We start from the raw sequence: 54,384 nt of genomic DNA on the forward strand, positions 1-54,384 counted from the left end.
ATAGTTACCAAAAAGAGAGATTTGGATTTTCCGCCATGCCCACGCCCGAAAAAACCTCTTACGACCCCAATGCGCCGGTCGACCCGCGCGTCGAAACGCTCGTCAACGAACTGATCGGCCGAGTCGCCGACAAATGGACCCTACTCGTTCTTGAGGAGCTGGAGGATCACGGAACCTGCCGATTCACCGAATTGTCGCGCCGCGTCCCGGGCATCAGCCAAAAGATGCTGACGCAGACGCTGCGCCAGATGGAGCGCGACGGATTGTTGGTGCGGACAGTTCACCCGGTCGTCCCGCCCAAGGTCGAATATTGCCTGACCGACCTAGGCCACAGTCTGGGCGAAGCCTTTTGCGGCGTATGGGTCTGGGCGGAGGCCAATCTGGAAAAGGTGGCACGGGCCCGGATGGCGTTTGACGAACGGACGTAATGTTTCGGCAGATGTGCGCTGACGCGGTGGTCGATTGCAGTTGCGATGATGTTGCGAAAATGAAATTAAAATGTATATCTTTTTGCGAATCATAGCAACTTGGGAAGTTAAATGACACTGACGGTAGTAATAGCAGTAATATTCTCCGTCATCTTGGTAATGTTGATCTTGTCTTGGCTTATCAGCTTCGTTGCTTTCGGAAAGCTCAAGCCGGTCCCGCGCGCGGTTGCGACCGTGCTCACGGCGTGGACGATCGCGACGCTGCTATATGGCTACAACAGCGGAAGCTTTCTCTTCGCGGGCATTATATATGGTGCTGGTGCGGCCATCGTCTTTTGGGAACGCAAGTATCGGTATGAAAAGCACTGGCTACCCGATGACCATCGGACAGACACATTCAGTTAGTCCGCCTCATCTGGTCCTCGCGAGTTTCCTGGGGATAGCTTGAAAAGACACTGCCCCGGTGGCGTTCGACGAGCGGAGGGTGATCCGGGGCGATTTGAAGCGACCGGGAATAGGCTCTCTTTCATCGTCACCCCGGACTTGATCCGGGGTCCCGCTTGCAGGCGAGAGCTGCCGATATACAAAAAGGAGCGGGGCCCCGTTTCAAGCCCGGCGTGGCGAAATTTCGTTATCGGAATAGCAAGCCGGGACCATGATCGTGCCCGAATCATGGCCCCGGCTTTGACGGGCCCTGCAACTTGGGTCCGCCGATCAGTTGCGGATCGAGCTGACCTTGATCAGTTGGTCGCGCGATGCGCTGGCAACCACCACATCGGCCTGTGCCGAGGCGACGCGCTTTGTGTCGCGGCGGCATTGCCGCACGTCATTCTTGCCCGCGATGTCGAAATCGGGGGCAGTTCCGCACACTTCGACGACGGCGCGCCAGATACGGCGGTCGAGCGCTTTGGTGCCGGCTTCGGTGCGGAGGTCGAGATCTTTGTGCGCCACTGCGACGCTCGGGTTCGCAGGGGCGGTTTGCGCCGAAGCAGGCTGGCCGATCGATACGGCAGCGAGGGCGGCGAGGATCAGAAGCTTTTGCATCTTGTTTCTCCATCGTCCGGCTGAGGAGGGGAGGAAGCCGGTGGAGAAGCAGATAATCCATGGCCAGGCGCGAAAGGAGCAACGATGTTGCCGGGCTATTCTGCAAAATTGCAGAATGAGGCCGCCCACATTATGTCGCACAAGGCGTCATGTATGATTGGAACGACCTCAAGGCCTTTCTGGCCGTTGCCGAAACCGGCAGCACGCTGTCTGCGGCGCAATCGATGCGTGTCAGCCAGACGACCGTCGCCCGGCGCATCGCGGCGCTCGAGGAAGCGACCGGCCTCAACCTGTTCGAGCGGCGACAGGCGGGCTATGCGCTGACCCCGGTAGGCGAAGCGATGCTGGCGAGCGCGATTGCCGTTCGCGACGCGGCCGACCGGTTCAGCGACGCTGCGGGAGCGCGGTCGCGCGATGCGGGCGGCACTGTCAGCGTGACGGTGATGGAAATTTTCGCGGTGACGATCCTGCCGCCGATCCTGCGCGACCTCCGCGCCGCGCATCCGGCGATCCATATCCATCTCGACACGTCGGACGAGCCGCGCGATCTCGCCACCGGTGCCGCGGACATCGCAATTCGCAGCAGCAAGCAGCCGACCGGCGCGGGCCTCGTCGGGCGGCGCATCGCCGACAATCCGTGGACTCTCTACAGCAGCCGCGATTATGCCGACCGTCACGGCATCCCGCACACCCGCGAAGAACTGGCCGCACACCCTTTCATCGGCGGGGGCGGTGCGGTTTGGGAACCCTATCAGGCGTGGCTCCGCCAATATCGGCTCGAGGATTCGGTGGTGATGCGATATGATACCGGGTCAGGACTCCTCGCCGGCGTACGCGCGGGCATGGGCCTCACCATATTGCCCGCCTTCATCGCGGAGCGCGAACCCGACCTGATCCGCTGCATCCCGCCCAAGAGCGAGGATACGACGGGCCTGTGGCTGCTGACCCACGAAAGGTTGCGCCACGTGCCCCGCGTGCGCCTGGTTCTCGACTTCCTCGCCGCCGGCCTGACGAAGCTTGCGCGAAGTAACGGCTAGCGGGAGCCGTTGGGGGCTGATCGTTCGCGGCGGGGAAATCGCTGTCCTACATTATTTGGCCGATCTAGCGTCTCGGCGATGACGAACGAGCCGCCGATCCTCCCGACCATGATTGACGCCGTTCCAGGGTCCTCGGTGCGCGTCATGCAGATCGATTTGCGAGTGAAGTTGCGCAGTTTTCCGCCGTTTCGAAAATGCGTCGCCTTTCCTTCTTTCGTCACCCTGGACGTGATCCGGGGGCCAGCTTACGTCGATGTGCCGCAGGGATTCCGGATCGAGTTCGGGATAACGAAGGGGGAGGGGAAAGGCGGATCGCGAGTGAAGTTGCGCAGAAATCAGCCACTTCCCCAAAAGGCCTCAACGCAGTTTCGCGCACCCCAGGGCAGCAGCGTCGATTGCGGTCGCGGCGCCGCGCAGCCGGTAAGTGTCGGCGATCGCGCCGCCGGTCGGCGTTCCGCTTTCGACGCTCATGCTCGGTGCCGACCGCATCGCCGCGATAATCGCGGCGTCCATCCGCGTATCGCTCGCCCACCCATGCGCTCCGTTGCCGGTCAGGATGAAGCGACGGCTGCCGATCGTCAGGCGGAGTTCGCGACCCGGCGCGCGCGCTTTCGACAAGCGGACATAAAATTGCCCGCGTATGCGCGATTTCGGCCAATAGCCGACGCTGGCATAGGCTTTCACCTGGGGTCTGCCGATCGTGGCGGCAGGCGCGGCGAGGGCGTAGCAGCGCGGCGTCGCAGGGTCGCGAAACGCGCCCCAGCCATCGAAAACACCAAGCGCGGTCGGACTGGCGGCAATCGCCAGGGCAGGCATCGCCGCTGCTATCAGGAAAAGGGAGGCCCAGCGCCGCATCGCGCCTCGTTCGCGCGATTGGGGATGCTTTGCAAGCATGGCTTGCACGCGCCGCCCTGTACGTTAAGGAAGGTGAACATTTTCAGGGGCCAGAATCGGGGCACGAATCGCCTCCGATGGTCTGTCCCTAAGGGACTTTTCCCGCGGAACACAGGGATGGCGGATTAAGAATGAAAGCGACGATCGAACGCGCAGTGTTGTTGAAGAGCCTCGGCCACGTTCAGTCGGTGGTCGAACGGCGCAATACGATCCCTATCCTCTCTAACGTCCTGATCGAAGCCGATGCATCGGGTCAGCTCAAACTGATGGCGACCGACCTCGATCTTCAGGTGGTGGAGACGATCGCGGCAAAGGTCGAAACGCCCGGGACGACCACTGTGTCGGCGCACACCCTCTTCGAAATCGCGCGCAAGCTGCCCGAAGGATCGGAAGTCAGCCTTGCCGCCGCCGAGGGCAAGATGCAGGTCAAGGCCGGCCGCTCGAACTTCAACCTGCCGACGCTGCCGCGCGACGATTTCCCGGTGATCGCCGAGGGTGACCTGCCGACCAATTTCGAGCTGCCCGTCGCCGAATTGATCCAGATCATCGACAAGACGCGCTTCGCGATCTCGACCGAGGAAACGCGTTATTACCTCAACGGTATCTTTCTGCACGTCGCCGAGGATGCGTCGGGCCCGGTGCTGAAGGCCGCGGCGACCGACGGCCACCGCCTCGCGCGCTACACCGTGACGCGTCCCGACGGTGCCTCGTCGATGCCCGACGTCATCGTGCCGCGCAAATGCGTCACCGAGATCCGCAAGCTGCTCGACGAGGCCGAAGGCAATGTCGAAATCAGCCTGTCGGCCAGCAAGGTCCGCTTCCAGCTTGGCAATGCGATCCTGACCTCGAAGCTGATCGACGGGACCTTTCCAGATTACAGCCGCGTCATTCCGACCGCGAATGACAAGCTGCTCAAGGTTGATCCGAAGAGCCTGTATCAGGGCGTCGACCGCGTCTCGACGATCGCCAGCGAAAAGACCCGTGCGGTCAAGGTCGGGCTCGACAAGGACCGCATCACGCTCAGCGTGACCAGCCCCGAAAACGGCACGGCTGCCGAAGAGGTTGCCGCGGTCTATGACAGCGACACGATGGAAATCGGCTTCAACGCCCGTTACCTCAGCGATATCCTTGGCCAGGTCGACGGCGATACCGTCGAACTCCACCTCGCCGACGCGAACGCTCCGACGCTGATCCGCGAAAGCGAAAAGAGCCCGGCGCTCTACGTGCTGATGCCGATGCGGGTCTGACGACCCGATAAAGCCCCTAAACGAAAAAGGCCCCGCGATTGCGGGGCCTTTTCTTATCCCGCCTTCGCGACCCGCCAGATTACGCCGCCGGTATCGTCGGCCACCAGCGCGCTGCCATCCTTTGCGACCTTGACGTCGGCCGGGCGGCCGCGAGTGGTCTTGCCATCCTTGCCGAGGAACTGGTCGAGCAAGGTGACCGGCAGCGCGTCGACCGGCTTGCCGTTGGCACCGAATTTGACGAACACGACGTCATAGCCGGTGACGGGCTCGCGGTTCCACGACCCGTGGCGGGCGATCAGCGCGCCATTCGCCCAGCGGTCGCCAAGGTCGAGGCCCTGCGTGAAAGTGAAGCCCAGCGGCGCGGTGTGGGCGCCAAGGCCATATTCGGGACGCTTGACATATTGCCGGCGATCCTCGGCCTCGGGCTCGACCCGCGGATCGACGAAACCGCCCCAATAATACCAGGGCCAGCCATAGAAATCGCCTTCGGTCACGTCGGTCAGATAGTCGGGCACCAGGTCGCTGCCGAGCATGTCGCGCTCGTTTACCACGGTCCACAGCCGGTCGCTGCCGGGATAGAAATTGAGGCCGACGGGATTGCGGATGCCGGCGGCGAACGTGCGCATATATTTATTCTCGGGCCGCACTTCGAGCACGCTGGCTCGGCGGAACTCGCGGTTCAATCCCGCTTCGCCAATATTGGAGTCTGCGCCGACGCCGATGTAGAGCCAGCCATTGGGGGCGACCGCAAGGCTCTTGGTCCAATGGCGGTTGGTCCCCTTGGCGGGCAGGTCGACGAGCTTGGTCGGCTTGCCGCTCATCTTCGTCTCGCCGGCCACATAAGGGAAGGCGAGCAGCGCGTCGGTGTTGGCGACGTACAGCGTGCTGCCGACGAGTGCCATGCCGTAGGGCGAATTCAATCCGGTGATATAGGCGGCCTTCACTTCGGCCTTGCCGTCGCCGTCGGCGTCGCGGAGCAGGGTGATCCGGTTCGCCGATGGCTTGCGGCCCGCGCCGCCTTTGCCCATCAGAGTCTTCATCACCGCGCCTTGCACGCCGCCATCCTTGCGCGGCGGGCTCTGCGATTCCGCGACGAGCACGTCACCGTTCGGAAGTACCAGCATGGTTCGCGGGTGATCGAGCCCTTCGGCGAAACGTGCGACCGCAAGCCCCTGCGCAACGCGCGGCGCTTGCCCGGCGGGCCAACTCGTCGCTTCGGGCACATTCACCGTCGGGAAAGTCTCGGTCTTTTGCGATGCCATCACTGGCACTCGCCCGCTGAGTTCAGCGGTCGAGAAGCGCGCAACGTCGGGTCGCGACATGATGTACAGCGTGATGCCGCCGATGATCAGCAGCAGCAACAGGGCGAGGGCGGCATATTTCAGGATCTTGCGCATGACGCCTGTCTACACGGGCGAAGCGCGGCGTCAAAGGGGTTGCATCGGAGGGCGAAGGTTAACCGAAGAAGCCTGGCAATTAACCTTACCCGATCGTTCATCACGGTTAGGAACGGTGCGGTGATGGGCGGGCGTTAGGGATCGGGGCACGACGTAACGGACCAGGAACAAGATGCACCTGCCTGCCCCCTTTCTCACCGATCGCGACGCGGTCGAGGATGCTCATGCGCTGATCAGCATGCACGGAGAAGAAGCAGGCTTCGCCGCCGCAGCACGGGCAGAGCAATATCGCGTCCTCGGCAACCACGTCCATTTTGCGCGCTGGCGCCAGATCGAGCGGCTGATCACCTATTTGTCGGTCGAGGATATTCTCGACACAGTGCACTAAGGTTTAAACTCGCAAGCCCGCAGTCTCAGGCAGCCCAGCCATGATGTTCAGATTCTGGACGCATGCACCGCTCGCGCCCTTGCCCAGATTGTCGAGCCGCGCAACGAGACGTAGCTGACGGCCGAAAGAGTCGGAAAAGAGCGTCAACTCCATCCGGTCGGTCGCTTCGTCCTTCTGACTGAGCAGCAATTCGCTCTCGTCACCGCGCCGAACGCTGACCAGCGCCGATCCCTCGAAATGGGCGGCAATGGCATTGAATGCGGCATCGGCGGTCGGCGCGTCGAAACTCAGCGGCACCTCGACCAGCATCCCACGATACACGGGGACGACTGCCGGAGCGAACAATGGCGGATGCGTCAGGCCTGCGCCCCGCTGCATTTCGGGCACATGCTTGTGGTTCAATGACAGGCCATAGCTGCGAAACCCGATATCGGGTTCGGCTTCGAACCGTGCGATCAGCTCCTTGCCGCCGCCGGAATAACCCGACACCGCATTGACGCTGAGCCGCGCGTCGGCCGGGAGGATACCCGCTGCGACCAGTGGCGCGACGAGAGCGAGGAAACCCGTCGGATAGCAGCCCGGATTGCTCACGCGTGTCGAGGCGGCGATCGCCTCGCGCTGCCCCGCACTCAGTTCGGGAAAGCCATAGGCCCAACTCGGGGCGACGCGGTGCGCGGTCGAGGCGTCGATGACCATTGTGCTTTCGTTGCGGATCATCGCGACCGCCTCGATCGCCGCGGCGTCGGGCAGGCAGAGGATTACGAAATCGGCGCTGTTAAGCGCCTCGGCCCGGCGATTGGCGTCCTTGCGTTCCGCGTCGGGCAGGGTGATCAGTGCAAATTCGCTCCGACCGGCAAGCCGCTCGGCAATTTCCAGGCCCGTCGTTCCCGCCGCGCCGTCGATGAAGACCGTCTGTGTCATGATTTTTACCGCAGTCGTTTATAGCCGGAAACCGGCACATCATTCCCTTTCGCCGCCGAACGCTCGATTACGTCGGCCAGCGGTTCGCTGTTCACCGACATCCATCGTCGGCTGGCATGGATGATGGTCTGGCTGTCGGCCATGATGCCGACATGCCCCGGGAAGAAGACGAGATCGCCGCGTGCGAGCGCCGCCGGATCGACATCCTTGTCGGCTCCCAGCGACGCAAGCTGCAAGTCGCTGTCGCGTGGCAGTTGTACGCCCGCGGCCGCCCAAACAAGCTGGACGAGACCCGAGCAATCGATCCCCTTGGTGGTACGGCCGCCCCAGACATAGGGTGTACCGATCATCTGCTCGGCGAGTTCGGCCGGATCACCGTTCTCGGTGCCGACCTCGACAAGCGACGCGAGGGGCAGATAACCGTGCGAGGTCGCGAGCCATTCGCCCTCGGGCTCGCCCATCACTAGGGCGCCGCGCGGCAATACCCCGGGACCGCCGCTCGCCGCATCGGGCGCGCTGTGCAGCATGGCCTCGATCATCGCGACACGGTGTGTCGGTGCGATCGGCGCGGCGAGCGCTTCGGCGGCGAGATAGCCGACATAATGGTCCGCAAGGCAATATCCCCACGCCCAGCCACCGGTCAGGTCGAGCAAGGCGAAGCCTTCGCCGAACAGCAACTCGCTCGTCTGGTCGGCATCGACCGAAGGCGACGCACGCAGGGAAGCCGCGGGCAGCACGCCGCTGCGCATCATCGGTGCGGCATAATGCGGCGCGAAATGGGTTCCGGCGACGGCGATATCGGCAAGGTCGGGACGGATCGCGACGACGCGCGGATCGAAGCTTTGCGACGTGCCGGTCAGGCCAAAGCGATCGCGGCCCGCGCCGGCGGCGCCGGGACGCCCCATCCGCACGCGGTTTGCCGCTGAATTATCGCCACTTTCTGCTGTCACTTGCCGTCCTGTAAAAAGCTGGGTTCCGCGCGGGGCGGACAATCGCGCGCCATTAGACCAGCCGACCCCTCTTTATCAAGAATGTTCAGGTTTTTCCGCGGCGGTCGTAGCGTGCCTGCAGCATTGCCCAGGTGGCGCGGAGCCCCAGCGCGGCGCCGCCTTTCGGACGTCCGGGCTTTGCCGACGGGCGCCAGGCGAAGGTGTCGAGATGCGCCCATGCCACGCCGTCGGGGATGAAGCGTTTGAGAAACAGCGCGGCAGTGATCGACCCGGCGAAGGGCGAACTGCCCGCATTGCCGAGATCGGCGATGTCGGTTTCGAGCAGGTCGGCATAGCCGTCCCACAGCGGCATCCGCCAAAGCGGGTCGTCGCGGTCCGTCCCCGCCGCGAGCATCGCATCGGCGAGCGCATCGTCGTTGGCGAACAGCGGCGGAAGGTCGGGACCAAGCGCGACGCGCGCCGCGCCGGTCAATGTCGCGAAATCGACGATCAATTCGGGTTTGGCTTCACCGGCCTTTGCCAGCGCGTCGCCGAGCACGAGCCGGCCCTCGGCATCGGTGTTGCCGATTTCGACCGTCAGACCCTTGCGGCTCTTCAGCACGTCGCCAGGGCGGAAGGCATCCGATGAAATCGCATTCTCGGCAGCGGCGACAAGGCAGTGCAATCGCACCGGCAGGCCGCTAGCCATCACCAGTTCGGCAAGCGCGAGCACATGCGCCGCGCCGCCCATATCCTTCTTCATCAACCGCATGCCTGCCGCGGGCTTGATGTCGAGTCCGCCGCTGTCGAAGCTGATCCCCTTGCCGACCAGTGCGACGCGCGGATGATCCTCCTTGCCCCATTCGATCTCGATCAGGCGCGGCGCGTGATGCTTCGCCGCGGCGCGTCCGACCGCATGGATCATCGGATATCCCTGCTCCAGCGCCTCACCCTTGGTCACGCTGAACTTGCCGCCATGCGCCTTCGCAATGCGTTCGGCGGCCTTTTCGATCGCCGCAGGCCCCATGTCGGCGGCGGGCGTGTTGACGAGGTCGCGGACGAGCGCGGTCGCACGCATCTCGGCGACCAAGGGTGCGATGGCGCCCACGTCGCTGGTCAGCAGCACGCGCGGCCCCTTGGTGGGCGGGTTCGATTTATAGTCGTCGAAGCGATATTGCGAGCTCATCCAGCCGAACAGCGCCTTGCCGGGTTGCTGGCCTTCGACGCGATAACGGCCTTCGGGAAGGATCTGTCCCAGCTTGGCAAGGCACCAGGCCGACAGTTTCTGAGTGTTCGCAACCGTCGTGAGGACAGCCCATTTGTCGGGATCGTCGCCCGGCAGAATGGCATGGACGAATACGTCGGGTTTGAAACCGACCGCCGCAAGGTGTGCGCGTTCGCGTGCGCTGCGGCCTTTCAGCCATTCGTCATAGCCCTTTTTGTCGACAAGGTGGATCGGGCGCGCGTCCTGTCCCTTGTCGGGCTGGATCAGATCGGAATAGTCGGTCATGCACGCGGTGCTAGGCCGCTCGGGATATTTTGTCGATTCCCGGCGTTATGTCGGAATGACGACTGAAATATTCTGGCGAAATGCCACTTCCGTTCTTGCCGGCGCGCTGTTGCTGGCCGGGTGTTCCGATGACAAGCCGACGAAGGCGGACAAGGTGGCCGCGGCGTCGGTGACCGGCGCGCCGCCACAGGGGGCGGCCGACGAAGCGGTGAAGGGCGCGCCCGCGTCGAACGTTGCCGAAAAGACCGACCTGATCGATTTCGGTTATGCCTATCCCAGGGAAGCCGCTCAAATCCCCGAACTCGCAAAGGCGCTGGATGGCGACCGGTCGGTAAAGCGCCAGGCGTTGGTTGCAGCGGCGGAGCGCGACAGGGCGGCGGCAGAGAAGGGCGGATTCCCCTATCGCGCGCACAGCCATCGCCAGATTTGGCAGCGCGTGACCAGCACGCCGCGCTTCCTCAGCCTTTCGGCAGAGATCGAGACCTATGCCGGGGGCGCCCACGGTATGCAGGGCTTCGATACGCTGATCTGGGACCGCAACCGGCGCAAGCAGATGAAGCCGCTCGACCTGTTCCAGAGCGGCGAAGCGTTCGACGCGGCGATCCGCGAGCCGTTCTGTGCGGCGATCAAGCGCGCGAAGGCCGCGAAAGGGATAGTGGCCGACGAGGCGCCCGACAGCGTCTTCGCCAAATGCCCGCCCGCGTCGGCGCAGACGGTGTGGCTCGGCTCGTCGGATGGGCGTTACCTCGACCGCATGACGATCGCCATCGCGCCTTATGAAATCGGCCCCTATGCCGAGGGCAGCTACAAGATCAACGTCCCGGTCACCGGCGCTCTGGTCAAAGTCGTGAAGGAGGAGTTCGCGCGCGATTTTCTTCCAGTCAACTGAGGATGAGCGCGCGGCAAATTTCAGCATCTTCTAAGGTTGGCGACGATACAGGTTTAGGGGTCAATTAAAATGTCACCGTCATTCGTGTAATTCGTAATTGCTGCGCGATACTAAATTGGAATTTTCCTTAGCTCTTCAACTCTACTGCGGATGTTGTCTGGTATCACCACGTCCGGCATATAGGCATAAGCGCGCAGCATCACTTCCTCTGGACTTAACCCGCTTTCCCCCTCACGCCATTCAAAGGTGCGGAGCCATTCAAGCGCGGTCGTCGCCAAGCCGGTGCCAATCCATCGTTCCATATTGCGCCGCATATGCCCTCGCGCTCGCACACGGGCAGGGGACTTGCGATCATGCAATTGCGCCGGATCATCGGCCAGCATCAGGCCGATATTGATGGATGCGCCTTTGCGGTTCTCATCACTTGGCGTCGTTGTTTCCAGCAATTCAGGAATCGAATCCCACGCCGAAAGGGACAGCAAGGATATCGCATCCCAAATACCGTGAAGAATGGGAACATCGTCCATCGGTTTGGACAATATGTCCCTTACCTTGGCCTGATCCACTTTGCCTGTCCTGAACCACGCGTCATGCATCAGCACGAAATTGGCGCCGAGCCATGCTTCGGGGCGGATCTCGAAATGTCGAGAGAACACCTTGCCAACATCCTTGTAATATTGTCGACGAAGCTGCTTTTCGGTCAATGGCTTATCATAAGGAAGCCATTGTTCGCGTTCCAGACTCGTTTTTGCCCAACCTACAACAATTGAATTTGCATCATGGTGAATATTTAAATCTGCTCCGACTACATAGGATTCGGAAATCTTATTATATGCAGATCGCGCAAAATTCCACGCCATTTTTTCCATTTCGTCTACATATACTGGGCCTTGTTCTATTATTCTTAGCAATCCGGATAAGTCGCTATTCAAAAATGACTGCCTCGCTGATGCGTCAAGAAACTGCTTTGGGCCTTTGCCATATGCCATAATTATGGAATCACCTTAGCGTTCTAGGAGGTTTTGGCGGTTTCGGGGGATCTGGCACCAATTTCCCGCGTTCAATCTTCATCGGATCGACCATCTTGAATTACGGTGACAGTTTACCTAATCCCCAAATCGCCGTTCGGATTTGGTCAATAATTTTTTACATGACGAGGGATGCTGAGAAGAATGAAACGAGAAAATCGGCTAAAATTGATGGCGATTCAGGTTTAGGGATTAAGTGAAACGCTACCATAATTACGTAATTTGGCCTAGCTTAAGCTGGCTCGATATGCGGCGAGGCGCGTTCGCAACGATTCGGCCTCGGTGCGTAGTTTGGAAGCGCGGTCAAGATTTCCGATATGTTCAGCCTTCAACGCGTCCTGTTCTTTGCGGGGTATCGCCTTCTCGATTTTGTATTCCCTTATATCCATCGGGACATATGCTTGTTCGAGTTCTTCGTCATTTAAATCGCTGACACCGCGCATAATAACGCCGCTCCAAAAGTCTTCATCAGGAACATAAGCATATTGGAAACTGATTTTCCCCGCCTCCGTCAATGTGACGGTCACGTGGTCCCAAGGCTCGCGCTCAAAGATATCGAGCGATTTCATTTTCAAGAGATCGTTGGCGATCATTTCGTCCATATCGCCTGGCGCTTTACCCCAGTCGAAATGTCCAGGGCTGCCGTCGCGATTGCGCCAATGCGCACCTCGTTGAGAATGCATTTCATAGAGAGCGGCTTCGAAATAAATCTCATCCGCGCCTTCGGGCATTATCGACCAAAGTTTTTGGCCAATGGATTGTGTTAATTCCTCAAATTTTTCTTGGTCACTCATAATCATTGTCCTGTGGGTGCATTTCTTATCGGCTGAGGTAGAGATGACTTTCCATTAATTGTTTCGTGGACAACAAATCTAGTAGGTCTCTTTCCTGCATCATATTGTATTTCAACCCTAGAATTACGGTGACAGTTTACTTAACCCCCAAATCGCCGTTCGGATTTGGTCAAAAATTTTTTACATGACGCGGGATGCTGAGAAGAACGAAACGAGCAAATCGGCTAAAGTGGATGGCGATACAGATTTAGGGGTTAAGTAAACTGTCACCGTAATTCCGAGGGCAGCTACAAGATCAACGTCCCGGTCACCGGCGCTCTGGTCAAGGTCGTGAAGGAGGAGTTCGCCCGCGATTTTCTTCCAGTCAACTGAGGATGAGCGCGCGGCAAAAACGCGCTAGGGGCCTCGGACGGTGTTGGCCCATAAAACTGGATTGTCGCCGCTGAATCCGCCATCCTCTCCCGGGCAGTAGGGGAGAGGGTGGATGCGTCGATTTTATCGGATCGTTTCGGCTGCGGCGTTGCTGGCCGCACTCGGCGGATGCAGTTTTCAGACGGCACTGGACAAGATGGTTTCGCCCGAGCGGCAGAAGGAGCTTGTCGCGATCGGCGAACGCTTCTGCACTGATCCCGTCAGCATGAAGAGCCAGTTGCACCCCGAAATCGCAACCTCGGTCGAAGCTGCGGTGCCGGCGCTGCCGCGCGAATGCCCCGAAGGCAAAGCCACCTGGCAACTCGCTACCTATAATTGGAAGACCAACGTCACCCCCGGCCTGAAGGAGCAGCAGGAAGAGGCGGTGATTGTCGCAACGGGCAAGGGGAAATGGACGACCGTATCGCTGCGCTTCTATGCGCAGAATGATGCGCCGATGCAGATCACCGAGTGGAATGTGCTGGGCAGCGCGACCAAACCGCCCGCGCTCCAATTCATCGAGCAATATGAGGCCGGGGTACGGGCGCTGCGGATCGGAGGTCCGATCGTGCTGCTCGCGATTGGCGGGCTTGTCTTCTGGCTGGTGCGGCGGCGGCGCGCAAAACGCGCCGCCTGACGGCTATTCCGCGGCTTCGAGTTCGGCGGGCGCGGTCGCGGCCGCCGCACGCGCATTGCTGAACGTCAGCACGCCGTCGGCAATCGCGCCGGTGCGCATGTCGATGCGGTCCTGCACATAATTCTGGCTGAGCCGCCAGGGCAGCGCGACCGTGCTCTTCGGCATGATGTGCAGCGAGCGCTGGATATAGCCCGACGAGAAGTCGAAGACATTTTCTTCCTCAAGGCTCGACGGGTCGGCGAGGGCGGGCGTCGCGACGGTGGTGCGCGTGTCGCGCATATGGTTGAGCACGCGGCAGACATATTCCGACACGATGTCGGCGCGCAGTGTCCAGCTTGCGTTGAGATAGCCGAACACGGCCGAGAAGTTCGGCACGTTCGAGAACATGCACGCCTTGTAATAGAAATGATCGTGCCAATCGACCGGGGCGCCATCGACCCGCACGGGTATCTTGCCGGCGACGGCGAGCTTCAGCCCAGTGGCGGTCACGATGATGTCGGCATCGAGATGTTTGCCGGATTTGAGCTGGATACCGGTCGCATCGAATTTCTCGATATGATCGGTCACGACCGATGCCCGGTCTGCCTTCATCGCTTCGAAGAAATCGGCATCGGGAACGAGGCAGAGGCGCTGGTCCCAAGGGTTGTAGGGCGGGGTGAAAGCTTTGGCGTCATATCGGTCGCCAAGGCTTGCCTGCAGTTTCTTGGTCAGGAATTCCTTGACCTTCTCGGGCTTCTCGCGCGCGCGACGGAACGCGATATCTTGAAGGCGGACGTTCTTGAACCGCGTGATCTTGTACGCGAGCCCCTCGGGCAGGAATTTGCGGAGGAAGTTCGCGAAGCCGTCCTTCGCCGGCCGGATAAAATACCAGGTCGGAGTGCGCTGAAGCATCGTGACGTGGGCGGCTTCCTTCATCGAAGGGACGATCGTCACCGCGGTTGCGCCCGATCCGATCACGACGACCTTTTTGTCCTTATAGTCGAGATCTTTCGGCCAGAACTGCGGATGGATGATCTGACCCTTGAAATCCTCGCGGCCCGCGAATTGCGCATCGAAGGGCTCGTCATAGTCGTAATAGCCCGACCCGAGATAAAGCCAGCGCGCGGTTGTGGTCGACGTCGCGCCCTTGCTGTCCTCCATCGTCACCGTCCAGCGCGCGGCGGCGCTGTCCCAGTCGGCACCGACGACCTTGCTGTCGAAACGAATGCGCTCGCGAATATGGCGTTCGTCGACGATGCGGTTGAGATATTCGAGGATCGACGGGCCGTCGGCGATCGACTTTTCGTGCTTCCATGGTTCGAAGACGAAACCGAGCGTGTGCATGTCGCTGTCAGATCGGATACCGGGATAGCGGAAGAGGTCCCAGGTACCGCCAAGCTGTTCGCGACGCTCGACGAGGGCAAAGCTGCGGTCGGGCGAGTTCATCTGCAAATGCACCGCCATGCCGATGCCCGAAATTCCCGCGCCGACGATCAGCACATCCTGATCGACCGGTGCAGCCTTCGCGTCTGCGGGGCGTTCCGTCGTCGCCGTGCCTGCCATAGTTTCGTCTCCCGATTGTCTTTGGCGCCAGCTTACGCACCGCGTTGCATTTTGCAATCGAATTGACAGCGATGAAAGTATGGGTGCGGAGGGCCGCGTCCCTTGTCGCTGTCACATTATTGTCATAGGGGCGAAACCCAATTGTCACCATTCAGCCATGATGTCGCATCAACTATAGGAAAGGATTGATCTTCATGCGCCAGATCGCGGTTCTTCCCTATCGATTCGGCGGTCCTGCGCAGGATGGTCCGACCGAAATCCTGCTGATCACCTCGCGCGAGACGAAGCGTTGGGTGGTGCCGAAGGGCAATCCGCTGACGGGCATCACGCGTCACGCCGCCGCCGCGATCGAAGCGGAGGAGGAGGCGGGGGTGATCGGTGCTGTCTGCCCGACGCCGATCGGCAGCTATGAATATCGCAAGCGCCGGGCCAATGGCGCGTCGATCATGTATAATGTCGAAGTCTTCCCGCTCGCCGTGACGAACGAACTCGACGACTGGAAAGAAATGGACGAACGCGACCGCAAATGGTTTTCGTTCCGCGACGCCGCGTCGGCCGTGGAAGAGCCCGATTTGCAGGCGCTGATCCGATCGTTCGGCGATGGCGGTTTTCGTGCCGTCGCCCAACCGCGGAGCGTCGCCCACAATGTAGCAGACAAGACAGGGGTTAGCTGGATGTTCGCATGGTTTCAGCGTTTGCTGCCGCGACAGGGAAATTTCTTTGAATTGTTCGAAAGCCACGCTGCGACGCTCGTCGCCGGTGCCAATGCCCTGTCGCGCATGCTTCAGGGTGGCGAGGGCATGGCCGACCATGTTCAGGAAATCATCGAGCGTGAGCATGACGCCGACGCGATCACCCGTGAAGTGCTCCAGACCGTCCGCCGCACCTTCCTGACGCCTTTCGACCGCAGCGCGATCACCGACCTGATCGCCTCGATGGACGATGCGATCGACGAGATGCAGAAGACCGCAGGCGCCGTCGACCTGTACGACGTCACCGAATTCGAGCCCGAGATGCGCGACATTGGGGGCATTATTGTCGATGCGGCGCGTTTGACGGCGGAGGCGCTGCCGCTGCTCCGCAATATCGGCGCCAACGGTCCGCGCCTCCACGAACTGACCGAACGGTTGGTGCGCATGGAAGGCCATGCCGACGAAATCCATGCCGCCGGCCTCAAGCGCCTGTTCCGTGAGCATGGCGAGGCGAACCCGACGCGCTTCCTGATCGCACGCGAACTCTTCCGCCATCTGGAACGCGTCACCGACAGTTTCGAGGATGTTGCGAACGAAATCGACGGTCTCGTCATCGACCACGCATAAGCGGGGGCGTCTACCATGCACGAACTCGCTTTTCCGCTCCTCGTCGGCCTCGTCATCCTGGCGCTGGCGTTCGATTTCCTCAACGGTCTGCACGATGCCGCCAACAGCATCGCGACCGTCGTCGCCACGCGGCTGCTGCGGCCGGTGCAGGCGGTGCTCTTCGCTGCCTTCTTCAACTTTGCCGCTTATTTCCTCTCGGTCATCTTTCCCGAACTGCACAAGGTTGCCGAGACGATCGGCAAGGGGATCATCGACAAGGATCTGGTGACCCCCGCGGTCGTGTTCGGTGCGCTGGTCGGTGCGATGTTCTGGAACGTCGTCACTTGGCTCAAGGGCATTCCGTCGTCGTCGAGCCATGCGCTTGTTGGCGGTATCGTTGGCGCAGGCGTGGCACATGCGGGGTTCGAGGGGATCGAGTGGACCGGGCTCAACAAGACGGTCATCGCAATCTTCCTGTCGCCGCTGTTGGGCATGATGCTAGCGATGCTGGTGATGCTGATCAGCAGTTGGGCGCTGCGCCGCGCGACCGCGAGCTTCGCGGAAAAGACCTTCCGCCATCTCCACCTCCTGTCGTCGGCCGCCTATTCGATCAGCCACGGCCTGAACGACGCGCAAAAGACGATGGGGATCATTACCGTCCTTCTCTATTCGACCGGCTATCTCGGCGGGGAATTCCATGTCCCGCACTGGGTCGCGTTCAGCTGCTACATCGCGATCGCGCTCGGCACATTGTCGGGTGGGTGGAAGATTATCGAGACCATGGGCGGCCGCATCACCAAGCTGTCGCACCATCAGGGTTTCGCCGCGTCGACGGGCGGATCGATCATGGTGTTCACCGCCAGCCTGCTAGGCATTCCGGTGTCGACGACGCACACGATCACCGGCAGCATCATCGGCGCCGGCGTAGCGCGTCGCGCCAGCGCAGTGCGCTGGGGTGTCGCGGGCAATGTCGTCGCGGCATGGTTCATTACCATTCCGGCGAGCGCTCTCGTCGCCGCGGCTTTCTATGGGATTACCCGGCTTTTCTGAACCGGGCAGGGTTGCGTTTGAATTGGAACGTAATAAGAACATTCCTCTACGATGATGGGGAGTGCGTGCAATGGCCGGCGATTTCGATTTCCAGATTGGCAGCTGGCAGGTGCGGCACCGCCGCCTGAAAGAGCGGCTTGCGAACTGCACCGAATGGGAAGAGTTCGACGGCACCTCGGACATGCGTCCGATCCTCGGCGGCAATGGCAATGTCGAGGACAATCTCCTCCACATCCCCGGCGGAACCTATCGCGCGATCGCGCTGCGATCCTATGATCCGGCGCAAGATAGTTGGGCGATCTGGTGGCTCGATGCGCGCAGCCCGCATGCGCTCGACGTGCCCGTCATCGGCCGGTTCGAGGATGGCGTCGGCCATTTCTATGCCGACGACACGCTCGATGGCCAGCCGATCCGACTGCGCTTCATCTGGAGCCGTACAGACACTTCCACGCCGCGCTGGGAGCAGGCAATGTCCGCGGACGGCGGCGAAAGCTGGGAAGTGAACTGGACTATGGATTTCACGCGCGCATAGCCTCAGCGCGGACGATAATCGACGCTTGCGCCGCCGACCATCCGCACCGGCAGGTAGAGTCCATTGCCATAGGCCTTTATCTCGCCCGTCTCGAAGCTGTCGACGCGGGTACGGATGACGAAGGCGCCCTCGCGCCGCTGATCGACGGCGCGTTTGATCTTTCCCTGTAGCTCGCCAAGATCGCGGGTGAAATTCTGCGTCAGCGCCTCGGCGATCAAGGGCGCGAAACCCTCGCTGCGGCCGAGGAGAATCAGGAGGTCGCCGCCGACACCATCGGTGTCGCCGTTGATGACGAGATCGGTGAAATGCACCTCGGCCGAGCCCGGCTTGTTCGCCGGGATCGCAGTCATCCAGATGCGGCCGCGCGTCGGTTCGCCCGAGCGGATCTCCAGCTTTGCTTCGACGTCGACGCCGACCGCGATCCGACCGCCTTCGGCGCCATAGATCGTCGATTTGCCGAACTTCACCATCATCGGGCCGACCTTTGGCAATTCGAAAGGCCGCAGTGATCGTTTGGCGAGCGCACGGTCGACGACGGGCTGAAGCTGTGCGTAATCCGCGATGACGGGCACGCGCACGTCGAGATGCGGTTTCGGAATCTCACGAACCAGCCGGGGTAGCGGCGTGGGGGTGGGGTCGGCCGGTCGGTTCGACACGAAGGTCTCGGTTACCGCTTCCAGCCCGAGATTCAGATTGATCCGCTGCCCATCCACCCGGTAGCCGCCATAAAGGATACGCTGCGGTGTCACGCGCATCCACACCGGCGGATTTTCGCGGTTGAGTTCAAGCGACGTGAAGCTCTGTCGCCATACGTCGGCGGCCTGTTTACGGATATCGATCTTTGCGATCTCGCGGTTTACCTCGCGCTCGACGTCCGCGACGACGGGCTTCAGCTTCGCGTCGGCCTGATCGGTGAAGGTGATGCGGCGGCCCAGAAAATCGATCCCGGGGGCCTTGGTCCAGCCATAGGTAATGCGCGCCTTGCCCCGGGTGCGCCAGTCGGGAGTAAGCTCGATACGGATGCGGGCGTGCGCCATCGCGGCACCGGTTGCCGTCTCGCCCTTGAGCACGCCGCCGACGTCGCGTGCCGCGATCGTGGCCCGAAGCGGAACGTCGACGACGATCTCGCTCCCTTCGCCGCGCAGTCGCAGCGGGCCGCGCGTCACTTGGCCGACGATCGTGCAGGCGATCGGCGGCGTGACCTTGACCTTCTTGCCAAAGACTTTGACCCGTTGGGGCTGGATGCAAGCGCGCTCGCGCTGGTCGATCGTCCACAGCGTCCTCGGGACCGCGCGTTCGAGCGCCTGCTTGAGCGATGCCGTGTTGGCGTTGATCGGCACCGCGATCAGCGACTTTTGCGTCGGAGAGGGCGCCTTGTCGGTGGCGCGCGGTGGCGCCGTGACCTCGGTCTGACGGTCGCAGGCGGATAAGGCGGCGGCCAGCAGCAATGTCGCGGTCGTCAGTCGAACAAGACGCATATGGTGCCCCTGATGCGGTATCTGCCCCTTATAACAGCGGAGATGTTAAGCCGTTCCTTGCGCTGGCGCGGGTAAGGGAAATGGCGAAAATCTCCGCAACTTCACTCGGAAACGGCGTTTCATAGGCAAGCCGTCACCCATCTTCGTCACCCGAGACTCGATCCAGGCGCGCGCTGGCCGTGCTTGAAAAGCGGGATCCCGGATCAAGTCCGGGATGACGAAGAAAAGAAATGGAGGCAACTTTTGAAACCGCAGAAAACTGCGAAACTTCACTCGCAATTCGCTGTTCGGAGGGGCGGGCAGGCGTCATCGTGCAAGGCTATGCGGCCCGCACAATGTAGGACAGCGATTTTCGCAAACGCTGGTTAGACGACGACCCCGAACAGGTCATGCTCATCGGCGTCTTCGATCGCGACGTCGACGATATCGCCGGCCTTGAGGCTCGCCGCGACGTCGCGAAGATAGACATGGCCGTCGATTTCGGGCGCATCGGCCTGTGAGCGGCCTGTGGCGCCGATGCTGCCCTCTTCGTCGGCTTCACCGACTTCGTCGATGATGACGGGCAGGGTACGGCCGATCTTGGCTTCGAGCTTGGCGGCGCTGATCGCGGCGGTCTTTGCCATGATGCGCTGGTAACGCTCTTCCTTGACCTCTTCGGGCACCTGATCGTCGAGCGCATTCGCTTGCGCTCCCGCGACGGGTTCGAAGCGGAAGGCGCCGACGCGGTCGAGCTGCGCTTCGTCGAGCCAGTCGAGAAGATATTGGAAATCGGCCTCGGTCTCGCCCGGGAAGCCGACGACGAAGCTCGATCGGATCGAGATGTCGGGGGCGATCTGGCGCCAGCTTTTCAGCCGTTCGAGCACCTTCGCTTCGTTCGCGGGGCGCTTCATGCGCTTGAGGACGCTCGGGCTCGCATGCTGGAAAGGGATGTCCAGATAGGGAGTCAGCAGCCCTTCGGCCATCAGCGGGATTACTGCGTCGACGTGCGGATAGGGGTAGACGTAATGGAGGCGGACCCATGGGGCATGGCCTTCGCTGGTCTTGAGCTGTCCCAGTTCGCGCGCGAGGTCGGTCATATGCGCGCGGACTTCGCGGCCGTGCCACTGGCGCGGGTCGTGACGAATGTCGACGCCATAGGCCGATGTGTCCTGGCTGATGACCAGCAGTTCCTTGGTCCCCGCGGCGACAAGCTTTTCGGCCTCGCGCAGCACCGCGTCGATGCGGCGGCTGACGAGTTTGCCGCGCAGATCGGGGATGATGCAGAAGGAGCAGCTATGGTTGCAGCCTTCGGAAATCTTGAGATAGCTGTAGTGGCGCGGCGTGAGCTTCAGCCCGCCCTCTGGGACGAGGTCGATGAAGGGGCCTTGCGTCGGCGGCGCGGCGTCGTGGACAGCGTCGACGACCTGCTCATATTGATGCGCGCCGGTAACCGCGAGCACATTGGGGAAGCGCGCGCGAATAACCTCGGCCTCGTTCCCCATACAGCCGGTAACGATGACGCGGCCATTCTCCGCCATTGCTTCACCGATCGCCTCGAGGCTCTCTTCCTTCGCCGAGTCGAGGAAGCCGCAGGTGTTGACGAGCACGACGTCGGCGCCCGCATAGTCGGGCGACAGGCCGTAGCCGTCGGCGCGCAGCTTGGTCAGAATCCGCTCGCTGTCGACCAATGCCTTGGGGCAGCCGAGCGAAACCATGCCGACCTTCGGCTGGGTGGGGAGGGTTTTGACTGTCATGATTGGCGGGGCGCATAGGGGATTTTTTGGCGTTTGTCACCATGGCTGTGCTTGGCACGGCCCACATCCTTCTTCATCGCCCCTGATTTGATGCAGGATCGCGAGGCATCGCCTTCTCCCTCTTGTCGCCCTATAGCGCGACGCATCGGCATGGCATTGCAAGGGTGGTGGAGCATGATTGGCGTATTTGCGGCGATTTCGGCAGCGATTGCGGTGGCGGCGGGCGCATTCGGCGCGCATGGCGCATCGGGACCACAGGAAGCCGAATGGCTGCGCACCGGCGGGCTGTACCAGTTGATCCACGCGGTCGCGGCGATCGCGATCATGGGCATCGCGCGCGGGCCGGCAATCATGTTGCTCGTCGGGGCGGCGCTGTTCGCCGTCACCCTCTATGTCATGGCGCTTGGCGGGCCGCGTTGGCTGGGCGCGGTGACGCCGATCGGTGGGACCTTGCTGATTGCCGGCTGGCTTTGGGCCGGCTGGCTTTACTGGCGGAATTAATCGGCTTCGCACGTCTCGCAGTTGACGACCTCGACGATCATGTCGCCCGCCTGCAGCATGTTCGTTTCCTCTTCCCAAAAGCCATAGGGCTTGCCGCCGCGATAGATGCGCAGGCCGCGCCCGCCGCTCGCGAGCCGGTCTAGGCTGCCGCCGATTTCCTCGCCGCTGACTGGACGCTCGCGCAGTTGCACCTTGCCCCCGATTGCGGCGAGATCGGCCATATAGTCGGCGACATGCTCGCCCTGCGCCGATCCCGCGAGGAGCAGCCCGGTGAAGCTGACGGGATTGATGACGTTCGTCGCCCCCGCCTGCCGCGCGAGCAGTTCATTGTCCTGCGCGCGGATGACGACGCTGATCGGGACATGCGGGGCAAGATGGCGGACGGTCAGCACGATGAGGATCGAACTGTCGTCGCGTCCCGCCGAGACGAGGACGGTGTGCGCCTTGGCGATCTGGACGTCGATTAGCGTGTCGTCGTTCGAAGCGTCGCCCTGCAGCACGTTGCAACCGACGGCCTCGGCCGCCTGGATACGCGGGCCCGACTGGTCGATGACGACGATGCAGGCGGGATCGGTGCCGCGCGCGATGAGTTCGCGAACCGCCTCCGCTCCGCTGGTGCCGTAACCGAGCACGACATAATGGTCGGTGAGCTTTGCCTGGATGCGAGCCATGCGCCATTTTTCCCATGTGCGTTTGAGGACGAAATTATAGGCGGTGCCGACGAAAATGAAGAGCACCATGATGCGGATCGGGGTGACGATCACCGCCTCGATCAGCCGCGAACGGTCGGACACCGGTGCGATGTCGCCAAAGCCCGTCGTCGTGACCGAAATCATCGTGAAATAGACGACGTCGAGGAAGCTGATCTGCCCGTCGTGGCTGTCCTTCAGCCCGGCGCGGTCGATCCAGTGGACGAGCACGACGATCGCGATCAAGAAGAAAGCCACGCCGAGCCGCGTGATGACGTCGGCCCAGATCGGCCAATTACTCGCGCGCTTCAGCGGGCGAAATATATGCGGCATTTTCAGCTTGTCGGACGGCCGACGGCTCATCGGGGCGGCAACTGCTTCATCGGATCGACTGGTATGCGATTTTTGCGGAGCTGGAAATGGAGTTGCGACGTCCGGACCTGACCCGTCGCCCCTGCGCGCCCGATGACGTCGCCCATGCGGACGCTCTGGCCGCGTTTCACGTCGATCCGCCCCGCATGGCCATAAGCGCTGACCCAGCCGCTGCCATGGTTGATCAGGATGAGCCCGCCATAGACGCCGATCTGGTCGCCGGCATAAGCGACGACGCCGCCCGCGGTCGCGCGGATCGGGGTTCCGACCGCGGCGGCGATGTTGATTCCGTCGCTGCCTCCGCCGGATGCGGTGGGGCCGAAGCGCGTCAATATCGGTCCGTTGAGCGGCCATTCGAAGCGGCCGGCGAAATAGGCGGGTTCGGCGATCGCGGTGGTGACCGGCTGGCGCGGCGCGGCGCTGCCTGCGGTCGGTCGGGCCGCTTCGGCGAGTGCGGGCTGGCTGCCGGTCAGGATGTCGTCGATGTCGAGGCGGAAAGCGGCGGCGCGGGCACCGACATCGACCGTATCGCGCGGAAGGGCACGCGCGTCGGAGGGGAGGCGGAGTCGCTGACCGATGCGCAGGATATAGGGTTCGGAAAGCGCGTTGATTGTGATGATCTCGCCCCAATCGACGCCATAGGCCGCGGCGATGCCGATGCCTGTCTCGCCCGCGCCGACGCGGTGATAGAGGCCGGCGGGAACGCGGAGTTCCTGACCGAAGCGGAGCGTGTAGGGCGGCGCGAGGTCGTTCTCGATCGCAAGCGCCTCCGACCCCACGCCCGTTTTCTCACCGACCGCGCGGAGCGTGTCGCCGGGGCGGACCGAATAGACGCCGGCGTTCACGCGCACGGCATCGGTCGTGACGGATTTCAGCGTCCAGGTCGGGCGTTCATAGACGCCCGAGGCTTCGCCGAGCGGGCGGCGTTCGACGTCCGGTGTTGCGGGCGGCTGAGCGGGCCATGATGGCGGTGTCGGTGCCGCCGGAATACATCCGGCGAGCGATGCGGCGCAGAGCATCACGGCGATATGATATCGGAATTCCCCCATAGCCTGCCTTTGCCAAAGCGAGAGCGCGGTGGCTAGACTTCTGTATCACTGTGGGACGGAATTTCCGGTCTGTTGGGCCGGAGCCGTCAGCCGCCGTAGGCGCCGCGCAATGCCGCCAGCGACGCGTCATGCGTCAGGTCGAGCTGGAGCGGGGTGACCGAGATATAATTGTCGTCGATCGCCTCCAGGTCGCTGTCGTGGCCGAGGCTGTGCTCAATCCCATGGAGGCCGAACCAATAATAAAGATAGCCGCGCGGGTCGGTGCCCTCGACGATCGAGCCGCGGCCATAGTCGTGGAAGCCCTGGCGGGTGACGCGGATGCCCTGCACCTCTTCGGCCGGGATCGCGGGGAAGTTGATATTGATCAGCGTGCGTGGCGCCATCTGCATATCGAGCAACGGGCGAAGGACCTTGGAGCCCCATGCCGCGGCGGCTTCGAAGGGCACGCTGTCGCCCATGCCTTCCTTGGCATAAACCTGGCTGAGCGCGATCGAGGGGATGCCCGCGAGCGCGCCTTCGATCGCCGCCGAGACCGTCCCCGAGTAAGTGATGTCGTCGCCAAGGTTGGCGCCGCGGTTGACCCCGGACAGGATCAGGTCGGGCTTTTCGGGCATCAGCTTGCCGATCGCCATCATCACCGAATCGGTCGGGGTACCGCTGCACGACCAGCGGCGCTCTTCGTGCTGGCGGATGCGGACGGGGCGCGAAAGGGTGAGCGAGTGGCCGGCGCCCGACTGTTCCTCGGCGGGGGCGCAGACCCAGATATCGTCGCTAAGCTCGCGTGCGATCGCTTCCAGAACCGCCATGCCGGGGGCGTGATAGCCGTCGTCGTTGGTGAGGAGGATGCGCACGTTTCTGGTCTTTCTCTTTTCGTCACCCCGGACTTGATCCGGGGTCCCGCTCTGCGACGTTGAGAAGCGGGACCCCGGATTTAGTCCTGGGTGACGATGGTTTAGGTGGCCGGCGTCAGGCGGGTGATTCCGCCCATATAAGGTAGCAATGCCGCCGGAACAGTGACGCTGCCGTCGGCCTGCTGGTAATTTTCCAACACCGCGACCAGCGTGCGGCCCACGGCGAGGCCCGAACCGTTCAGCGTGTGGACGAACTCGTTGTTCTTCGCGCCCTCTCGGCGGAAGCGCGCGTTCATGCGGCGCGCCTGAAAATCGCCGCAGGTCGAACAGCTCGAAATCTCGCGATAGGCGTTCTGGCCGGGCAGCCAGACTTCGAGATCATAGGTCTTGCGTGCCGAAAAGCCCATGTCGCCGCTGCACAGCAGCATCTTGCGATAGGGCAGGTCGAGCGCTTCGAGAATCACCTCTGCCGCGCGCGTCTTGCGTTCAAGCTCGGCGTCCGAATCCTCGGGCCGGACGATCGAGACAAGCTCGACCTTCCAGAACTGGTGCTGGCGAATATAGCCGCGCGTGTCGCGCCCGGCCGACCCTGCCTCGGAACGGAAGCAGGGGGTCAGCGCGGTCATGCGGATCGGCAGATCGGCCTCGGGCAGGATTTCCTCGCGCACCGCATTGGTCAGGCTCATCTCCGACGTCGAGATAAGCCAGCGTCCATCGGTGGTCTGGAACAGATCCTCGCGAAACTTGGGAAGCTGCGTCGTGCCATAGGCGGCTTCGTCGCGGACCATCAGCGGGGTCGCGCATTCGGTGTAGCCGGCCTCGATCGTCTGCTTGTCGATCATGAACTGGCCAAGCGCGCGTTCGAGCCGCGCCATCTGCCCTTTCAGAAAGGCGAAGCGCGCGCCCGACATCTTGCCTGCGGTTTCGAAGTCGAGACCGAGCGCGGGCGCGAAATCGGCATGTTCCTGCGGGGTGAAGTCGAAGCTGCGCGGCGTGCCCCAGCGGGCGATCTCGACATTGCCGTCTTCATCCTCGCCATCGGGGACGCCGTCGGCAGGGAGGTTCGGGAGCGCGGCGAGGATGTCCTGCAGCGCGGCAAGCTGCTCGCGCTCGGCGTCTTCCTTGGCGGGGAGTGCGGTCTTGAGGTCGGCGACTTCGGCCTTCAGCGCCTCGGCCTTGTCCTTGTCGCCCTGTGCCATCGCCTGGCCGATCAGCTTCGACGCTTCGTTGCGGCGCGCGAGCGAGCCCTGAATTTCGGTCTGCAACGCGCGCAGCGACGCATCGGCCGCCACGATCTGAGCGGACAGGGGTTCGAGGCCGCGGCGCGCGAGGCCGGCGTCGAACGCTTCGGGATTTTCCCGGATCAGGCGGATATCGTGCATGCGCCGCGCTATGGCGTTGCCGCCCGCGCGGCGCAAGCCCGTCTTAGCGTTCCACTAACTTGGCGAGCTGGCCGATCGCGGTGCCCCAGCCTTCGTAGAAACCCATCTCGTCATGCTTGGCGCTGTCCTCGGGCGTCTTGTGGAGGACGCGCGCCGAATAGAGGGTGCCGCCGTCCTTCGCTTCGAAGGTCAGGATCGCGGTCAGCGCGAGCCATGGCTCGGTCGGTTGCCAGCCTTCGGTCAGGACGGTGGTGAAGACGAGGCGCTCGTTCGGGACCGCTTCGAGGAAGCAGCCATCGACATGCGGCTGGAAATCGGTGCCGGCAGCCTCGCGCATCCGCGTCACGAACCCGCCGCCGGGCCGGAGGTCGAGTTTGACGACCTGGCATTCGATCGGCGCGGGGATCCACCATTTCGCGAGATTTTCCGGCACGCTCCACGCGTCCCAGACCGCCGACGGCGGCGCGGCGATCAGGCGGGAGATGGTGAGGGTCGTGTCGTGGGTCATCATGCTTGCTCCGGGGGTGTTTGCGATTCGACGAAGGCGGCAAGGCGATCGGTGCGGCCCTGCCAGATGGCGCGTTGGCGCGAGAGCCAATCCTCCGCCGCCGCGAGCCGTTCGGCATCGACGCGGCAGGTGCGGACGCGGCCGTGCTTTTCGGTGTGGATCAGCCCCGACGTTTCGAGCACCGTCAGATGTTTGAGGAAGGCGGGGAGGCCCATTTCGAACGGTTCGGATAGCTGCTTCACCGGCGCGGCGCCTTTGAGAAGGCGGCTGACGACCGCGCGGCGCGTCGGGTCGGCGAGCGCATGGAACAGCGAATCGAGCGAGGCTTGTTGGTTCACCATATGGAGAACTATATAGATAGTTTCCTATATGGCAAACTGATTCGTGCGGACCAGAAAAAAGGGCCGTCCCGAAGGGCGGCCCTTAGTTCGGTGGTCAGGGTTAGCCCCCCAAACCGCCAGTGGATCTCTTAAGCCGCGTTGGCGTCTTCGCTGTTGCGGTTCGCCGCGCGGCGCCGTGCGACAAGCGCAGCGGCTGCAGCACCGAACAATAGCATCATCGGCGGCGCAGGAACAGGGGTCGGATCGCCCGACGACCCGCCATGGCTGCTGCTGCCGCCCGAGCTGGACGACGAGCTGCTGCTCGACGACGAAGAGGATGACGACGAGCTGGTGCTGCCGGTCGAACCGAAGCTGCTGCTGCCGCCGGTCGCGCCCGACGAGGTCGCGCCGCTCGACGTGCTGCTGGAAGACGAAGAGGAGGAGGAACTCGAGGACGAGCTGCTGCTCGAGCTGCCGCCGCGCGACGAGCTGCCCCAGCCCGAACTGCCGTGCGACGATCCGCCCTTTGACGAACTGCCCCAACCCGAACTGCCCTTCGACGAGCTGCCGCCCGACGAGGATGAGCTCGACGACGAAGAGGACGATGACGAGCTGGATGACGAGCTGCTGCTCGATGAGGAGGTGCTGACGTTACCCGATGAGGTCGAGACATTGCCCGACGAGGTCGAGGTGCTGACGCTGCCGGTCGAGGTCGAGACACCGCCCGTCGAGGTCGATGTCGAAACGCCGCCGGTCGAGGTGCTGACCCCGCCCGTCGAGGTCGACACGCCGCCCGTCGACGTGCTCACGCCGCCGGTGGACGTCGACACGCCACCGGTGGAGGTCGAGACGCCCGACGAGGTGCTGGACGAGGTCGAGACGCCGCCGGTCGTCGTCGAGGTGACGACGATGCTGCCGCTGCTGCCACCGCCGCTGCTGCCGCCGAAGAAACCGCCGAAGAAGCCGCCGCCGAAACCGCCGCCAAAGCCGCCACCGATGACGGTCACGCCGCCGCCGCTGCTGCCGCCTTCGAAGCCGCCGCGCGGGAAGGGGGCATAGGGGATCGGGGGCAGCGGGATCGTCTGCGTCACGACCTGCGTTTGCGGGGTCGCGGTGCGGATGATGCGCTTGGTCGTGACGACGCGGCGTACGCGCTTCACCGGCTTGCGCGCTGCATGACGCTTGCGGACGACCTTTTTGCCAGCGCAGGGCGAGCAGGACTGGACCGTCTGGGCGCGTGCCTTTGGAACGTCCGCAATCTGCATTGCCCCGCTACCGATGATTGCCCCGCCGCAAGTGCAGGCGCAAAGCTTGGCAAGGGCCATTCGGACAGACATAGACTTCTCTTTCTTTCCCGTTGCAGGTGCGACGCGCCAATCGACCCGGCACCCCCCGTTCACTTTCGCTATACCGCAAAAGGACAAAGCTTTGTGAACGCGGCAATTGTGTTAACCGCGTTTGCCTGTCCGAGAGCGGGAATTGCGACGCGGAATCAACAGAAATCGCGTTAACTGTCCCAAAACAGTACGTAAAATGCAGCAATTCTATGCAATTGGTTAACCTTCGGACCTAAATCGCCCTGGCGTGGGCCGCCTTTCGGGCGTCGATCAGCCATATAGAATCGCGATCGCTATGCTGTTGGTTCATCGCCGCTTCACGGGTTGCCGCTATCCGCAGCTAAGGCGCTTGTATCGTCGCCAGCGGCTGGTTATAGGCGCGCCACTCCCTGCACCGCTTGGCGGCCCGCGGGGTGACAGGAAAGGACGCGAGAGCCCCTCATGCCGACCAAGATTGCCGACGTTGGCGCAGACGCGCTTCGCGAAGCCAAATCCAATCTCGATTCGGACTATGTCCCCAGCGACGACGAAGAGTTTATGAATGAGCGGCAGCAGGATTATTTCCGCGGCCTGCTCCTCGCTTGGAAAAAGTCGATCCTGTCCGAATCCGAATCGACGCTTGCACATCTTCAGGATGGTCCGTTGCGCGAACCCGACCTTGCCGATCGCGCTTCGAGCGAGACCGACTGGGCGATCGAACTGCGCACCCGCGACCGCCAGCGCAAGCTGATCGCGAAGATCGATTCGGCGATCCGCCGCATCGACGAAGGCGAATATGGCTATTGCGCGGTGACCGGCGAGCCGATCTCGCTCGCGCGTTTGCAGGCTCGCCCGATCGCGACGATGACGCTGGAGGCGCAGGAGCGCCATGAGCGCAACGAACGGATTTCACGCGAAGATTAGTCGTAAGGGAGTCCGATCCCATTTACGATTCCGCAATGGCTGGGTTCTAGATTCCGTCCCTCGACATTCGAGTTATGGGGCGCAGCAATGGATTCACAACGACCGACATCGGTGGACGAGGAAGTCGCGGCGCTGTCGCGCAGCGCCGATCGCGACAGCCTGTTCCTGCAGGCCGGCCTGATCATCCCCGGTTGTGCCGATCCCGTCACCGTCCGTGTGCGCAACCTGTCGCCGGGCGGCATGCTGGCGGAGGCAAAGGTCAAGGTTGCGCAAGGGGCCGTCGTTGAGGTCGACCTGCGTAACGTCGGTCCGGTCGTGGGCCGGGTGATCTGGGTGGGCGAAGGTAAGTTCGGTATCGCGTTCGACCGTCCCGTCGATCCGCAGGCGGTGCGCCGCCAAGTGGTTTCGCAATCCGATCTGCCGCCGCATCTTCGGCGAACGGGGCTCGAAACGGGCCCCCTCTATCGCCGACGCTGATGCGTCCTTGAACAGGGTAGCATCAGCGGGGCGATAGCGCTGGCGATCAGGCGATCGCGAGCATCTCTTCCTTGAGTTTCAGTTTCTGCTTCTTGAGCTGCGCAAGCACACCGGTATCGGGGGCGGGACGGCGCTCTTCATTCGCAATTTTCACATCGAGGTCCGCATGTCGGGACTTCAGGGTGGAAAGGTGCGACGTGCTCATTGGCATTCTCCTTTTCGACTCGATGGGCAGGGCGGAGTAAAACATGAATCGGCCGGCATGTCGTGACGATTCGGTCAGCCGGTCCCCGTTGCGGACCAGTGGTGAACGTGGCAGGGAGGCCGTGTGAACCCAGAGGAAATTACCCAGCGCCTGGAACTGCTTCGCGTCGAGCATCGCGATCTCGACGCTGCGATCATTGCGCTTGGCGAGGCGGCGGTGCCAGACCAGTTACAACTCGCGCGGCTGAAGAAGCGCAAGCTCAGGCTGCGTGACGAGATTAGCTGGTGCGAGGATCAACTGCTTCCCGATATCATCGCCTAACGGCTTGAATCAAAACGGGACGATTTGTCCGCCAACTTTAATGGTTACCGTCATTGCCGAGGAGGCGGGGGACGTGGCATCTCCGTTTCGATAGTCGGCGGGCGAATGAATATGATGGCAATCGATGTGCCGGTGCAGCGGGCACAGGTCGAAAATCTCTATGTCGAGGCGATGTTGCTCGCCGATGAGGCGCATGCGGCCTTTGCCGTGCAGCGCGACCTTGGCGCTGCGCAGGGCAATGCGGCGGCGCAGATCGGCCTAGCGTGCGAATCGCTGAAGACGACGACACGGCTGATGCACATCATCGCCTGGCTGCTCCATCGCCGCGCGATGTTCGCGGGCGATCCGGGGGCAGGGCCGCACGACAGCGCCGCACGGATCGGCGATCCGGTGCGCGCCGACTGGGACGTTTGCGCGGGCTTCGAGGCGTCGACCGGTCGGATCATCGCGGCGAGCGAGCGGCTGTTCGAGCGTGTCGCGATGCTCGAAGCCGGGTGGGAAGCACCCGCGGTGGCGCCCGTGCAGCAACTTCTCGCGCGGCTCGAAGCGCGGCTTTGACAAGACTTTCGTGGGAGGAATGGCTTCGTCCGACCGAGCCTGGCATCTCTCTAACCGTCACCCCGGGCTTGACCCGGGGTCCCGCTATTTCGTGAAGCGTGCCGGTGCCTTCAAAAAGCGGGATCCCGGGTCAAGCCCGGGATGACGGAAGGTGGGTATCTACCGGAAGCCCCCCTATCTTTCTTCGTCATCCCGGACTTGATCCGGGATCCATAGCCGCACCATCGTCATGGACCCCGGATCAAGTCCGGGGTGACGAGGGTGGGGATCGAGCGACAGCTCACCACCCCAAAGCCGCCTTCTACGCGCCGACTCTAACCCAGCCACTCCACCCATGCGCCATGGGCATGGGCATGCGCCAGCTTCTGCGGTTCGCCGCCGGCCGGCCAGTAGCGCACGACCAGTTCATGATGATGCACCGTACGATTGGCCTCTAGCGCGATCCATGCGAGCGGGCGTTCGGGCGCCGCGCGCGCGCCGGCCGACTCCATCGCGGCGGTGATCCGCGCCTGTTGGTCGGCGGGCACATATTGCCACACGATCGAATGCATCAGCACGCGCGTCGTGCCTGGGGCCTGCGGGCGCGCAAGTTCGGCCTCGACGAAATCGGCGGCATTGGCGTGGATCAGTTGCGGCGGTTCTTCGGTTGCCGTTGCAATCGCGGCCTCGATGCGCGCGAAGCGGATATGATGCTCCGGCCAGATATAGGCCTTCAGCCGTAGCGCCTGCGCGGGGTCGGTCAGGTCGACGGGCGCGACGTCGCAGCCCTTGAGGCCGGCGAATTCGATTTCATGCTGTGGCGGATGATCGCCGCGCCAGTCAGGGCTGAAACTCATCACACGGGGCTGCGGTCCGACATGCACGCCGCCGAGGTTATAATGATAGCGGTCGATCATCAGGTTGATTCCCGCGCTCGATCCGATTTCGAGGCAGTCGAAGCGCGGCGGCAATCCCCGGTCGGCGAGCCAGAGCATCGCCGCGATGAAGTTTGACGAGCGTCCCGCCTCATTGGTCTGCGGCGGGCCGTCGAGCCAGGGGAGCAGCACCGCCTCGTGCCGCGCGACGACACCGGCGACGATTGCATCGTCGTTGATGTCTTCGGAATCGGCATAGATGGGGGCGAGTTCGTGCGCGGTTCCCGACAGGTGGAGCGCGTGGATGCCGCCGGCGGCGCGCAGCGGCAATGCGTCGGCGAGCGGCGGGCCTTGCCATCCAGCGATCCGGCGCGCGAATTCGCTCGCCGGCTTGTCGAGCAGCTTGGCCAGCGCCGCAACGACGCGTGCGGTGACGCGCGCGTCGTTGGCGCGGCAATAGGCGACCTGATTGGCAAAGGCGGTGCGGACGGCTTTCGGGCCGATTTCGGCCATGTCGATGAACTGGTATCGCTCGCTCATTGCCCTTTTCCCTCTCGCCGCTTATGGGCGCGCAAGCTTATGCCCGAACCGATCATCTTTGCCATCCCGAAAGGGCGTATCCTCGACGAGGCGCTGCCCCTGCTTGCGCGCGTCGGGATAGAGCCGTCGGACGAGTTTTTCGACAAGAAAAGCAGAGCGTTAGTTTTTGGGACAAATCAGCCGCATGTCTCGCTGATCCGCGTGCGTGCGTTCGATGTCGCGACCTTCGTCGCGCATGGCGCGGCGCAGCTCGGCATCGTCGGATCGGACGTCGTCGACGAGTTCGATTATAGCGAGCTTTACGCCCCCGTTGACCTGGGCATCGGCCATTGCCGGCTGTCGCTTGCCGGGCCCGAGGGGAGCGCGCCGCCGGGACTCGGTGAAAGCCACATCCGCGTCGCGACCAAATATCCCGGAACGACGCGCCGCTGGTTCGAGGCGCAGGGCATTCAGGCCGAATGCATCAAGCTGAACGGCGCGATGGAAATCGCGCCGAAGCTGGGACTTGCCTCGCACATCGTCGATCTGGTTTCGACCGGACGGACGCTCGTCGAAAATGCGCTCGCCGAGCAGACGATCATCAGCGAAGTATCGGCGCGGCTGATCGTCAACCGCGCGGCGTTCAAGCTGCGTTCGGCCGAAGTGCCGGCGCTCGTCGAAAAATTCCGTCAGGCGGTGGGGCAGGGCAATGCGGCGGCTTGACGCCTCCGCGCCGGGCTTCGCGGCCGAGTTCGACGCGCTGGTCAACGATCGGCGCGAGAGCGCGTCCGATGTGTCGGCCGACGTGGCGGCAATCATCGCACGCGTGAAGGCCGAGGGCGACGCGGCGCTCGCCGACTATACCGCAAAGTTCGACCGCTTCGATTTGGGCGCGCGCGGGTGGAGCATTTCGAAGGAAGAATGCGCCGCGGCATATGATGCGCTGGCGCCCGAGCTACGCGACGCGCTGAACCTCGCCGCCGACCGCATTCGCGCCTATCATGCCGCGCAGCTTCCGGAAGATCGCGATTATCGCGATGCCGCCGGCGCCCGGCTTGGCGCGCGCTGGCGCGGCGTCGATGCCGCGGGCGTCTATGTGCCGGGCGGGCGCGCCGCTTACCCCTCGTCGGTGCTGATGAACATCATCCCCGCCAAGGTCGCAGGGGTCGAACGCATCGTGATGATGACCCCGGCCCCGGATGGAGAGATCAATCCGGTCGTGATGGCCGCTGCGCATATCGGCGGGGTGGACGAAATCTGGCGTATCGGCGGGGCGCAGGCGATCGCGGCGTTGGCCTATGGTACGGATAAGATCGGTCCGGTCGATGTCGTCACAGGTCCGGGCAATGCGTGGGTGGCCGAGGCGAAGCGCCAGCTCTACGGCGTTGTCGGAATCGATATGGTCGCGGGGCCCAGCGAGATCGTCGTCGTCGCCGACGCGAAGAACGAACCGCATATCATCGCCGCCGACCTGCTCAGCCAGGCCGAGCATGATCCGACGAGCCAGTCGATCCTGTTCACGGATGATGGCGATTTCGCCGATGCCGTCGCGGCCGCGGTCGCGTACATCATTCCGACGCTGTCGACGGCAGCGACGATGCAGGCAAGCTGGGCAGACAATGGCGCCGCGATCATTGTGCCGACCCTGGCCGATGCCATTCCGCTCTGCGACCGGCTGGCGCCCGAGCATCTGGAACTTGCGGTCGACCCGGCCGAGGCTGATGCGCTTTTCGGCAGGGTGCGTCACGCCGGTTCGGTCTTTCTGGGCCGCCAGACTCCCGAGGCGATCGGCGATTATGTCGCGGGCCCGAACCATGTCCTCCCGACCGGCCGTCGCGCACGTTTTTCGAGCGGGCTTTCGGTTACCGATTTCATGAAGCGCACCAGCTTCCTCGCGCTCGACGAAGCAAGCCTCGCCGCGATCGGCCCGGCTGCGGTCGCGCTCGCGGGCGCCGAGGGGCTTCCCGCCCACGCGCTCAGCGTCCAGAATCGTCTAAAGTAGAAAAGCCATGAACAAACGCACCCAGTCCCGCTCCGCCGCCCGCCTTGCCGCCGTCCAGGCGCTCTATCAGCATGAGATGGAGGGCACGCCGGTCGCCAAGCTGATCCACGAATTCCATCAGCATCGCATCGGCGCGACGATCGAGGACGAGGAATATGCCAACGCCGACACCGCCTTCTTCGACGACATCGTGAAGGGTACGCTGGCGCGCGCGGAAGAGATCGACGCGGCGATCGTAGCGCGGCTTGCGAGCGGCTGGTCGATGGACCGGCTCGACCGCACGATGAAGGCGATCCTGCGCGCGGGCTCCTATGAACTGATGGCGCGCGGCGACGTGCCCGTCGGTGCAGTGGTCAGCGAATATGTCGACGTCGCGAAGGCGTTTTTCGATACGCGCGAGGCGGGCTTTGCGAACGGGCTGCTCGACGCGATCGGCAAGGATGTGCGCGGAACCGGCGCTTAACTTATCCGTTCGCATCGAGCGAAGTCGAGATGCTCTCGGCTTGGCGCCATCTCGATGGGTGTCTCGACTTCGCTCGACACGAACGGAAGTCACCCCTCATCGGACGAGAGGGTCATATGAGCGAAGCCGATTTCATCGCCCGTCTGCGCGCCATCGCGACCGATCCTGCCGCGCGCGGGCTTGCCGACGACGCCGCAGTGCTGGGCGACCTTGTCCTCACCCACGACATGATCGTCGAGGGCATCCATTTCCTTCCCGACGAGCGGCCTCAGGATGTCGCGTGGAAGCTTGTCGCGGTGAATCTCTCCGACCTTGCCGCGAAGGGCGCGGCGCCGCTCGGCGTGCTCGTGGGCTATAGTCTGACCGGTGACGAATTTTGGGATGCCGCTTTCGTCCGGGGGCTTGGAGAGGTGCTGCGCCGATACGAAGTGCCGCTGCTGGGCGGCGATACGGTGGGCATTCCCGAAGGCGCGCCGCGGACATTCGGGCTGACCGCGATCGGCAAGGCGCCCGCGACCGGCGCGCCTGCGCGGAGCGGCGCAAAGCCTGGCGACCAGATATGGGTCACCGGGACGATCGGCAACGCGGGGCTGGGTCTCGCGATGCGGCTGGGCCAGGTTGAACCGAACGAGACCTGCCTCGCCGCTTATGGTCGACCGCATCCGCAGTTGGCCTTTGGGCAAGCGGTGGCGCCGCACGTCCACGCGATGATGGATGTGTCCGACGGCCTGCTGATCGACGCACAACGGATGGGCGAGGCCAGTGGGTGCCAACTTGGCATCATGCTCGAAACCGTGCCGCTTTCGGCCGCGCTGCTCGCGGTGCGGCCCGATGTGCTCGACACCCGGCTCGCCGCGGCGAGCGCGGGGGACGATTATCAACTGCTGTTTACCGCGGGCCCCGAAGCGGCGGGCGCCATTCGCGAGATCGCCGCGTCGCTCGATGTCGCGGTGACGCCGCTCGGCCATGCCGGTGTCGGCGAGGGGCTCATGCTCACCCACCGGGCGCAGCGCATCGCGCTGCCCGACCGTCTCGGCTTTACGCACTAGGCCCGCTCCGGGGTGACCGTCGCGGGATATTTTGCTTTGAAATCCGTTTGATGGCAAAGCGAGCGCGTTTCGGCGGGATGCGTCCCGCCGACAGATGCGACGAATCTGAAGGGCGGATATGATCGACGGAAAGAACAGACGCTGCGGTTTGGCCAAAGCGGTGCTGGCGTTCTGTTTCTCCTGTTTCTGCTACCCCGCACCGGCGGCCGCTTTGCCCGACCCGGTCGATGTCATCCTCGTTCCCACGGTTGCGGCCGACCCTGATCCGCCATCGGTCGAAGCGTCGCCGGACCCGGTCGCGGCACTCGCGCGCGACTGCGAAGGGGGCGATGCAGAGGCGTGCACGCGGCTCGCCTATCACCATCACGAAGGCGACGGCGTTCCCCGTGACGACGCACGCGCGACCCCGCTTTTCGCTCGCGCTTGCGATCTTGGCGACATGACGGGCTGCACGATGGCGGGCTATGCCCATAGCGAGGGATGGGGCGTGGAACGCTCGCACGAGCGGGCCGCGACCTATTATGCGTTCGCCTGTTACGGCGAAGAGGCGACGGCCTGTTCGAACCTTGGCCTCTCCTACGTCGGCGGGGATGGCGTTCCCAAAGATCCGCAGCGCGCGATAAAGCTGTTCCGACAAGCTTGCGATCTGGGAAGCGTATCGGGCTGCGCGAACCTTGGCGCTTCTTATTCGCTGGGCAAGGGCGTCGCGCCGAACCAGCGCCAGGCGGCACGGCTCTTCAAACGCGCGTGCAAGGCCGACGACCAGCACGCCTGTTATAATCTTGGCGTTCTCCATCGCGACGGGCTCGGCATGCCGCGCGACTACAAGCAGGCCTTTGCGCTGTTCGAGCAAAGCTGCCGCGCCGACGACGCGTCGGCCTGCGGCAATCTGGCGATGCTGGTGAACGACGGTCGCGGCGTCCGGCGTAATCGCCAGCGTGCGCTCGAACTGTTCGACAAGGCGTGCGGACTGGGCGAGGCCGAAAGCTGCTTCACGCTTGGGCGGGCCTATCAGACCGGCAAGGGGATCGAGCGTAACAATGCGCGTGCGATCGAACTACTTGAGCGGGCGCTGAAGCTCGATCCCGAAACCGAATCTGCCGCCGACGCGCGCAAGGCGCTGGCGGCGGCGCGCGGCGAACCCGCGTAGGCGGGTTGGCTTGGCGGCGCGGAAGTCACGGTAAACTGCCGAATAAGCGGGGTTGCGCGGGGCTTTCTTTCTTCCCATAACTCGACGTCCAAATTTGGGGCGGTCGCATCAGGGGAGAGAGCGAACCGGCATCAATAAGTCGGACGTGCTCGACTGCTATCTTCTGCGTCGCCCTTCTCATGGGGAAGGAATAGTCACGCATGAATCCGGTTTTGATCGCGATAGCGTGCGGCCTTTTGGCTGTGCTCTATGGATTCATTACCTCGCGGCAGGTGCTCAGCGCCTCCGCCGGTAATGAAAAAATGCAAGAAATCGCCGCCGCCATTCAGGAAGGCGCCAAGGCCTATCTCGGCCGCCAATATCGCACCATCGCTATCGTCGGCGTCGTCGTCGCCATTCTGGTCGGGCTGTTTCTTGGCCCGATTTCGGCCACCGGCTTCGTCATCGGCGCCGTGCTGTCGGGCGTCGCCGGCTTCGTCGGCATGAACATCTCGGTCAAAGCCAACGTCCGCACCGCGGCGGCGGCGCAGACCGGGCTGCAGGCGGGCCTCACCATGGCGTTCCGCGCCGGCGCGATCACCGGGCTGCTCGTGGCGGGGCTTGCCCTCCTCGCGATCTCGGTCTTCTTCTGGTATCTGATCGGTCCCGGCGGCTACACCGTCGGCGGCGATGACCGCACCGTCGTCGACGCGCTCGTCGCGCTTGCCTTCGGCGCCTCGCTGATCTCGATCTTCGCGCGTCTCGGCGGCGGCATCTTCACCAAGGCCGCTGACGTCGGCGCCGACCTTGTCGGCAAGGTCGAGGCCGGAATTCCCGAAGATGATCCGCGCAACCCGGCCGTGATCGCCGATAACGTCGGCGACAATGTCGGCGACTGCGCCGGCATGGCAGCCGACCTTTTCGAAACCTATGTCGTCACGGTCGGCGCCACCATGGTGCTGATCGCGCTGCTTCTGAAGGGCGCGGGCGACATGCTGCTTCCGCTGATGACGCTGCCGCTCCTGATGGGCGGCGTGTGTATCATCACCTCGATTATCGGCACCTATTTCGTTCGCCTCGGCAGCGGGAAGAATGTCATGGGCGCGATGTACAAGGGCTTCCTTGTCACCGCGGTCCTCTCGATCCCGGCGATCTGGTTCTCGACCAGCTATGTCCTCAAGGGTGACATGGCGACCGACATCACGGGGACGACGTTCAACGGCAGCGATCTTTTCTATTGCTCGCTGCTCGGGCTCGTCATCACCGGCCTGATCATCTGGATCACCGAATATTACACCGGCACCAACTATCGCCCGGTGCGTTCGATCGCCAAGGCTTCGGAAACGGGCCATGGTACGAACGTGATCCAGGGGCTTGCCATCAGCCTTGAATCGACTGCACTGCCGACGCTCGTAATCTGCGTCGGTATCATCGTCGCCTTCCAGACGGCAGGCATCGTCGGCATCGCCTTTGCGGCAACCGCAATGCTGGCGCTCGCCGGCATGGTCGTCGCGCTCGACGCTTATGGTCCTGTTACCGACAACGCCGGCGGCATTGCCGAAATGGCGGGCCTCGACGACTCGGTTCGTGAAAAGACCGACCTGCTCGACGCCGTGGGCAACACGACCAAGGCGGTGACCAAGGGCTATGCCATTGGCTCGGCGGGTCTCGCGGCGCTGGTGCTGTTCGGTACCTATACCGCGGACATCACCGAATATTCGGCCAAGCTCGGGCTGACCGAACCGCTGACCTTCTCGCTGTCGTCGCCCTATGTCATCGTCGGGCTGCTGCTCGGCGCGCTCCTCCCGTATCTGTTCGGTGCGATGGGCATGACCGCGGTCGGCCGTGCGGCGGGTGAAGTGGTCAAGGACGTCCGTGACCAGTTCAAGAATAACCCGGGCATCATGACCTATGAATCGAAGCCCGACTATGCGCGCACGGTCGACCTGGTCACCAAGGCGGCGATCAAGGAAATGATCATCCCGTCGCTGCTGCCGGTGCTGGCACCGATCGTGGTGTATTTCGCAATCCGTGCGGTGGCCGGTCCGGCCGAAGCGCTCGAGGCGCTCGGCGCGCTTCTGCTCGGCGTGATCGTCGGCGGCCTGTTCGTCGCCATCTCGATGACCTCGGGCGGCGGCGCGTGGGACAACGCCAAGAAGTATATCGAGGACGGCAACCATGGCGGCAAGGGCAGCGAGGCTCACAAAGCCGCGGTGACCGGCGACACCGTGGGCGATCCGTACAAGGATACCGCGGGCCCGGCAGTCAACCCGATGATCAAGATCACCAACATCGTGGCGATCCTGCTCCTTGCGGCGCTGGCGCACGGCGCGGTCTAAGCTGCGTCCCTTAGGGAAAGAAAGAGCCCCGCCGGAGCGATCCGGCGGGGCTTTTCTTTGGCGGCTTTGAGATGGGGAGTGGGCGTTCAGCCGCCTACTTCCGTCATCCTGGGCTTGACCCGGGATCCCGCTTTTTGCGCGCGCTCCCGATCCGCCTCAAGCGGGACCCCGGGTCAAGTCCGGGGTGACGATAACAGAGAGGTCCGCAACCGGCAGAATGCAGTTGCTCAAGTCGCGGACGTCGCCTTCATCTGCTGCGCATAGCCCGCCTGCACCATGGTGCTCATCCGGTCGAACAGCGCGTCGGGATCGCCGCGACGCAGGGCTGCGATCGCTGCTTCCGCGCCTTCTGCAACGATCAACTCGCGCGTCCCCGCATCGACCGCCGCCAGCATCTGCGCCGCCGCATCGTCAGGCGACAGGCCATTTTCGATCGCGGCGTCGCTCTCTCCGCGGACGCTGCCGTCTGCGTTCAGCGCATTGCGGCTGACGTTGGTGCGGACCGATCCGGGCGCGACGACCAGTATCTTCAGCCCCAGATGTTCATTCTCGGCGCGCACGGCGTCATGGTAACCGATAATGCCATGCTTCGCCGCCGAATAGGCGCTGCGCAGCGGCACGCCCGCGATGCCCGCGACGCTCGATATCGCGATGATCTGTCCTCCGCCGGCGCCGACCATGCGCGGCAGCAACTGCTGGGTCAGCGCGATCGGGGCGAGCAGGTCGACCCCGATGATCTGTTGATAGACCGCAAAGTCGGTCTCGATCGCAAGGCTGCGCTGCGAGATGCCCGCGTTGTTGACCAGCCCGTCGATGCGACCCAGCCAGTCCCACGCCTGATCGGCAATGGCGGGCAGGGTGGCATAGTCCGTCGCCTCGAACGGCAGGATGAGCGTTTCGGTGGCGCAGTCGGCGGCCACGGCTTCCAGAGCCGCGACATTCCGTCCCGACAGGATCAGCTTCGCGCCGCGTGCGCCCAGCGCACGCGCCAGCGCCGCACCGATGCCCGACGACGCTCCCGTGATCCACCAAACTTGATCCTGCATACCGGCTCCCTATCTATGATTTCGTTTCAACCTGAAACGGGTGTGGATGGCCGTCAAGGTGCCAACCGACGCATTTCCGTGCGGGGCTGGTAATTTTGTTGCGAATCTGTTATAATGAATTCAACACGCCGACACTGTGCCTCTTCCCGCCGCCGGGCTGAGGTATCCTTGGCGTTTCCGATGGAGCCACATCCCTTGTCAATCTGACTGGCTAGCGCCGCCCTACCAGCCCAATCCCCCTCCCGCAGAGGGCCGGATATACCGCTGTTCACGCGCTTTCCTGTCCCCCCGACAAGGCCAATGAAAGGAACTTGAATGTCCGCAAGCACGCCCGTCTTCGAAGTCGGTGACTATGTCGTTTATCCCAAACATGGCGTGGGGCGCGTCATCGAGTTGCAAAAGTCCGAAATCGCCGGAATGCAGCTCGAACTCTATGTCCTCCGCTTCGAAAAGGAAAAGATGACGCTTCGCGTTCCGACCAACAAGGCTGAAGGCGTCGGCATGCGCAAGCTGTCGTCGGATAAGACGCTGAAAGAAGCGCTGCAGGTCCTGACCACCAAGCCGAAGGTGAAGCGCACCATGTGGTCGCGCCGCGCGCAGGAATATGAAGCGAAGATCAATTCGGGCGACCTCGTGTCGATCGCCGAAGTGACCCGCGACCTGTTCCGCGCCGACGACCAGCCCGAGCAGAGCTATTCGGAACGTCAGATCTTTGAAGCGGCATCGAGCCGCCTCGCGCGCGAACTCGGCGCGATGGAAGAAAGCGACGAAAAGACGGCGCAGGCGAAGATCCTCCAGATCCTCAACGAGCATGCGCCGCTCTATTACGCCGAAAAAGTGTAATCGCGTCCACAGCGATGAAGGAAAGGGCGGTCTGGTAGGGCCGCCCTTTTTCGTTTCAGGGCCCTCTTTCGCGTCATGCATGGATGACGAAGGGTTGGAATATCCTACGGGTAAGTGGCGCTGACGAAATATAACCCGTCGGGCGGCGCGTTGAGGCCGAGTGCGTTGCGGTCGGCGGCATCGAGTGCCGCTTTCAGGTCGCGCGCAGTCCACTTGCCGTAACCGACGAGCGCAAGACAGCCCACCATCGAGCGTACCTGGTGGTGCAGGAAACTACGCGCCGCCGCCTCGACGATGATCTCTTCGCCATGACGGCTGACGGTCAGCCGATCCAGGGTCTTCACCGGACTTTGCGACTGGCAATGCGCCGAGCGGAAGGTGGTGAAGTCATGAAGTCCGATGAGTTGCTGCGCCGCGGCGTGCATCGCATCGGCATCGAGCGGTCGGGCGACCTGCCACGACAATCCCTTGTCCCACGTCAACGGCGCGCGGCGATTGACGATACGATATTCGTACGACCGGCCGGTGCAGGCAAAACGTGCATGCCAATCGTCGGGCACGATCTCGCAGCCGACGATCGCGACCGGGGCCGGGCGAAGCTGCGCATTCAGCGCCTCGGTCAGCTTGAACGGGGTCAGCGGCTTTTCGATATCGACATGCGCGCGCATCGCGATCGCATGGACACCCGCGTCGGTGCGCCCGGCGCTGAGCACCTGTACCGTTTCGGCGGTGAAGCGGTGGATCGCTTCCTCGATAACCTGTTGGACGCTGGGGCCGTGCGCCTGCCGCTGCCAGCCCATATAGGGGCGGCCGTCATATTCGATCGTGAGCGCGAAACGTGTCATGCGAGGCGCGTGCCTGCGGGGACCGGCCGTCCGCGGAGCAGTTCGGCCGTGTCCATCGCGGGCTTTCCGGCGCGCTGCACGCGCGTCGCGCGGATTGCGCCGGGGTTGCAGGCGATGGTGAGATTGTCGTCGAGCGTGACCCCGGGCGCGGCGCCCGCAACACTGTCGGATGGATGCACGGCTTCGGCCGCCAAAATCTTGTAGCGCTCGCCCTCAAATTCGAAAAAGGCGCCGGGCACTGGATTGAATGCGCGGATTTGCCGTTCGACCTGCACAGCGCTCGTCAGAAAATCGAGCCGCGCCTCGCTCTTGTCGATCTTCGCCGCATAGGTGACCCCCTCTTCGGGCTGGGGCTCGGGCGGGAAGGCGTGGAGATCGCTCAGCACGCGCCGCATCATCAGTGCGCCCATTTCGGCGAGTTCATGGGTCAGGATGCCCGCGTTCTTGCGCCCCATCGGCGTCGTCTCGATCAGCCGCATCGCGCCGGTGTCGAGCCCGATGTCCATCTGCATGATCGTCACGCCGGTCTGGGTATCGCCCGCGAGGATCGCGCGCTGCACCGGCGCTGCTCCACGCCAGCGGGGCAGGACCGAGCCATGGACGTTGAGACAGCCCTCACGCGGAGCGTCCAGGATCGGCTGCGGCAGGATCAGGCCATAGGCAGCGACCACCGCGATATCGAGGTCGAGCGCGGCGAATTCGGCCTGCGCCTCTTCGGTCTTGAGGCTCTTTGGCGTGCGGACGGGCAGGCCATGATCCTCGGCCCAGACCTGCACCGGGCTCTTCTGCAGTTTCTTGCCGCGCTGCGCCGGCCGTGGTGGCTGGGTATAGACGGCCACGATGTCGTGCCCCGCCGCGTGGAGCGCGGCGAGCGTCGGTACCGCGAAGGGCGGCGTTCCCATGAAGGCGATGCGCATGGGCTGCGCCTTTGGCGGAGGATGCGGCGCGGCGCAAGGCCAACGCTCCTCACATCCGTCACCCCGTGATCTGGGGTCACGCTTCCCACCGTCGCGGAGCGGGACCCCGGATCAAGTCCGGGGTGACGAGGGAGGGATATTGTGCACCGATTGCACACTCACTACCAACGCAACATGGCCTCCACCGAAATCGAAGCGCTCGTCCAGCAACTCGCCCGCCTGCCGGGCCTCGGCCCGCGTTCGGCGCGGCGCGCGGTGCTGCATCTGATGAAGAAGCGCGAGAGCAGTTTTGCGCCGCTGCTCGCCGCGCTGCAGACGGTATCCGAACGGCTCGTCACCTGCGGGATTTGCGGCAATGTCGATACGCAGGACCCCTGCGCCATCTGCGCCGACCCGCGCCGCGATGCGCGGTCGCTGTGCGTTGTCGAGGAAGTGTCGGACCTGTGGGCTCTCGACAAGTCGCGGCTGTTTCCGGGAAAATATCACGTCCTCGGCGGACGATTGTCGGCGCTGGAGGGCGTGCGGCCGCAGGACCTCAGCATCGATGCGCTCGTCGCACGCGTTGCGGCGGGCGGCATCGACGAGGTCGTGCTGGCGATGAACGCGACCTTGGAAGGGCAGACGACGGCGCATTATCTCGCCGAGCGGCTGGAGGGCTATCCGGTGCGCCTGACGCAGCTCGCGCATGGCCTGCCGGTGGGCGGCGAACTCGATTATCTTGACGAGGGAACGCTGGCGCAGGCGCTGAGGGCCCGTCGGCCGGTAGGGTGACTCAAGGCTGCGGCGTCAACGCTTCCAACTTCCGTCCCATCAGCTTTTCGATCAATCCACGATAATAGGCAGCGAGTTCGGGTTCGTCGCCGATGATCTCCAGCGCACGGGCGATCGGCACCCAGCCGTTGGCGCCGTTGACGAAGATGGCGGCCCCGGTCCGGCGGTCGGGGGAGAAATAGACAAGGTCGGTCTGCCCCTCGTCATTCCCCGTGTGCTGCAGGATCAAATGTTTCCCATAATCATGGGCCTGCCAGCCAAATGTGTAGCCATATCGATCGGGGCAACGCCGCACGAAGGGCTTTTCGCAGCCGTAGCGATCATCGTCCGCGAGCGAGGTCAGAATCGTTTCTCGTATCTGCCGTGTTTTCGAACGTTTCGCCGATGCGGCGATGAGCCGTTTCAGGAAGGCGGCATAGGCGTCGGGGGTCGCGATCAGGTCATAGGCTGCACCAATACCCGTCCCTTCGCGCAAACCCGGATAAGTTGAAGCCAGATCGAGCGTGGCACCCTCTGCATCGTATGGCAGTGCCAGTTGTCCTTCCGTCCAGTCGGGGAGCTCGCCAACCGCCATTCGGTCGATATGCCAAGGGCGAAACAGGGTTTCGGCGGCAAGGAGGCGAAAGGGTTTTCCCGTCTTTGCTTCGGCATAACGCGCCGCAAGTTCGATCCCCGCGCCCGAATAGCGATAGCGCGTGCCCGGCGTCCAATCGAAGGCGAGTTTGCCGTCGGCGTAATCGTCGGGCCAATTGCGCAATCCGGATCGGTGCGCCAACAAAATGCGCGTGGTAAGCAAGGCATAGCGCGGGTCGCGGTCGATGTCGGCGGATTTGACCGTTCGGGCGATCGGTTCGTCCAGGTCAATCCGGCCGTCGGCCGCCAGCGCGAGCAAGGTTTCCGCGGTCACCGTTTTGGCGATGGACGCTGTGTTGAAGGCGGTCCGGGCGGTTATCGGCACCCCCGGGCTCTGCTTTCCATAATGGCCCGACCAGATGATGCGGCCGTCGCGGATGACCGCGATGCCGATTCCGCCGATCTTCTCATCTTTCACGATTGACGGCATCCGGCGCGCCATTTCGACATCGAGTTTGGCGGCAGCGGGCGCCATGTCGCGGGCGTCGGCGCGATCCGCGGACCAGGCCCCGACAAGGATCGGAATCGCCAGAAGCAAAAGTCTCATCACATCTCCAAAGCCGGCGATTGCGGTCCGACTGTTACGGCCGCGCGATGAGCGCCGTGTGAATGCGCTACCTCTTGACCCGGCGCCTTCCCGACCATACCTGCACGCCATGGCCTTACTCCCTATCATAGAGACCCCGGATCCCCGGCTGCGCGTCATTTCGAAGCCCGTCGAGACATTCGATGCCGAGCTGAAGACGCTGGTCGCCGACATGTTCGAAACGATGTACGACGCCCCCGGTATCGGGCTGGCCGCGATCCAGGTCGGGGTGGCGAAGCGCATCCTCGTCATCGACCTGCAGGAAGCCGATCCCGAAGACCCCGAGGGTAAGAAGGTCATCCGCGAGCCGCGCGTCTTCATCAATCCCGTCTTCTCTGACGAGAGCGAGGAGCATAGCATTTATCAGGAGGGCTGCCTGTCGGTCCCCGAGCAATATGCCGACGTGACGCGTCCCGCCGAGGTCACCGTCGACTGGCAGGACGAAGACGGCAAGCATCACCAGGAACGCATGACCGGATTGATGGCGACGTGCATTCAGCATGAGCACGACCATCTGGAGGGCATCCTGTTCATCGATCATCTGTCGCGGCTGAAGCGCGAGATGGTGCTGAAGAAGCTGGCGAAGCTCCGCAAGGCTGCGTGACCGGCGCATAACCGACAAAAAGAAACCCCGGCTTCCACCGGGGTTTCTTTTTGTGTGCAATGTCGGTCGGGTTTACCCCGCCTTTGCCACCGCGACCATCGCCGGGCGCAGCAGCCGATCCTTCAGCATATAGCCCGCCTGCATTTCCTGCACGATTGTGCCGGGCGTCTGATCGCTCGGGATTTCGAGCATCGCCTGATGCTGGTTCGGGTCCAGTGGCAGGCCGATCGCCGCGATGCGGGTGATGCCGTTGCGTTCGAAGACGCTGAGCAATTCCCGCTCGGTAGCTTCGAGGCCCGTGATCAGCGGCTTGATCGCCTCGGCGGCGCGCTGTTCGTCGCTGAGCGCGGCGAGCGCGCGGCCGAGATTGTCGGCAACCGACAGGATGTCGCGCGCGAATTTGGTCGCGGCATAGGCGTGCGCGTCGGCGATTTCCTTGTCCTTGCGGCGCGTGACATTCTGCGTCTCGGCGCGCGCATAGAGCAAGTCCTGCTGGAGCGCGGCGACTTGTTCGGCAAGCTGTGCCAGTTCTTCATTCTCGCCCTGCGCGGGGTTCGCCGCGTCGGCGGTTTCAACTTCGGGGTTCGCGCCGTCGTCGACCGGCGTGTCATTTTCAATGTTCGTCATAAACCTATCGTATCAGTCTGGAGAGCGATTGTGCGGTAAAATCCACCATGGGAACGATCCGGGCATAGTTCAAGCGCGTCGGGCCGATGACCCCGACCACGCCGACGACACGTCCGTCCGATCCGCGATAGGGCGCCGCTATCACGGACGAGCCCGAAAGCGAGAATAATTTATTCTCCGACCCGATGAAAATTCGTGTCGCGGCGCCCTCGCGCGCGCTGTCGAGCAATTGCGCGATGTCCTGCTTGGTTTCGAGCTCGTCGAGCAACTGGCGTACGCGGTCGAGGTCGCCGACCGCATTTTCGTCGAGCAAGTTGGCCTGCCCGCGGACGATCAGCACCGGGCGGTCGGCCCCGTCGGACGACCATATGGCTAGGCCGCGGCTGACCAGATCCTGCGCGGCGCGGTCGATCGCGATACGCTCGGCCTCAATCTCATGGCGAACGCGCGCCATCGCTTCAGTCAGCGTCAGACCCGACAGCGTCGCGCTGATATAATTTCCCGCCTCGACCAGCGCCGACGGGTTGAGCCCCACCGGAATGTCGATGACGCGGTTCTCGACCGTTCCGTCACCCGCGACGAGCACCACAAGCGACTGGCTCGCCGACAAAGGCACGAAGGCGAGCTGTTTGAGCACGCGTTCATGCTTGGGAACGAGCACGAGGCCCGCGCACGCCGACAGCCCCGACAGGGCCGACGTCGCCTGCGCGAGCGCGCTTTCGATCGGGCCGGCGTCCGACAGGCTCGCCTCGATTTGCGCGCGATCCTCAGCCGAGGGCTCGGCAACCTGCATCATCCCGTCGACGAAAAGACGCAGCCCCTGTTCGGTCGGCAGGCGCCCGGCGCTGGTGTGCGGGCTGGCGAGCAGGCCGAACTCCTCCAGATCCTGCATCACGTTGCGGATCGACGCGGGCGAAAGGTTGAGCGCCGCGAGCTTCGACAAGGTGCGCGATCCGACCGGTTGGCCGGTTTCAAGATAGGCATCGACGACCAGCCGGAACACGTCGCGGGCGCGCGTGGTGAGTTCGGTGATCGGCGGGGTGGTCATAAGAGGGATTTAGGGATGGGGAGGGGTTGGGGCAAGCTTTGCTGGCCTGTGCGCGCAAGTCGCGTTAGCCTCCGCCGGGGAGAAAATTCATGACGACACCGCCACTCGACCGCGACGATCCGCTGAGCGACTTCGACCACCGCGACATCGTCCTGCTCGGTCGCAAGCATCGCGTCTACACAATGGGCAGCGGCCCCGCGGTGATCGTGATGACCGAAATGCCCGGCATCAGCCCGCATGTCGCGCGGTTCGCGCGCTGGGTCCGCGATGCGGGCTTTACCGTCTATATGCCACATATTTTCGGCAAGGATGGGGCGGTGCCCCGGGCGCCTCGCATGTTGTTCACGATGATCGGGGGGTGCATCAGCCGCCAGTTTCGCGCCTTTCAGGCCAACGAAAGCTCACCCGCGACACAGTGGCTGCGCGCATTGGCGGCGCAGGCGCACAAGGAATGCGGCGGCAAGGGCGTCGGCGCGATCGGTATGTGCTTCACCGGCAATTTCGCGCTGTCGATGATGCTCGAACCATCGGTGCTCGCACCCGTGCTTGCGCAGCCGTCGCTGCCGCTGAGCGACCCGGCCGGAATGCACATTGCGCCGGATGAGCTTGCAGTGGTGAAGGCCCGGATGGACGCTGAGGATCTGACGGTGCTCGCATATCGGTTCGAGGGCGACAAATATTGTAAGGCGGCGCGCTTTGCCGCCTATGAGGATGCACTCGGCGATCGGTTTATCGGCAAGGTGCTGCCCGACAGCGCGGCGAACCCCGACAGCCCGATGAAGAACCCGCATAGCGTCGTGACCATCCATCTGATCGACGAGGCGGGCCAGCCGACGGCGCAGGCGCGCGACGAAATCCTCGATTTCTTCAAGATGCGGTTGAGCGAATGAGGCCGGCGGCCTAAGGGCCACCGCAATCACCAATCGAAAGGATAGTTTATGCGCCCCTCAGGCCGCGCGCCCGATCAGATGCGCCCCATCGGAATTGAAACCGAATTCACCATCCATGCGGAGGGCAGCGTCCTCGTCAGCTTCGGCAATACGAAGGTGCTTGTGACCGCCAGCGTCGACGAGAAGGTGCCGTCGTGGATGCGCGGCAAGGGCGCGGGCTGGGTCACCGCCGAATATGGCATGCTGCCCCGCGCCACGCACACGCGCGGCAGCCGCGAAGCGGCGAAGGGCAAGCAGTCGGGCCGGACGCAGGAAATCCAGCGACTTATCGGGCGTAGCTTGCGCGCCGTCGTCGATATGAAGAAGCTCGGCGAGCGCCAGATCATCATCGATTGCGACGTGATCCAGGCCGACGGCGGCACGCGCACGGCGTCGATTTCGGGCGCGTGGGTCGCGCTGCGCCTTGCGGTCGACAAGCTGCTTGCGGCGAAGACGATCGCCGAAGATCCAATCACGGACAAGGTCGGCGCGATCTCGTGTGGCATCTATAATGGCACGCCGGTGCTCGACCTCGACTATGATGAGGATTCGGTCGCCGAGGCCGACGGCAATTTCGTGCTCACCGCGAAAGGCCAGATCGTCGAAGTGCAGGCGAGCGCCGAGGGCGCGACCTATGACGAGGAAGGCCTGCTCCGTCTGCTCCGCCTCGCGCGCATCGGCTGCGGCGAAATCTTCGCGGCTCAGGACAAGGCGACGGGGCGCTGACATGACGCGCAGGCTCGCCCCCGGCAAGCTGGTCATCGCCAGCCACAATGCAGGCAAGGTGCGCGAAATTCGCGCGCTGCTCGACCCGTTCGGGATCGAGCCCGTGTCGGCGGGTGACCTCGGGCTTCCCGAGCCCGAGGAGACGGGGACGACCTTTCGCGAAAACGCGCTGCTGAAGGCGCACGCAAGCGCTTCGGCGGCGGGCTTGCCCGCACTTGCCGACGACAGCGGGCTCGAGGTCGCGGCGCTCGGCGGGCGCCCTGGCGTCTATACCGCAGACTGGGCCGAACGGCAGGTGTTCGAGGGCGAGCCCGGCCGCGACTGGTATATGGCGATGGGCAAGGTCGAAGGGCTGCTGGCCGAGCAGGGGCCGGACGTCGACCGCAGCGCCTGCTTCGTCTGCACCCTCGCGCTTGCCTGGCCCGACGGCCATGCCGAAGTGTTCGAGGGGCGGGCGCAGGGCAGCCTGACGTGGCCGCCGCGCGGGCTGCTGGGCTTCGGTTATGATCCGGTGTTCGTGCCGACCGGTAACGCACTGACTTATGCGGAAATCGATCCGGCGGAAAAGCATGCGATCAGCCACCGCGCCGATGCGTTTGCGAAGCTGGTGGCGGGGGCTTTTCAGCAAATCGATTGAGGTTGCGGGAAGGGCGAACTCGCGCCATGCTCCAGCGATGATCGTCGAACTTAATGGTCTTGCGGGGGTAGGCAAACTGACCCATTGGCCGGATAGTCGCGCAGTCTCTCGACGCGCGGCTGATCGACAATCACACGATTTACGATCCCGCGTTTGCGACCACCGATTTCGGATCCGAAGAATTTCGCAAGTCGGTCAGAGCCGTGCGCGCCATCGTTTTTGATCGTGCGACACATCTGCCGCGCAGTACGCCGATCTTGCTGACCATCGCACCGGGGCGTGATCGCAACTGGGGCGAGGAGTGGCAGGACGCGATCCGTCGGCTCGCCGATGCGCGCGGTGTTCCACTATATGGAGTGCATCTGCGCTGTGCCCCCGCCGAGCTTGCGCGGCGGATCGCCGATCCCGGCCGCGCGGGAACGCGAAAGCTGACCGATGCGGCGGTCCTTGCTGACGGCGCTGAAAGACCTGTCTTGCTCGATCATTGCGACAGACGGTTCGATCTCGATATTACCGCGTTATCAGCGGCAGAGGCAGCAGAAGCCATATTGCGCTGGGTGCGCGGCGAGGCGGGCTGACTTTCCGGGACGATGCCCTATATCGCCCCACATGCCCGAGCCGCTTGCCCTTTATGTCCATTGGCCGTTTTGCGTCAGCAAATGCCCCTATTGCGACTTCAACAGCCATGTCCGCGAAAGCGTCGATCAGGCGGTGTGGCGCGAGGCGTTGCTCGCCGACCTGCGGCATGAGGCGGCGTTGCTGCCGGGGCGGACGGTCGGGTCGATCTTCTTCGGCGGCGGTACGCCCAGCCTGATGCCGCCTGCGACTGTTGCGGCTGTGATCGCGGCGGCGGGCGACGCGTGGGGCCTCGCCGATGACGTCGAGATCACGCTTGAGGCCAACCCCAATTCGGTCGAGGTCGCCAATTTCGCCGACCTTGCTGCGGCCGGGGTCAACCGCGTTTCGATAGGCGTGCAGAGCTTCGATTCCGAAGTGCTTGAATTTCTTGGCCGCGCGCACAGCGAGGACGAGGCGCGCCGTGCCATCGCGACCGCGCAGGAGCATTTCGCGCGCGTAAGCTTCGACCTGATCTATGCGCGGCCTGGCCAGTCGATGGCCGCATGGGAAGCCGAACTGGCGGGAGCGCTCGCCTTCGGCACCGACCATCTCTCGCTCTATCAGCTCACCATTGAGCCCGGCACGCGCTTTGCGACGCTCGCGGCGAAGGGCGATCTTATTATCCCAGACGGTGATACCGCCGCCGATCTGTTCGACGCGACACAGGCGATGACGCGCGCGGCCGGCTTGCCGCGGTACGAGGTGTCGAACCATGCGCGCGTCGGGCAGGAGAGCCAGCACAATCTGGCATATTGGCGTTACGCTGATTATGCGGGGGTCGGTCCCGGCGCGCACGGGCGGCGCCTCGCGCAGGCGACCGAGCGGCACAAGAAGCCCGAAAATTTCATCGCGGCGGTGGAGCGCAACGGCCACGGCCTGAAAGTCGAAACCGACCTGCCGGCGCACGAACGTGCGACCGAGGCGATGTTGATGGGGCTGCGGCTGACCGACGGGATCGACCTGGCGCGGATCGAAGCGCGGAGCGGGCTGCTACGTGAGGCGTTCGTCGATGCCGACGCGGTGGCACGGCTGACCGCGCAGGGGTTGATGTGGCAAAACGGCGATCGGCTGGCGGTGAGCGACGACGGGATCCTGCTTCTCGACAGCATCCTTTCCGAGGTTGTCAAAACCCACTAGCTTACTCTCGACCCGTTCGTGTCGAGCGAAGTCGAGACACCCCTCGACCTAGCGCGCCGCCGATGGGCATCTCGACTTCGCTCGATGCGAACCGGAATGGGGATATGGTTTGCCGCAGCATTTGATCCGCGACTGGGATGCCCATCTGGCGCACGAGAAGCGCCGGTCGGAGCATACGCGCCGCGCCTATATAGCGACCGCCGAGCGTTTCTGCGACTTCCTGTCGCGGCATCGCGGGGGTGCGGTAGATGCGCGCATGCTGAAGGCACTGACCCCGAACGACCTGCGCGCCTATCTCGCCGACCGCCGGGCCGAGGGGCTTGGCAATGCGTCGGCGGCTCGCGAGCTTTCGGCCCTGCGCACTTTCCTGCGTTTTGTCGGCGGGTCGAATGCCAGCGTGCCGCAGATGCGCGGGCCTCGGGTGAAAAAGGGGCTGCCGCGCCCTGTCTCGCCCGCCGAGGCGTTGCAACTTGCGCAGGATGTAGAGGACAATGCGCGCGAGGGTTGGGTCGGTGCGCGCGATTTTGCGCTGCTGTTGCTGCTCTATGGCGCCGGGCTGCGCATCGGCGAGGCGCTGTCGCTCACGGGCGCGGCGTTGCCGCTCGGCGAGACATTGCGCGTGACGGGCAAGCGGAACAAGACGCGCATCGTGCCGATCCTGCCCGCCGTCGCGAGCGCGGTGTCGCGCTATGTCGAGGCTTGTCCCTGGCCGATCGCCAAGGATACGCCGGTCTTCCTCGGCGCACGCGGAGGGCCGCTTCAGCCCGGCGTCGTCCGCGCCAGCGTCCGCTCGGCTCGCCGCGCGCTGGGGCTTCCCGAACGCACGACGCCGCACGCCCTACGCCACAGTTTCGCGACGCATTTGCTTGCCGGGGGTGCCGATCTGCGCAGCCTTCAGGAATTGCTCGGTCATGCGAGCCTTGCCTCGACGCAGATTTATACCGCGGTCGATGCCGCTCATCTGCTCGATATCTACCGGAGCGCGCACCCGCGCGCCTAGTTCGCCTGCTTGGGCTTCCAGGTGATGACGCGGTAGATATAGATCACCACAAGCGATCCGATCGCGACGAGCGCGACGGGGCCGACAAAGGCGTCGAGGTTCGCGAACTTTCCACCGAACCAATTGCCCGCGCCCGCGAGCGCGGCGATCCAGACCGTCGATCCGGCGGCGGTCCAAACCAAGAATTTTGCCTGGTTCATCTTTACCATACCTGCGGGCAGCGACACCATTGTCCGCGCGACGGGCATGAAGCGCGCGATGAAGACGATCGCGGGTCCATATTTCAGGAAGAAAGCGTGCAGTCGCTCGACCTCCGCCCAGTCGAGCGTCAGCCAGCGTCCGTGGCGGTCGATGAAGGGTTTGAGCCGTTCGTAACCGATCCAGCGGCCGATGCCGTACCAGATCCAGTTGCCCGCGGTCGTTCCCGCAACGGCGACCGCGACGAGCGTCCAGAAATCGAAATGACCCTTCGCGACCGCGATGCCGCCAAGCCCCATGATCACCTCGGATGGGATCGGCGGGAACACATTCTCGAGGAACATGAGGATGAAAATCCCCACATAGCCCCAACTCTGTATCAGGTTCAGGATGAAGTCGGTCATGATTAAGGAACGCGCGGGCGCGTCAGCCGATCCGCCGCTTAATCGCGTCCCAGATCATTCCCGCCGTATCGCTGTTGTTGAAACGGTCGATCGCAACGATCCCGGTGGGCGACGTGACGTTGATTTCGGTCAGCCATTCGCCGCCGATGACGTCGATACCGACGAAGACCAGCCCGCGTTCGCGCAGTTGCGGGCCGAGCACGTCGCAGATTTCCTGCTCGCGCGGAGTGAGTTCGGCCGCCTCGGCATAGCCGCCGACTGCCAGGTTCGAACGGAATTCGCCTTCGCCGGGTTTGCGGTTGATCGCGCCCGCGACCTCGCCGTCGACGAGCACGATGCGCTTGTCGCCCTTGCTGACGCTCGGCAGGAACTGCTGCACCATGAAAGGTTCGGGCCACACCTGTCCGAACAGTTCGACAAGCGCGCCGAGGTTGCCGCCGTCGGCGTCGATCTTGAACACCGCCTTGCCGCCATTGCCGTGGAGCGGCTTGATCACCACGGCGCCGTGGCGGGCCTGAAAATCCTTCACCGCGTCGAGTTCGCGCGTCACCATCGTCGGCGGCATGAACTCGGGGAAATCGAGCACGAACACTTTTTCCGGCGCGTTGCGGACCGAGACCGGGTCGTTCACCACCAGCGTCTCGCCCGCGATGCGTTCTAGCAGCCAGGTGCCGGTGAGGTAACCGAGGTCGAAGGGCGGATCCTGTCGCATCAGGACGACGTCGATATCGCGGCCTAGGTCGAGCAGCACTTCATCGCCGAACTTGTAGTGCGCGCCTGCCTCACGTTGCGCCTCGATGATGCGGTGCGCTTTCGTCGTCAACCGCCCGGCCTCCCACGTCAATCCGCGCACGTCATAATGATAAAGCTCGTAACCGCGTTCGAGCGCCTTCAGGATCAGGTGGAAACTGCTGTCGCCCCCGATATTGATACCATCCATCGGGTCCATTTGTACCGCGGCGCGCAGGGTCATTATTTCTTCCTCAAGGTTGCCAGACGTGGACCAGATGGCGTGGCAGGCGCCCTGGCGCAAGAAGCATCACGTCGATGCGGATATCGTCGCGTGGTCCCGCGAAGCGCGGGCTCAGCATTTCGGCGGCTGCAGCGACGCGGCGCAGGCGATATTGGTCGATGGCAAGGTCGAGATCGGTGGCGCGATCGCGCCATTTGACTTCGATAAAGGCGACGGTCCGCCCACGTCGCGCAACAAGGTCGACTTCGCCGACGGGCACGCGGAGCCGCTCGCCCAAAATGCGCCACCCGTGAAGGCGCAGCCACCATGCGGCGCGGCGCTCGGCCTTGCGCCCACGTGCTTCGGCGGCGGCGCGGTTCAAGCCTGCTCTTTCAGTGTCAGCGCGCGTGCATAGACGTCATGGCGATCGAGCCCGAAGCGCTTCGCCACCGCCTTTGCCGCCTGCGCGACGGGTTTGTCGGCCATGGCGTCGCGGAGCGCTGCATCGAGGGTCGCATCGTCGGCCGCCTCGGCCACAATCTCGCCCGGCGGGCCGACGATCACGACGATCTCGCCCCTGGGCGGCGCATCGGCGTAGCGAGCAGAGAGTTCGGTCAGCGTGCCAGTGACGCATTCCTCGAACATCTTGCTGATCTCGCGCGCGACCGCCGCCTCGCGATCGCCGAGCCCTTCGGCCATCGCGGAAAGCGACGCCGACAGCCGTGGACCGCTTTCGTAAAAGACCAGAGTGGCGCGCAGCGCCGCGAATTCGGCGAGAGTGTCGGCGCGCGCCTTTGCCTTGTTGGGCAGGAAGCCCGCGAACAGGAAACGGTCGCTCGGCAGGCCCG

Annotated in this window: 60 protein-coding genes (1 of these 60 cut by a window edge); 31 read left to right on the top strand and 29 right to left on the bottom strand. The window is 63.5% G+C overall.

The features are described 5' to 3' along the window. Window positions 1–35 precede the first annotated feature (35 nt). Both KEC45_RS04220 and KEC45_RS04225 read left to right on the top strand, forming a co-directional pair. Complete coding sequence (locus tag KEC45_RS04220) at window positions 36–428, top strand: helix-turn-helix domain-containing protein (protein WP_252171510.1); 393 nt, start codon at window positions 36–38, stop codon at window positions 426–428. Window positions 429–539: 111 nt separating this feature from the next. Beyond that, window positions 540–833: a hypothetical protein gene (locus KEC45_RS04225; protein WP_252171511.1), complete on the top strand. Its 294-nt coding sequence runs from the start codon at window positions 540–542 to the stop codon at window positions 831–833. A 309-nt stretch (window positions 834–1,142) separates the two neighbouring features. Here the strand turns inward: KEC45_RS04225 and KEC45_RS04230 are convergent, their stop codons facing one another. Then, window positions 1,143–1,472, bottom strand: a complete 330-nt coding sequence (locus tag KEC45_RS04230; RefSeq protein WP_252171512.1) for a UrcA family protein — start codon at window positions 1,470–1,472, stop codon at window positions 1,143–1,145. 149 nt (window positions 1,473–1,621) lie between these two features. On the opposite strand from KEC45_RS04230, the gene KEC45_RS04235 reads away from it, so the two are divergent. Beyond that, entirely contained in the window at window positions 1,622–2,509 is an 888-nt protein-coding gene (locus KEC45_RS04235) for a LysR family transcriptional regulator (RefSeq protein WP_062182685.1), read from the top strand. A 357-nt stretch (window positions 2,510–2,866) separates the two neighbouring features. Here KEC45_RS04235 and KEC45_RS04240 read toward each other — a convergent pair whose 3' ends face one another. After that, entirely contained in the window at window positions 2,867–3,364 is a 498-nt protein-coding gene (locus KEC45_RS04240) for a hypothetical protein (RefSeq protein ID WP_062184194.1), read from the bottom strand. 170 nt (window positions 3,365–3,534) lie between these two features. On the opposite strand from KEC45_RS04240, the gene dnaN reads away from it, so the two are divergent. Further along, a complete protein-coding gene (gene dnaN / locus KEC45_RS04245) occupies window positions 3,535–4,650 on the top strand; it encodes a DNA polymerase III subunit beta (RefSeq protein WP_062182682.1) in 1,116 nt (371 codons plus the stop codon). 53 nt (window positions 4,651–4,703) lie between these two features. Here the strand turns inward: dnaN and KEC45_RS04250 are convergent, their stop codons facing one another. Then, window positions 4,704–6,047, bottom strand: coding sequence for a sorbosone dehydrogenase family protein (locus KEC45_RS04250; RefSeq protein ID WP_062182680.1), 1,344 nt, complete (start codon window positions 6,045–6,047; stop codon window positions 4,704–4,706). Window positions 6,048–6,219: 172 nt separating this feature from the next. Here KEC45_RS04250 and KEC45_RS04255 point away from each other — a divergent pair, with 172 nt between their 5' ends. After that, complete coding sequence (locus tag KEC45_RS04255) at window positions 6,220–6,435, top strand: hypothetical protein (protein WP_037511232.1); 216 nt, start codon at window positions 6,220–6,222, stop codon at window positions 6,433–6,435. 3 nt (window positions 6,436–6,438) lie between these two features. On the opposite strand, the gene argC is transcribed toward KEC45_RS04255, so the two are convergent. From argC to KEC45_RS04270, 3 genes are all read right to left on the bottom strand, one after another. Further along, window positions 6,439–7,356 carry an N-acetyl-gamma-glutamyl-phosphate reductase gene (gene argC / locus KEC45_RS04260; protein WP_062182674.1) on the bottom strand — a complete coding sequence of 306 codons (918 nt, stop codon included), beginning with the start codon at window positions 7,354–7,356 and terminating at the stop codon, window positions 6,439–6,441. A 5-nt stretch (window positions 7,357–7,361) separates the two neighbouring features. Beyond that, window positions 7,362–8,306 (bottom strand): C40 family peptidase, encoded by a 945-nt coding sequence (locus KEC45_RS04265; protein WP_238586697.1) that lies wholly within the window; start codon window positions 8,304–8,306, stop codon window positions 7,362–7,364. An 85-nt stretch (window positions 8,307–8,391) separates the two neighbouring features. Next, window positions 8,392–9,795: a M17 family metallopeptidase gene (locus tag KEC45_RS04270; RefSeq protein WP_062182668.1), complete on the bottom strand. Its 1,404-nt coding sequence runs from the start codon at window positions 9,793–9,795 to the stop codon at window positions 8,392–8,394. 154 nt (window positions 9,796–9,949) lie between these two features. Between KEC45_RS04270 and KEC45_RS04275 the strand changes: the two genes are divergently transcribed. Continuing rightward, a complete protein-coding gene (locus KEC45_RS04275; protein WP_252171513.1) occupies window positions 9,950–10,684 on the top strand; it encodes a DUF4163 domain-containing protein in 735 nt (244 codons plus the stop codon). A 110-nt stretch (window positions 10,685–10,794) separates the two neighbouring features. Here KEC45_RS04275 and KEC45_RS04280 read toward each other — a convergent pair whose 3' ends face one another. Both KEC45_RS04280 and KEC45_RS04285 read right to left on the bottom strand, forming a co-directional pair. Then, entirely contained in the window at window positions 10,795–11,553 is a 759-nt protein-coding gene (locus KEC45_RS04280; protein ID WP_152682401.1) for a hypothetical protein, read from the bottom strand. 386 nt (window positions 11,554–11,939) lie between these two features. Beyond that, window positions 11,940–12,506 (bottom strand): hypothetical protein, encoded by a 567-nt coding sequence (locus tag KEC45_RS04285; protein ID WP_152682400.1) that lies wholly within the window; start codon window positions 12,504–12,506, stop codon window positions 11,940–11,942. Between the two features lie 484 nt (window positions 12,507–12,990). Between KEC45_RS04285 and KEC45_RS04290 the strand changes: the two genes are divergently transcribed. Next, on the top strand, window positions 12,991–13,554 hold the full coding sequence (locus tag KEC45_RS04290) for a hypothetical protein (RefSeq protein ID WP_062182654.1): 564 nt from the start codon (window positions 12,991–12,993) through the stop codon (window positions 13,552–13,554). Between the two features lie 3 nt (window positions 13,555–13,557). Here KEC45_RS04290 and KEC45_RS04295 read toward each other — a convergent pair whose 3' ends face one another. Next, on the bottom strand, window positions 13,558–15,096 hold the full coding sequence (locus KEC45_RS04295; protein ID WP_062182651.1) for an NAD(P)/FAD-dependent oxidoreductase: 1,539 nt from the start codon (window positions 15,094–15,096) through the stop codon (window positions 13,558–13,560). Between the two features lie 194 nt (window positions 15,097–15,290). Between KEC45_RS04295 and KEC45_RS04300 the strand changes: the two genes are divergently transcribed. From KEC45_RS04300 to KEC45_RS04310, 3 genes are all read left to right on the top strand, one after another. Continuing rightward, window positions 15,291–16,415 carry a DUF47 family protein gene (locus KEC45_RS04300; protein ID WP_193749174.1) on the top strand — a complete coding sequence of 375 codons (1,125 nt, stop codon included), beginning with the start codon at window positions 15,291–15,293 and terminating at the stop codon, window positions 16,413–16,415. A 15-nt stretch (window positions 16,416–16,430) separates the two neighbouring features. Continuing rightward, window positions 16,431–17,444: an inorganic phosphate transporter gene (locus KEC45_RS04305; protein ID WP_062182648.1), complete on the top strand. Its 1,014-nt coding sequence runs from the start codon at window positions 16,431–16,433 to the stop codon at window positions 17,442–17,444. Between the two features lie 70 nt (window positions 17,445–17,514). Beyond that, entirely contained in the window at window positions 17,515–17,976 is a 462-nt protein-coding gene (locus KEC45_RS04310) for a hypothetical protein (RefSeq protein WP_062182645.1), read from the top strand. A 2-nt stretch (window positions 17,977–17,978) separates the two neighbouring features. Here KEC45_RS04310 and KEC45_RS04315 read toward each other — a convergent pair whose 3' ends face one another. Then, a complete protein-coding gene (locus tag KEC45_RS04315) occupies window positions 17,979–19,454 on the bottom strand; it encodes a DUF4403 family protein (protein ID WP_252171514.1) in 1,476 nt (491 codons plus the stop codon). 365 nt (window positions 19,455–19,819) lie between these two features. Then, the gene (gene rimO / locus KEC45_RS04320; protein ID WP_062182639.1) at window positions 19,820–21,187 is read right to left on the bottom strand and encodes a 30S ribosomal protein S12 methylthiotransferase RimO; all 1,368 of its coding nucleotides are present in this window, start codon (window positions 21,185–21,187) and stop codon (window positions 19,820–19,822) included. Between the two features lie 174 nt (window positions 21,188–21,361). Between rimO and KEC45_RS04325 the strand changes: the two genes are divergently transcribed. Further along, on the top strand, window positions 21,362–21,688 hold the full coding sequence (locus KEC45_RS04325; RefSeq protein ID WP_062182636.1) for a DUF423 domain-containing protein: 327 nt from the start codon (window positions 21,362–21,364) through the stop codon (window positions 21,686–21,688). On the opposite strand, the gene KEC45_RS04330 is transcribed toward KEC45_RS04325, so the two are convergent. The 6 genes from KEC45_RS04330 to KEC45_RS04355 form a co-directional block, all read right to left on the bottom strand. Then, window positions 21,685–22,740, bottom strand: a complete 1,056-nt coding sequence (locus KEC45_RS04330) for a TrkA family potassium uptake protein (RefSeq protein WP_252171515.1) — start codon at window positions 22,738–22,740, stop codon at window positions 21,685–21,687. The genes KEC45_RS04325 and KEC45_RS04330 overlap by 4 nt on opposite strands. Beyond that, window positions 22,737–23,798, bottom strand: a complete 1,062-nt coding sequence (locus tag KEC45_RS04335) for a M23 family metallopeptidase (protein ID WP_083435847.1) — start codon at window positions 23,796–23,798, stop codon at window positions 22,737–22,739. The genes KEC45_RS04330 and KEC45_RS04335 overlap by 4 nt, the downstream gene beginning before the upstream one ends. Before the next feature lie 86 nt (window positions 23,799–23,884). Then, entirely contained in the window at window positions 23,885–24,649 is a 765-nt protein-coding gene (gene surE, locus KEC45_RS04340) for a 5'/3'-nucleotidase SurE (protein WP_062182630.1), read from the bottom strand. Between the two features lie 101 nt (window positions 24,650–24,750). Then, window positions 24,751–26,031: a serine--tRNA ligase gene (serS, locus tag KEC45_RS04345; protein ID WP_062184180.1), complete on the bottom strand. Its 1,281-nt coding sequence runs from the start codon at window positions 26,029–26,031 to the stop codon at window positions 24,751–24,753. A 43-nt stretch (window positions 26,032–26,074) separates the two neighbouring features. Further along, window positions 26,075–26,542 (bottom strand): SRPBCC family protein, encoded by a 468-nt coding sequence (locus KEC45_RS04350; protein ID WP_252171516.1) that lies wholly within the window; start codon window positions 26,540–26,542, stop codon window positions 26,075–26,077. Beyond that, a complete protein-coding gene (locus tag KEC45_RS04355) occupies window positions 26,539–26,880 on the bottom strand; it encodes a helix-turn-helix transcriptional regulator (RefSeq protein ID WP_062182627.1) in 342 nt (113 codons plus the stop codon). The genes KEC45_RS04350 and KEC45_RS04355 overlap by 4 nt, the downstream gene beginning before the upstream one ends. Window positions 26,881–27,018: 138 nt before the next feature. On the opposite strand from KEC45_RS04355, the gene KEC45_RS04360 reads away from it, so the two are divergent. The 3 genes from KEC45_RS04360 (at window position 27,019) to KEC45_RS04370 (ending at window position 29,576) form a co-directional block, all read left to right on the top strand. Then, a complete protein-coding gene (locus KEC45_RS04360) occupies window positions 27,019–27,918 on the top strand; it encodes a hypothetical protein (protein ID WP_238586696.1) in 900 nt (299 codons plus the stop codon). 719 nt (window positions 27,919–28,637) lie between these two features. Continuing rightward, window positions 28,638–29,099: an RNA polymerase-binding protein DksA gene (dksA, locus tag KEC45_RS04365; RefSeq protein WP_039572520.1), complete on the top strand. Its 462-nt coding sequence runs from the start codon at window positions 28,638–28,640 to the stop codon at window positions 29,097–29,099. An 87-nt stretch (window positions 29,100–29,186) separates the two neighbouring features. Continuing rightward, on the top strand, window positions 29,187–29,576 hold the full coding sequence (locus KEC45_RS04370) for a PilZ domain-containing protein (RefSeq protein WP_062182624.1): 390 nt from the start codon (window positions 29,187–29,189) through the stop codon (window positions 29,574–29,576). A 46-nt stretch (window positions 29,577–29,622) separates the two neighbouring features. On the opposite strand, the gene KEC45_RS04375 is transcribed toward KEC45_RS04370, so the two are convergent. Beyond that, on the bottom strand, window positions 29,623–29,781 hold the full coding sequence (locus tag KEC45_RS04375; RefSeq protein WP_083435846.1) for a DUF465 domain-containing protein: 159 nt from the start codon (window positions 29,779–29,781) through the stop codon (window positions 29,623–29,625). A gap of 123 nt (window positions 29,782–29,904) precedes the next feature. Here KEC45_RS04375 and KEC45_RS04380 point away from each other — a divergent pair, with 123 nt between their 5' ends. Both KEC45_RS04380 and KEC45_RS04385 read left to right on the top strand, forming a co-directional pair. After that, a complete protein-coding gene (locus KEC45_RS04380; protein WP_062182622.1) occupies window positions 29,905–30,102 on the top strand; it encodes a YdcH family protein in 198 nt (65 codons plus the stop codon). A gap of 111 nt (window positions 30,103–30,213) precedes the next feature. After that, window positions 30,214–30,660 carry a DUF1465 family protein gene (locus tag KEC45_RS04385; protein WP_252171517.1) on the top strand — a complete coding sequence of 149 codons (447 nt, stop codon included), beginning with the start codon at window positions 30,214–30,216 and terminating at the stop codon, window positions 30,658–30,660. A 314-nt stretch (window positions 30,661–30,974) separates the two neighbouring features. Here the strand turns inward: KEC45_RS04385 and KEC45_RS04390 are convergent, their stop codons facing one another. Continuing rightward, window positions 30,975–32,054, bottom strand: a complete 1,080-nt coding sequence (locus KEC45_RS04390) for a DUF2332 domain-containing protein (RefSeq protein WP_252171518.1) — start codon at window positions 32,052–32,054, stop codon at window positions 30,975–30,977. A gap of 39 nt (window positions 32,055–32,093) precedes the next feature. Here KEC45_RS04390 and hisG point away from each other — a divergent pair, with 39 nt between their 5' ends. From hisG to KEC45_RS04420, 6 genes are all read left to right on the top strand, one after another. Further along, on the top strand, window positions 32,094–32,756 hold the full coding sequence (gene hisG, locus KEC45_RS04395) for an ATP phosphoribosyltransferase (RefSeq protein ID WP_062182616.1): 663 nt from the start codon (window positions 32,094–32,096) through the stop codon (window positions 32,754–32,756). After that, window positions 32,743–34,035, top strand: coding sequence for a histidinol dehydrogenase (gene hisD, locus KEC45_RS04400; RefSeq protein ID WP_062182613.1), 1,293 nt, complete (start codon window positions 32,743–32,745; stop codon window positions 34,033–34,035). The genes hisG and hisD overlap by 14 nt, the downstream gene beginning before the upstream one ends. Before the next feature lie 7 nt (window positions 34,036–34,042). Further along, window positions 34,043–34,498, top strand: a complete 456-nt coding sequence (gene nusB / locus KEC45_RS04405; protein WP_062182611.1) for a transcription antitermination factor NusB — start codon at window positions 34,043–34,045, stop codon at window positions 34,496–34,498. 116 nt (window positions 34,499–34,614) lie between these two features. Next, window positions 34,615–35,547: a thiamine-phosphate kinase gene (thiL, locus tag KEC45_RS04410; protein ID WP_062182608.1), complete on the top strand. Its 933-nt coding sequence runs from the start codon at window positions 34,615–34,617 to the stop codon at window positions 35,545–35,547. Window positions 35,548–35,665: 118 nt separating this feature from the next. After that, the gene (locus KEC45_RS04415; protein ID WP_083435845.1) at window positions 35,666–36,697 is read left to right on the top strand and encodes a tetratricopeptide repeat protein; all 1,032 of its coding nucleotides are present in this window, start codon (window positions 35,666–35,668) and stop codon (window positions 36,695–36,697) included. Window positions 36,698–36,897: 200 nt separating this feature from the next. Beyond that, window positions 36,898–39,015 (top strand): sodium-translocating pyrophosphatase, encoded by a 2,118-nt coding sequence (locus KEC45_RS04420; RefSeq protein WP_252171519.1) that lies wholly within the window; start codon window positions 36,898–36,900, stop codon window positions 39,013–39,015. A 227-nt stretch (window positions 39,016–39,242) separates the two neighbouring features. Here the strand turns inward: KEC45_RS04420 and KEC45_RS04425 are convergent, their stop codons facing one another. Further along, window positions 39,243–40,061, bottom strand: coding sequence for an SDR family NAD(P)-dependent oxidoreductase (locus KEC45_RS04425; protein ID WP_252171520.1), 819 nt, complete (start codon window positions 40,059–40,061; stop codon window positions 39,243–39,245). A 315-nt stretch (window positions 40,062–40,376) separates the two neighbouring features. Here KEC45_RS04425 and KEC45_RS04430 point away from each other — a divergent pair, with 315 nt between their 5' ends. Next, window positions 40,377–40,904, top strand: coding sequence for a CarD family transcriptional regulator (locus tag KEC45_RS04430; RefSeq protein ID WP_062182596.1), 528 nt, complete (start codon window positions 40,377–40,379; stop codon window positions 40,902–40,904). Between the two features lie 104 nt (window positions 40,905–41,008). Here KEC45_RS04430 and truA read toward each other — a convergent pair whose 3' ends face one another. Then, window positions 41,009–41,749, bottom strand: a complete 741-nt coding sequence (gene truA, locus KEC45_RS04435) for a tRNA pseudouridine(38-40) synthase TruA (protein WP_252171521.1) — start codon at window positions 41,747–41,749, stop codon at window positions 41,009–41,011. Continuing rightward, the gene (fmt, locus tag KEC45_RS04440) at window positions 41,746–42,666 is read right to left on the bottom strand and encodes a methionyl-tRNA formyltransferase (RefSeq protein WP_252171522.1); all 921 of its coding nucleotides are present in this window, start codon (window positions 42,664–42,666) and stop codon (window positions 41,746–41,748) included. The genes truA and fmt overlap by 4 nt, the downstream gene beginning before the upstream one ends. 174 nt (window positions 42,667–42,840) lie before the next feature. Here fmt and recR point away from each other — a divergent pair, with 174 nt between their 5' ends. Beyond that, window positions 42,841–43,437 carry a recombination mediator RecR gene (recR, locus tag KEC45_RS04445; protein ID WP_058454976.1) on the top strand — a complete coding sequence of 199 codons (597 nt, stop codon included), beginning with the start codon at window positions 42,841–42,843 and terminating at the stop codon, window positions 43,435–43,437. Window position 43,438: 1 nt separating this feature from the next. Here the strand turns inward: recR and KEC45_RS04450 are convergent, their stop codons facing one another. Further along, a complete protein-coding gene (locus KEC45_RS04450; protein WP_252171523.1) occupies window positions 43,439–44,617 on the bottom strand; it encodes a serine hydrolase in 1,179 nt (392 codons plus the stop codon). A gap of 109 nt (window positions 44,618–44,726) precedes the next feature. Between KEC45_RS04450 and def the strand changes: the two genes are divergently transcribed. Continuing rightward, window positions 44,727–45,260, top strand: a complete 534-nt coding sequence (gene def / locus KEC45_RS04455) for a peptide deformylase (RefSeq protein ID WP_062182584.1) — start codon at window positions 44,727–44,729, stop codon at window positions 45,258–45,260. A 72-nt stretch (window positions 45,261–45,332) separates the two neighbouring features. On the opposite strand, the gene grpE is transcribed toward def, so the two are convergent. Both grpE and hrcA read right to left on the bottom strand, forming a co-directional pair. Continuing rightward, window positions 45,333–45,887 (bottom strand): nucleotide exchange factor GrpE, encoded by a 555-nt coding sequence (gene grpE, locus KEC45_RS04460; RefSeq protein ID WP_062182582.1) that lies wholly within the window; start codon window positions 45,885–45,887, stop codon window positions 45,333–45,335. 4 nt (window positions 45,888–45,891) lie between these two features. Continuing rightward, window positions 45,892–46,935 carry a heat-inducible transcriptional repressor HrcA gene (gene hrcA / locus KEC45_RS04465; RefSeq protein WP_062182577.1) on the bottom strand — a complete coding sequence of 348 codons (1,044 nt, stop codon included), beginning with the start codon at window positions 46,933–46,935 and terminating at the stop codon, window positions 45,892–45,894. 89 nt (window positions 46,936–47,024) lie between these two features. Here hrcA and KEC45_RS04470 point away from each other — a divergent pair, with 89 nt between their 5' ends. The 6 genes from KEC45_RS04470 (at window position 47,025) to KEC45_RS04495 (ending at window position 51,982) form a co-directional block, all read left to right on the top strand. Continuing rightward, window positions 47,025–47,825 carry a dienelactone hydrolase family protein gene (locus tag KEC45_RS04470; RefSeq protein WP_252171524.1) on the top strand — a complete coding sequence of 267 codons (801 nt, stop codon included), beginning with the start codon at window positions 47,025–47,027 and terminating at the stop codon, window positions 47,823–47,825. Between the two features lie 48 nt (window positions 47,826–47,873). Next, window positions 47,874–48,590 carry a ribonuclease PH gene (gene rph / locus KEC45_RS04475; RefSeq protein WP_062182570.1) on the top strand — a complete coding sequence of 239 codons (717 nt, stop codon included), beginning with the start codon at window positions 47,874–47,876 and terminating at the stop codon, window positions 48,588–48,590. Between the two features lies 1 nt (window position 48,591). Continuing rightward, window positions 48,592–49,227 (top strand): RdgB/HAM1 family non-canonical purine NTP pyrophosphatase, encoded by a 636-nt coding sequence (gene rdgB / locus KEC45_RS04480; protein ID WP_252171525.1) that lies wholly within the window; start codon window positions 48,592–48,594, stop codon window positions 49,225–49,227. Between the two features lie 203 nt (window positions 49,228–49,430). Continuing rightward, window positions 49,431–49,805, top strand: a complete 375-nt coding sequence (locus KEC45_RS04485) for a hypothetical protein (protein ID WP_252171526.1) — start codon at window positions 49,431–49,433, stop codon at window positions 49,803–49,805. 31 nt (window positions 49,806–49,836) lie between these two features. Next, entirely contained in the window at window positions 49,837–50,982 is a 1,146-nt protein-coding gene (gene hemW, locus KEC45_RS04490) for a radical SAM family heme chaperone HemW (protein ID WP_252171527.1), read from the top strand. Window positions 50,983–51,091: 109 nt separating this feature from the next. Next, the gene (locus KEC45_RS04495) at window positions 51,092–51,982 is read left to right on the top strand and encodes a tyrosine recombinase XerC (RefSeq protein WP_252171528.1); all 891 of its coding nucleotides are present in this window, start codon (window positions 51,092–51,094) and stop codon (window positions 51,980–51,982) included. Here the strand turns inward: KEC45_RS04495 and KEC45_RS04500 are convergent. The 4 genes in view from KEC45_RS04500 to rsmI are tightly spaced (at most 22 nt apart) and all read right to left on the bottom strand, a layout consistent with a single transcriptional unit that may run on beyond the window. Further along, complete coding sequence (locus tag KEC45_RS04500) at window positions 51,979–52,584, bottom strand: DedA family protein (protein WP_062182556.1); 606 nt, start codon at window positions 52,582–52,584, stop codon at window positions 51,979–51,981. The two genes, KEC45_RS04495 and KEC45_RS04500, sit on opposite strands and share 4 nt — an antisense overlap. 22 nt (window positions 52,585–52,606) lie before the next feature. Next, window positions 52,607–53,557: a glutathione synthase gene (gshB, locus tag KEC45_RS04505; RefSeq protein ID WP_062182553.1), complete on the bottom strand. Its 951-nt coding sequence runs from the start codon at window positions 53,555–53,557 to the stop codon at window positions 52,607–52,609. 10 nt (window positions 53,558–53,567) lie between these two features. Then, window positions 53,568–53,918 (bottom strand): YraN family protein, encoded by a 351-nt coding sequence (locus tag KEC45_RS04510; protein WP_062182550.1) that lies wholly within the window; start codon window positions 53,916–53,918, stop codon window positions 53,568–53,570. Then, window positions 53,915–54,384, bottom strand: partial view of a 16S rRNA (cytidine(1402)-2'-O)-methyltransferase gene (gene rsmI / locus KEC45_RS04515; RefSeq protein ID WP_252171529.1) — the 3' portion only. The gene runs 391 nt beyond the window's last position; 470 of the gene's 861 nt are visible here — the last part of the coding sequence; its start codon lies beyond the right edge, outside the window — the gene reads right to left on this strand; the stop codon is at window positions 53,915–53,917. The genes KEC45_RS04510 and rsmI overlap by 4 nt, the downstream gene beginning before the upstream one ends.

Source organism: Sphingopyxis sp. USTB-05 (genome assembly GCF_023822045.1).
GTDB lineage: Bacteria > Pseudomonadota > Alphaproteobacteria > Sphingomonadales > Sphingomonadaceae > Sphingopyxis.

Bases quoted from the DNA above. Each gene is read 5' to 3' on its own strand.
- KEC45_RS04350 (WP_252171516.1), bottom strand. From the start codon at position 26,542: ATGATGACCCACGACACGACCCTCACCATCTCCCGCCTGATCGCCGCG.
- KEC45_RS04285 (WP_152682400.1), bottom strand. From the start codon at position 12,506: ATGAGTGACCAAGAAAAATTTGAGGAATTAACACAATCCATTGGCCAA.
- hemW (WP_252171527.1), top strand. From the start codon at position 49,837: ATGCCCGAGCCGCTTGCCCTTTATGTCCATTGGCCGTTTTGCGTCAGC.
- KEC45_RS04305 (WP_062182648.1), top strand. From the start codon at position 16,431: ATGCACGAACTCGCTTTTCCGCTCCTCGTCGGCCTCGTCATCCTGGCG.
- rdgB (WP_252171525.1), top strand. From the start codon at position 48,592: ATGACGCGCAGGCTCGCCCCCGGCAAGCTGGTCATCGCCAGCCACAAT.
- argC (WP_062182674.1), bottom strand. From the start codon at position 7,356: ATGACACAGACGGTCTTCATCGACGGCGCGGCGGGAACGACGGGCCTG.
- nusB (WP_062182611.1), top strand. From the start codon at position 34,043: ATGAACAAACGCACCCAGTCCCGCTCCGCCGCCCGCCTTGCCGCCGTC.
- KEC45_RS04310 (WP_062182645.1), top strand. From the start codon at position 17,515: ATGGCCGGCGATTTCGATTTCCAGATTGGCAGCTGGCAGGTGCGGCAC.
- KEC45_RS04450 (WP_252171523.1), bottom strand. From the start codon at position 44,617: ATGAGACTTTTGCTTCTGGCGATTCCGATCCTTGTCGGGGCCTGGTCC.
- dnaN (WP_062182682.1), top strand. From the start codon at position 3,535: ATGAAAGCGACGATCGAACGCGCAGTGTTGTTGAAGAGCCTCGGCCAC.
- KEC45_RS04230 (WP_252171512.1), bottom strand. From the start codon at position 1,472: ATGCAAAAGCTTCTGATCCTCGCCGCCCTCGCTGCCGTATCGATCGGC.
- hisD (WP_062182613.1), top strand. From the start codon at position 32,743: ATGCGGCGGCTTGACGCCTCCGCGCCGGGCTTCGCGGCCGAGTTCGAC.
- KEC45_RS04270 (WP_062182668.1), bottom strand. From the start codon at position 9,795: ATGACCGACTATTCCGATCTGATCCAGCCCGACAAGGGACAGGACGCG.
- KEC45_RS04385 (WP_252171517.1), top strand. From the start codon at position 30,214: ATGATGGCAATCGATGTGCCGGTGCAGCGGGCACAGGTCGAAAATCTC.
- grpE (WP_062182582.1), bottom strand. From the start codon at position 45,887: ATGACGAACATTGAAAATGACACGCCGGTCGACGACGGCGCGAACCCC.
- thiL (WP_062182608.1), top strand. From the start codon at position 34,615: ATGAGCGAAGCCGATTTCATCGCCCGTCTGCGCGCCATCGCGACCGAT.
- KEC45_RS04220 (WP_252171510.1), top strand. From the start codon at position 36: ATGCCCACGCCCGAAAAAACCTCTTACGACCCCAATGCGCCGGTCGAC.
- KEC45_RS04315 (WP_252171514.1), bottom strand. From the start codon at position 19,454: ATGCGTCTTGTTCGACTGACGACCGCGACATTGCTGCTGGCCGCCGCC.
- KEC45_RS04355 (WP_062182627.1), bottom strand. From the start codon at position 26,880: ATGGTGAACCAACAAGCCTCGCTCGATTCGCTGTTCCATGCGCTCGCC.
- serS (WP_062184180.1), bottom strand. From the start codon at position 26,031: ATGCACGATATCCGCCTGATCCGGGAAAATCCCGAAGCGTTCGACGCC.
- KEC45_RS04240 (WP_062184194.1), bottom strand. From the start codon at position 3,364: ATGCGGCGCTGGGCCTCCCTTTTCCTGATAGCAGCGGCGATGCCTGCC.
- KEC45_RS04280 (WP_152682401.1), bottom strand. From the start codon at position 11,553: ATGGAAAAAATGGCGTGGAATTTTGCGCGATCTGCATATAATAAGATT.
- KEC45_RS04390 (WP_252171518.1), bottom strand. From the start codon at position 32,054: ATGAGCGAGCGATACCAGTTCATCGACATGGCCGAAATCGGCCCGAAA.
- KEC45_RS04250 (WP_062182680.1), bottom strand. From the start codon at position 6,047: ATGCGCAAGATCCTGAAATATGCCGCCCTCGCCCTGTTGCTGCTGCTG.
- KEC45_RS04225 (WP_252171511.1), top strand. From the start codon at position 540: ATGACACTGACGGTAGTAATAGCAGTAATATTCTCCGTCATCTTGGTA.
- KEC45_RS04295 (WP_062182651.1), bottom strand. From the start codon at position 15,096: ATGGCAGGCACGGCGACGACGGAACGCCCCGCAGACGCGAAGGCTGCA.
- KEC45_RS04415 (WP_083435845.1), top strand. From the start codon at position 35,666: ATGATCGACGGAAAGAACAGACGCTGCGGTTTGGCCAAAGCGGTGCTG.
- KEC45_RS04235 (WP_062182685.1), top strand. From the start codon at position 1,622: ATGTATGATTGGAACGACCTCAAGGCCTTTCTGGCCGTTGCCGAAACC.
- KEC45_RS04500 (WP_062182556.1), bottom strand. From the start codon at position 52,584: ATGACCGACTTCATCCTGAACCTGATACAGAGTTGGGGCTATGTGGGG.
- rph (WP_062182570.1), top strand. From the start codon at position 47,874: ATGCGCCCCTCAGGCCGCGCGCCCGATCAGATGCGCCCCATCGGAATT.
- KEC45_RS04430 (WP_062182596.1), top strand. From the start codon at position 40,377: ATGTCCGCAAGCACGCCCGTCTTCGAAGTCGGTGACTATGTCGTTTAT.
- KEC45_RS04255 (WP_037511232.1), top strand. From the start codon at position 6,220: ATGCACCTGCCTGCCCCCTTTCTCACCGATCGCGACGCGGTCGAGGAT.
- gshB (WP_062182553.1), bottom strand. From the start codon at position 53,557: ATGACCCTGCGCGCCGCGGTACAAATGGACCCGATGGATGGTATCAAT.
- KEC45_RS04300 (WP_193749174.1), top strand. From the start codon at position 15,291: ATGCGCCAGATCGCGGTTCTTCCCTATCGATTCGGCGGTCCTGCGCAG.
- recR (WP_058454976.1), top strand. From the start codon at position 42,841: ATGGCCTCCACCGAAATCGAAGCGCTCGTCCAGCAACTCGCCCGCCTG.
- KEC45_RS04470 (WP_252171524.1), top strand. From the start codon at position 47,025: ATGACGACACCGCCACTCGACCGCGACGATCCGCTGAGCGACTTCGAC.
- KEC45_RS04325 (WP_062182636.1), top strand. From the start codon at position 21,362: ATGATTGGCGTATTTGCGGCGATTTCGGCAGCGATTGCGGTGGCGGCG.
- KEC45_RS04290 (WP_062182654.1), top strand. From the start codon at position 12,991: ATGCGTCGATTTTATCGGATCGTTTCGGCTGCGGCGTTGCTGGCCGCA.
- KEC45_RS04425 (WP_252171520.1), bottom strand. From the start codon at position 40,061: ATGCAGGATCAAGTTTGGTGGATCACGGGAGCGTCGTCGGGCATCGGT.
- rimO (WP_062182639.1), bottom strand. From the start codon at position 21,187: ATGACAGTCAAAACCCTCCCCACCCAGCCGAAGGTCGGCATGGTTTCG.
- KEC45_RS04375 (WP_083435846.1), bottom strand. From the start codon at position 29,781: ATGAGCACGTCGCACCTTTCCACCCTGAAGTCCCGACATGCGGACCTC.
- fmt (WP_252171522.1), bottom strand. From the start codon at position 42,666: ATGCGCATCGCCTTCATGGGAACGCCGCCCTTCGCGGTACCGACGCTC.
- def (WP_062182584.1), top strand. From the start codon at position 44,727: ATGGCCTTACTCCCTATCATAGAGACCCCGGATCCCCGGCTGCGCGTC.
- KEC45_RS04370 (WP_062182624.1), top strand. From the start codon at position 29,187: ATGGATTCACAACGACCGACATCGGTGGACGAGGAAGTCGCGGCGCTG.
- KEC45_RS04335 (WP_083435847.1), bottom strand. From the start codon at position 23,798: ATGGGGGAATTCCGATATCATATCGCCGTGATGCTCTGCGCCGCATCG.
- KEC45_RS04330 (WP_252171515.1), bottom strand. From the start codon at position 22,740: ATGAGCCGTCGGCCGTCCGACAAGCTGAAAATGCCGCATATATTTCGC.
- KEC45_RS04420 (WP_252171519.1), top strand. From the start codon at position 36,898: ATGAATCCGGTTTTGATCGCGATAGCGTGCGGCCTTTTGGCTGTGCTC.
- hisG (WP_062182616.1), top strand. From the start codon at position 32,094: ATGCCCGAACCGATCATCTTTGCCATCCCGAAAGGGCGTATCCTCGAC.
- hrcA (WP_062182577.1), bottom strand. From the start codon at position 46,935: ATGACCACCCCGCCGATCACCGAACTCACCACGCGCGCCCGCGACGTG.
- dksA (WP_039572520.1), top strand. From the start codon at position 28,638: ATGCCGACCAAGATTGCCGACGTTGGCGCAGACGCGCTTCGCGAAGCC.
- truA (WP_252171521.1), bottom strand. From the start codon at position 41,749: ATGACACGTTTCGCGCTCACGATCGAATATGACGGCCGCCCCTATATG.